We start from the raw sequence: 57,264 nt of genomic DNA on the forward strand, positions 1-57,264 counted from the left end.
GTTCGCGCCGCAGCGCGGGTGCGCCGGGATATTCCGTATAACCGAGCCAGGTATCGCGCAGACCGTCGATCGAGTCCGGTTCATATGCAAGCAGTTCGCCGATCGACATCGATTCGGGATCGGAAGTGCACAACAGATGGCGCGCGGTGAATTCGTGCTGCGAGAAATAGCGTTCGAGTTTGAACGGGTTCGGTTGCATCGCGTCGCTTGATCGGAATGGAAGAAGGCTCTAGTTTGCGCGTCTGATGTACATTCACACAGCTAAACTTTCTAATTCCGATTAAGGAACGCTAATGCTCGACTACGCTCTCCTCGATTCGCTGCTTGCCGTCGTGCGCACCGGTTCTTTCGAGCGTGCGGCGCGCGAACTGAACGTCACGCCTTCGGCCGTCTCGCAGCGCGTGAAGCTCCTTGAAGAGCGCGTGGGCGCCCTGCTCGTCAAGCGCGGCCAACCATGCGAAGCAACCGCTTCCGGCGCGCTCTTGTGCCGCCACACCGAACGCGTGCAATTGCTCGAAGCCGAACTCGGCGGGCACATGCCAGCCTTGCCGGGCGCGCAGAGCGGGCGGCGCGCGAAATTGCGCATCGCGGTGAACGACGACAGCATGAGCACATGGTTCATCGACGCCGCGGCGGACTTTTGCATCGAACGTGAACTGCTGCTCGATGTCGTCGTCGACGATCAGGATCACACGGCGCAACGCATCCGCGAAGGCGATGTGCAAGGCGCGATCACCACGCAAGCCGAGCCCGTTCCCGGCTGGCGTTCGATGAAGCTCGGACGCATGCGTTATCGCGCGGTATGTTCGCCCGCGTACTTCGCGCGCTATTTCGCCGATGGCCTCACGCGCGATGCGTTGCGCCGCGCGCCCTGCGTCAATTTCAACGAAAAGGATGAATTGCAGAAGCGCTTCATCAAACGCATGAGCCGCGCGGAGATCGAACCGCCCGCGCATGTCGTGCCGCATGGCGAGGGCTTCGTGCGCGCGTGCACGTCGGGGCTGGCGTGGGGAATGTGTCCGCAACGGCTCGTCGCGCAGCACGTCGAAAACGGCGACCTGGTGGAAGTGTCGCCCGGTGCGCGCTTCGACGTCGATCTTTACTGGCAGAGCTGGCGTCTTTCGATCGGCTGGCTGGACGACTTCAGCGCGATGCTCAAACATCGCGCCAGATCGTTTCTCGATTGAGCATTACGCTTCGCGGGTTTCGATCGAATCCACGCGATCTCGATAGAACGCGAGATGATCTTTTATCGACGCAACAGCCTCATAAGGAGACTCATACGACCACACCGCGTTGGCCGACTTTTGTCCACCTGAAGGGATACAGTAATAGCTGCACTCACCCTTGTAAGGGCAGTATGTCGTGTGCGACGTGCGTTCGAGTTGCGACATGTCCACGTCCTTGCGCGGCACATATAGCACCTCGGGATACGATGCCTCGCGCAATGAAAGCGCTTCGGTCGTATCGGCGATCACCCGTCCGCCCGCTTTGACCAGCACGCGCGACGGACTGCGCTCGATCGTGATCGGATGATCGGGACCGGGAATCTTGACGGCTTTATCCATGAGTGTCTTCCTGCGAACGAACGCACCATAGCGAACGGAAGAATCGATGGTAACGCCGTTGCGTCGAACACGCAGAACCCGGCCCCTCGCAGCATCAATGACCGAAATAAAGGGGCTTGGTGCCGTCGTTGTCCATCCGCGGCATCGCGCGCATGCCTGCAGCCGAGCGGCCGCTGGTTGCGCCGCCGTAGGAATTCATATCGGCGTTATAGGCATTGTTCTGCCCCGATGCGCGGCGCTCGGCGCGCTGGATATCCGACGGATACGAAGTCTGGTCCGAGCGCGACGGATCGTAGCCCGCTGCTTCGACCTGCCTCAGATCTTCCTTCACCTGACCCCGCGTAAGCGACGAATCGGTTTGCGCGAATGAAAGCGCCGGCGCCACCACTACAGCGGCGACGGCCACGGCTTTGACGAACGATTTCATGGTGAACCTCCGGTATGTTGGCCTGCGCACGGTGATTTCTGTGCGTGCTTCATACTCAGCATCGCCCGTGCCCGGCAACGACCGTCGTCCGTCTAGAACGCGCCTACGAACCCTTGCTCTCGATTGCCTTGACGAGCGCATGCAGCACGCGATTCGCCGGCGTCGGCACGCCGAGCGCTTCGCCACGCCGCACGATCAGCCCGTTCAGATGATCGATCTCGCTCTTCTTGCCGCGCGCGAGATCCTGCGCCGTCGACGAGAACTGATTCGGCATCGTCTCGGCGATACGGCGCACGGCGGCATCGACATCGCCGGGAATCGTCACGTTGTCCGCTTTCGCGACCGCAAGGCATTCGTCGACGACATCGCGCATCGTGCGTGTAATGCCCTCGCCCTGCACGAGCTTTCCATAAGGCAACTGCGTGATCGCGGACAGCGCGTTGTAGGCGCAATTCAGCACGAGCTTCGCCCATAGCGCGCCGCGCACGTTGTCGGAGATTTCGGTCGGCACGCCCGCCGCCACGAGCGCACGCGCAACGCCTTCGCTCTTCGTCGATGGCTCGATCACGAGTTCACCGCGTCCGTTGTGCTTCACGTGCCCCGGCCCCGCCATTTCCGTCGCGACGTACACGACAGCGGCCGCCGCCTCTTGCGGCAACAGTTCGCGCAGGCGCTCCGCATTCTCGACGCCGTTTTGCAGCGACAGCAGCAGCGCATCGTGTTCGAGATAAGGCGCGAGTGCCTTCGCGGCGCTTTCGGTGTCCGTGGACTTCACGCAGAAGAGCACGAGTTGCGCGCCCTTCACGGCGCTCGCATCGGTGCTCGCGGCGACGTGTACCCGTTCGTCGAAATGCTGCGTGTCGAGCCGCAAGCCGTCGCGTTCGATCGCCTCGACATGCTGCGGCCGCGCGATCAGCACGACCTCGTGACTCGCGCGCGCGAGCATGCCGCCGTAATAACAACCGACCGCGCCCGCACCCATGACGGCGACTTTCATGTTTCGCTTCTCCCGTTGCGATGTTGAACTGTGGCTCGAAAAGGTAACACATGGCTGCGGACGGTCCGTTACGTCACGGATGTTGCGCAAACGCTTGCGGACTTCGCATGGATTCGCGCATCTGCCCGTGTCCACGCGATTTTGTGGTCGGACGCACCATAGTCAGTCGAATTCGCGGCTCACCATATTGTTAAAACGGGCCACGCACAATACGCTTCTTTCAGCGGATCGACGATGCTGTCCAAACAATGCCGACCGCTGCGGGGTGTGCGGCCAAGGCCGCATCGAGTAGTCAAATCCGGGGGACCAAATACACGGCGTGCCGGGCAAGCGCATCGCGCGAGCGGTCGACCGTGCGGCGCACCGAGGCGCCGTGAACTTAGACAAGCGCTGGCCTTGCCGCTCGGCGACGAGCAGCTCGAAGCCGCAGGCGCGGGCGTTATCACGAGAACAAAAACATGAATCATGGATATGAAGCATCGCTCGTCAAGCGCGTGGTGAATCAACTCGTCGCGGGCATCGTGAGCGGCGAATACCAGGACAACGTGCTTCCGCCACAAGTCATTCTTTCGAAGAAGCACGGTGTGAGCCGGACCATCATGCGAGAGGCGTTGAGCATTCTCATCTCGCGCCGCATGCTCGACGTGCGGCCCAAGACGGGGACGCGCATCAAGCCTGCACGCGAATGGCTCATCATGGACCCGGAAGTCGCCGAGTGGCGCATGCGTGCGCTGCACGATCCCGACTGCATCCGCAGGCTGATGGAATTTCGTGCGCTCGTCGATCCGCCTGCCGCCGCGCTCGCCGCGACGCGTGCGAACCGGCATCAGCGCATCGCCATCAACGCGGCCTATCAGCGGCTCCTGCATGCGAGCCCGTCCGAACCCTTGCAGTCCGCCGCCGAAGAGGCGCTGCAGGCCGCCATCGTCGATGCAAGCGGCGATGAAGTGCTAAGGCAGATGGGCAGCGTCGTGCGCGTCGGCATCCGCACCATGAAGGCGGCGCTGCGCAATCAGCCCCATGCGCTGCCGCGCGTGCCCGATTCGCAGCTCGGCGATTACGGCAGGCTCGTGCGCGCGATCGAAACCGCCGACGGCGACGGCGCGCGAGCGGCCATGTCGCAAGTGCTATCGCGCACGGCCTCGCTCTGGATCGAAGAAATCGCCTGAAGCCGGTTCTGAATCACCATTCGGATGCAGCGGCGGGCAGGCCGCCCGCATCGCCTCCATGGCCCGCCGGGAGCGCATCTTGCGCGCCCGGACGCCGCACTTTCGCCTCGCATGCGCCGCGCGCGTGACTACAATGAGTCATGCCTGTGCATGCGCGGCGTTGAAAAACGGAGGCAAGAATGGCAGAGCTCGAAAAGGAAAGGGTCGTCGGCGTCCTGAACAAGATTCTCGAATCCGAACTGGCGGGTGTCGTGCGTTACACGCACTATTCGTTTCTCGTCTTCGGCTTCGGACGCATTCCCATCGTCTCGTGGCTGCGCGCACAGGCCGATGAATCCCTGCTGCACGCGCATCAGGCCGGCGAATGGATCACGACGCTCGGCGCGTATCCGTCGCTTGAAATAGGCCCGCTGCTCGACAATCACACGTTCGACATCGCGACGATCCTGCGCGAATCGCTGCAATCGGAAAACGTCGCGCTCGGTCATTATCGCGAGTTGCTCTCGCTCGTCGAAGACCGTTCCGTCGCGCTGGAGGAATACGCGCGGCAGATGATCCAGGTCGAGGAACTGCACGCGGGCGAAGTGGACAAGATGCTGCGCAGGCCCGGCGAAGTCGAAACGTCGCCCGAGCGACGCACGGGGCATAACTGAGCGAAATGAAAAGCGCCGGTCCGCATTTCGCGGGCCGGCGCCTGAGACGCCCGGAAGCGCCGTGGCTTACTTCGGCTGCGCGACCGTGCGCAGATAGGGCTTCAGCGTCTTGAAGCCTTCGGGATACTTCTTCTTCGCGTCTTCATCCGAGACGGACGTCGGAATGATGACGTCATCGCCCGGCTTCCAGTTCACCGGCGTCGCGACCGTGTGCTTCGCGTTCAGTTGCAGCGCGTCGAGCAGGCGCAGCACTTCGTCGAAGTTGCGGCCCGCGCTCATCGGATACGTGAACGTGGCCTTCACCTTCTTGTCCGGACCGACGATGAACACCGCGCGGATCGTCGCGTTGTCGTTCGCCGTGCGCGGATTCGCGCCGCTCGCGTTCGGATGGATCATGTCGTAGAGCTTCGCGACGTTGAGATCCGCGTCGCCGATCATCGGATAGTTGACCGCCGTGCCCTGCGTTTCCTCGATGTCCTTCGCCCACTGCGAGTGATTCGTCACCGGGTCGATCGAGAGGCCGATCACCTTCGTATTGCGCTTGTCGAACTCGGGCTTGAGCTTGGCCATATAACCGAGCTCGGTCGTGCAAACCGGCGTGAAGTCCTTCGGATGCGAGAACAGGATTGCCCATTTGTCGCCGATCCACTCGTGAAAGCGAATCGTGCCTTCGGTCGTCTCTGCCGTGAAATCGGGGGCTTCATCACCAATGCGTATAGCCATATCAAATCTCCACGTGAGGAAAAGGCCGGTGAACGTTCCATATGCATAAGAACGGTTTCCGGGTTAAGGATTGCAATCGTGAATGTGATTATAGTGCGCGATGCATCGGCAATTGATGACCGCTGGCGTCGTGTGGTCATGCGTCGCGCCGCACGAGCCACGGCGGATATAGCCAGCGGCACGTTTCCTGCTCCGTACCCGCGACGCCGTGAATAAGCATATTTCGTAAATGTCCGTTGCTCGCGTTTCGCACGGCGCCGCGCTCGAATTCGCCGGCGAAATCTGCTATCACGAGACACATACGTCAGACCGAACGTGCAAGTGCAAGGCCGCAGGCACCTGGATCATCGCGCAGTCGAACAGGCGACAGAATTCGCCGCGCCACCCGGCGTGGCCACGCTGCCGCCGCATAAGGAGGCGATCGTGACCGTCATGCAAAGAAAGTCCGTTGCTGCGTTGCAAAGCGAAGCGGCCGAAAGCGAGGAAGTGCTTCAGGAACACGGCGGCCACGCGCTGAAGCGTTCGCTCACCGCGCTCGATGTCGTGTTGCTCGGCATCGGCTGCATCATCGGCGCGGGGATTTTCGTGCTGACGGGCCACGCGGCCGCCACCAACGCCGGCCCCGCGATCATCATCTCTTTCGTGCTCGGCGCAATCGTTTGTGCGCTCGCTGGCCTGTGTTATGCAGAGATGGCTTCCACCGTGCCCGTATCGGGGAGCGCGTACACCTACGCTTATGCGACGATGGGCGAACTGATTGCGTGGCTCATCGGCTGGGATCTGATACTCGAATACGCGGTCGGCGCAACGACCGTCGCGATCGGATGGTCGGGTTATGTCGTGAGCTTTCTGCATTCGATCGGCATCGACATACCCGAACAGCTTGCGAAAGCGCCTTTCGCTTACGATCCCGGTCACGGCTGGAGTCATGTCGGCGCGATCCTCAACGTGCCCGCGATGGTGATCGTCGGGCTCATCACGATTCTTCTGGTTATCGGCATACGCGAGTCGGCGCGTGTGAACAGCTTCATCGTCGTCATCAAGGTGCTGATCGTGCTCGCGTTCATCGCGGCGGGCATCGCCTATGTCGATACGAACCACTGGGTCACTCCGCAAAATCCGACCGGCGCGTTCATACCGCCGAATACCGGCGAGTCGGGCGTGTTCGGCATGAGCGGCGTGTTGCGTGGCGCGGCCGTCGTGTTCTTTGCCTATATCGGTTTCGATTCGGTATCGTGCGTCGCGCAGGAGACGCGCAATCCGCGACGCGACATGCCGATCGGCCTTCTCGGTTCGCTCACGATCTGCACCATTCTCTACGTGCTCGTTTCGTACGTACTCACCGGCATCGTGTCTTACGACAAGCTGAACGTGTCGGACCCGATCGCAGTCGGCGTCGATGCGATCGGCATGCGCTGGCTTTCGCCCATCGTGAAACTGGGCGCGATTTTCGGTCTGACGTCGGTGATTCTCGTGCTGTTGCTGTCGCAGCCGCGCATCTTCTATTCGATGGCGAAGGACGGACTCTTGCCACCGTTCGCATCGAAGATTCACCCGCGCTTTCACACGCCCTATATCACGACCATCATCACCGGCATCATCGTGATGATTCTTGCGGGACTGTTGCCCATCGGTCTCGTCGGTGAACTCGTGAGCATCGGCACGCTGTTCGCGTTCATGGTGGTGTGCATCGGCGTGCTCGTGTTGCGCATCACGCAGCCGAATCTCGAACGCGCATTCAAGACGCCCGCGGTGTATGTGGTCGCGCCGCTCGGCGCGTTGTCATCGCTCTTTCTGATGTCCGGCCTGCCCGCCGATACGTGGATACGGCTCATCGTCTGGATGGCGATCGGCGTCGTCATTTACTTCGGCTACGGCATACGTCATAGCAGGCTGCGCAATCAGCGAGAAGCCGCGCCGCGTCGCCCCGCTCGCGGATGACATTCGAAGGGCCGCTCGAATCGCGGCCCTTGCTTCATTCCGACGCGCGTTTCGATTCGTGTTCGCGCGCTTCTTCAGGGCTTTCGTAGATATACGGCGCGACGCCGCGACGTTTCAGTGCGTCGCCGAGTTTCAGCCTTAGAAAGCTGCTCGTCGTATAGCGCGTCACGCGGTCATAGTGTCCATCGACGAGCTTCGTGACCATTTCCGAATACGCGTCGAGCATGTCGGGGCGAATCGAAAAGTTATCGTAGTTCACGATCGCGTGCGGCTTCGTCGTCACGCCCGCTAACTGCTTTTCGACTTCGCGGCGAATCGCTTCGACATCGCTCAGGCTCTTCACTTCATGGCCTTCGAAGTTGATGAAGAAGAGATTCTTCTCCGCGTCGTAGCTGAAGCGTTCGGAGAGATCGAGCCTCAGCAGGATATTGCGCAAGCCCATTGGCGCATCGCGGAAGATGCGTTCGTCCATCAGACGCGGCGGCGTGTCCATGATCGGCGCGAAACCCATTTGCGCGACGATGTCTCGCTCGATATCGACGCCCGGTGCGACCTCGGTCAGCGCAAGTCCCTTGTCCGTGAGTTCGAACACGCAACGCTCGGTGATATAGATCACGGTCTGCCCGCGCTCCGCCGCATAACGCCCGCTGAACGTGCGATGCTCGACGGCATCGACGAACTTGCGGCATTCGCCTTCGCGGCGAACCTCGAGCTTGCCTTCGTTGATCGCGACATCGAGCTTGCCCGCATTGAAAGTGCCGACGAACACGACCTTCTTCGCCGCCTGGCTGATATTGATGAAGCCGCCCGCGCCCGCGAGCTTCGGCCCGAACTTGCTCACGTTGAGATTGCCTTCGCCGTCCGCTTGCGCAAGGCCTAGGAACGCGATGTCGAGGCCGCCGCCATCGTAGAAGTCGAACTGATACGGCTGATCGATGATCGCCTGCGTATTCGTCGCCGCGCCGAAATTGAGGCCGCCCGCGGGAATGCCGCCGATCACGCCCGGCTCCGTCGTCATCGTGAAGAGATCGATCACCTGCTCTTCGTTCGCGACGCTCGCGATGCCCTCCGGCATGCCGATGCCGAGATTCACGACGCTATTGGCCATCAATTCGAACGCCGCTCGCCGCGCGATGATCTTGCGTTCCGTAAGCGACATCGGCGGCACCGAACTCGCGGCCACGCGCAATTCGCTCGAAAACGCAGCGCTGTATTGCTCGCCGAAGGTCTGCCAGTGATTGTCGGGCTTTGCCAGTACGACGCAGTCGACCATCACGCCGGGTATCTTCACTTGGCGCGAGTTGAGCGTGTTCGATTCCGCAAGCCGCTCGACTTGCGCGATCACGATGCCGCCCGAATTGCGCGCGGCCATCGCGATGGACAACGCTTCGAGCGTCAGCGCTTCCTTTTCCATCGTGACATTGCCGTTGAGATCGGCGGTCGTTCCGCGCACGATGGCGACGTCGATCGGAAAGGTCTTGTAGTAGAGATAATCCGTGCCGTCGATCTCCATGAGCCGCACGAGATCTTCCGTCGTGCGCGCATTGAGCTTGCCGCCGCCGTTGCGCGGATCGACGAAGGTGCCGAGCCCGACCGTCGAAAGTTGCCCTGGCCGATGCGCGGCGATATCGCGAAAGAGCTGCGAGATCACGCCTTGCGGCAGGTTATACGCTTCGATGCGATTCTCTATCGCCATCTTCTGAAGGCCCGGCACGAGTCCCCAGTGCCCGCCGATCACGCGCTTGACGAGCCCTTCGCGCGCCAGATGATTGAGGCCTTTGCTGCGGCCATCGCCCTGACCCGCCGCATACACGAGCGTGAGGTCCGCGATGGGATCGTCGCCTTCGACGAAGCGTTCTTCGAGCGCGATCGCCACTTCCTCCGCGAAGCCGATGCCGACGAAACCGCTCGTCGCGATCGTGTCGCCCGAGCGGATCAGACGCACGGCCTCGCGCGCGGACGAGATCTTGCCGCGTTCCACGAGGCGCGCTGTCGATGGAAACGGATGGCGGGTCGGCGTGTTGCTGGCGGTCATGGCGTCTCCTGTCTGCCGCATTTCTTATCGTGAGTTTCGCTTGAATACGCGCCGCCTGCTTGCGTCGAACGCACGCAAATCAGCTGATTTGCGCCGTCATATCTCGACGCGCGCGCCGAGTTCGATCACGCGATCGGCCGGTAATCGCAAATAGGCCGCGACGTTGCCGACATTGTGCAACATGATCGCGAACAGCCGTTCGCGCCATAAGGCCATGCCGGCGCCGGGCGTCGGCACGACGGTCGCGCGCGACATGAAGTACGAGATCGTCGCGCGATCGAATTTCAGCCCGGCCCCGCGGCACTTTTCCAGCGCGGCGGGAAGATCGACTTCGTCCTTGAAACCGTAGTTCACCGTTACCTGGAAGCAGCCGTTGCCGAGCGTTTCGATCGACACGCGGCGCGCTTCGTCGACCCATGGCACAGGCTCGGTCGCGACCGTCAAAAAGACCGTGTGTTCGTGCAGCACGCGGTTATGCATGAGGTTGTTCAGCAGCGAATGCGGCACGCCGCTCGGATCGTTCGACATGAAGATCGCCGTGCCTTCCACGCGCGCCGGCGAACGTTCGAGCAGGTTGGCGAGAAACGGCTTGAGCGGCATCGTGCCCGCACGCGCGCGCGCTTCCTGGATCATCATCTGCGCACCGCGTCCCCACGTCGCCATGATCGTGAACATCACGAGACCGATCGCCACCGGGAACCAGCCGCCGTCCGCAATCTTCAGGCAATTCGCCGAATAGAACATCGCGTCGATCACGAAGAAGAATGCGGTGGCGAAGATACATAGTGCCCAGTTGTATCGCCACGCATAGCGGATCACGAAGAACGTCAGCAACGTGGTGATGAGCATCGTGCCCGTGACCGCGATGCCGTATGCGGAGCCGAGCGCCGTCGACGAGCCGAAGCCGAGCACGGCCGCGACCACTGCGAGCAGGAGCGTCCAGTTGATGCCCGGCACATAGATCTGCCCGATCTCCCGCGCCGATGTGTACACGACGCTCATGCGCGGCAGAAAGCCGAGCTGCATCGCCTGCTTGGTCATCGAATAGGTGCCCGAGATCACGGCCTGCGATGCGATCACGGTCGCGATGGTGGAGAGCACGACCATCGGATACAGCATCCACGATGGAAAGAGCCGGTAGAACGGATTCTGCAACGCGGCGGGATCGGCGATAAGAAGCGCGCCCTGACCGAGATAGTTGAGCGCGAGCGCGGGGAAGACGATCGCGAACCATGTCAGGCGAATGGGCCGCGAACCGAAGTGGCCCATGTCGGCATAGAGCGCTTCGGCGCCCGTGAGCGAAAGCACGACCGCGCCCAGCGCAACGAACGCGAGCCACCGATGCCGCATGCAGAACTCGAGTCCTTCGAGCGGATTGAGCGCCGCGAGGATATGCGGCGAATCCTTGATGTTCATGAGCCCCGACACGGCCAGCACGATGAACCACAGCACCATCACCGGCCCGAAGACCGCGCCGATGCCCGACGTACCGTGCTTTTGCATCACGAACAGCGCGACCAGCGCGACGAGCGTGAGGGGCACGACATAAGGCTGAAGGCCGGGCGCCGCCACTTCGAGGCCTTCCACTGCGCTCAGCACGGAAATGGCGGGCGTGATGACGCCATCGCCGTAAAAGAGCGCCGCGCCCATCACGCCGACGAGCAGCAGCACATGCTTCAGCCGCTTCTTCGATTCCACCGACGATGCCGCGAGCGCGAGCAGCGCCATGATGCCGCCTTCGCCGTGATTGTTGGCGCGCAGGATCAGCGTCACGTACTTGAGCGACACGATGATGGTGAGCGACCAGAAGATCAGCGACACGATGCCGATCACGTTCGCCGGCTGCAAAGGCAGGCCGCCCGCGGGATCGAACACGGTCTTGAGCGTATAGAGCGGACTCGTGCCGATATCACCGTAGACTACGCCGAGCGCCGCGAGCGAGAGCCCCATCAATGCCGGATGGCCGTGCGGCTTCGGCGCGTGATTGTCATCGGCCGGCAAGCCGGGTGCAGTCGATCCCATGCTTCCTCCCTGCTTTTCCGAGCCGCGCATGCGGGCGGCCTATTTGTCAGAGGATGAGCGTCTGCCTTGCTGTGTCGATAAAAGTATAGGAACGAAGCGCGGTTATGTCCGCGCAGGCTTCGTTACGCGTATTTGATCTGAGCGACCGCGCGCAGCTCGTCGGCAGTGGCGGTGCCGTAGCCGAAGAACTCCAGATACGCCGGAATCATCTCGAACAGCATGTCCGTGCCGACCTGCACGGCGCAGCCCTTGTCTTTCGCGGCGCGCAGGAGCGGCGTGTATTCCGACTTCATCACCACTTCGCCGACGAACGTGCCTGGCGCGATGCGGTCGATATCGAACGGCAGCGGGTCCGTGTCCTTCATGCCGAGCGGTGTCGCGTTGACGATGACGTCGAAGCCGTCGGGATCTTTCGTATCGGTTCTGACGATCAGGTTCGGATAGTGCTCGCGCAAGCGCGAGGCGAGCCCTTCGACGGACGCCGTGTTGGTGTCGAAGATAGCGAGTTCCGCGACGCCCGCCGCCGCGAGCGATGCCGCGATCGGCGAGCCGACGCCGCCGCTGCCGAGCACGAGCACGCGTGTGCCCGCGAGTTTGCGGCCCTTGCGCTCGACGCCGCGCACGAAGCCCGCGCCGTCGAACTGATCGCCGACGAGCCTGCCGTCTTCGCGCTTCAGGATTGCGTTGCAGGCTCCGGCGATGCGCGCGGTGGGACTCACTTCATCCATCAGGCCGACGGTCGTGATCTTGTGCGGCATGGTGACGAGCGCGCCGCGGATGTTCGTCAGCTTGAACAGATGCGGCAGGAACGCGACGTAATCGTCGGGTTTGACGCCCATCGGCACGACGACCGCATCGATGCCCTGTTTGTCGAACCAGGGGTTGTAGATCATCGGCGCCTTGAACGCTTCGGTCGGGTAGCCGAGGTGAGCAATCAGAGTGGTCTTGCCGCTGATCATGGCAGCTCCTTTCACGATGTCGGACGCGCGCGGTCGCGCTCCGATCATGATAGAGCGGATTGCGTCTGCCGCAGTGCGGCAATCAGTGACTCGCGCCGAGGTAGGCCGCCTTCACCGACGGATCGTTGCGCAACTGCTCTGCCGGGCCGTGCGTCGCGACGCGTCCGTTTTCGAGCACGTAGCCGTAATCCGCGACATTGAGCGCTGCGACTGCGAACTGTTCGACTAGCAGCATCGTGACGCCGTCCGCTTTGAGGCGCTCGATGATGCGAAAGACTTCGTCGACGAGAATGGGCGCGAGACCCATCGACGGTTCGTCGAGCAGGACGAGGTCCGGATTGAGCATGATGGCGCGCGCCATGGCGAGCATCTGCTGTTCGCCGCCCGATAGCGTGCCGGCGAGTTGATGGCGGCGTTCTTTCAGACGCGGAAAGAGTTCGATCGCGCGTTCGAGATCGGCGCTGACATCGCCCTTCGGGCGCGACCATGTGAGACGCGGGAAAGCGCCGAGCAGCAGGTTATCGGTGACGGACATGGTCGCGAATACGCGGCGTCCTTCTGGTGAATGCGCGAGTCCGAGGCGCGCGATCTTGTGCGAATCGAGCGAATCGATGCGCTTGGAGTTGCTGCCGACGCCCATTGTGATTTCGCCCTCGGTCGGCTTGATCATGCCGGAGATGGCGCGCATCGTCGTGGTCTTGCCGGCGCCGTTCGAGCCGATCAGCGTGACGACTTTTGCCTTCGGCACGGTTAGTGAGATGCCGTGGAGGACTTTGACTTTGCCGTAGCCGGCGTGGAGGTTTGTTATCGTCAGCATTTTTCTTTTTCGGCTTTTGGGGGAATCCTGTGATCGTGTCGGTCTATTAGCACTGCCCCTGTGCGGGGCGGCACTCACTTTCTTTGCTGCTGCAAAGAAAGTAAGCAAAGAAAGCAGCCTCTGATACGCCCGCGGTCACACGCAATTTGGGTAGTCCTCTCGTCGTTCGTGGGCTGCCTAAAGAGTGCCCTCATAGGCCCAACCGGGCTTGGCTCGCGCACGGTCTGTCTCATCGCACCACACAACAAACTGGTTCAGCACCAAACAGCTCCAGCCCGCTTCGCGGCCGACCGGTCAATCGGGTCCGCGCGTGCTTCTCTACTAACGTCTCCATCTCACTGCAATCGCCGCCCTTTGGTTTCCCTTGCGGACCCGGCGGCAGCGCGTAGCGCTGTGCCGAAGCTCTTTCGTGCTGAACCAGCGGCCATCTAAAACTAGCTCGTCAGACCGTGCGCGATCCAAGCCCGATTCGTCCTTTGAGGGCGACACTTAGGCGAGTGCCATCGAGGACGAGAGAACTACCCAAATTGCGTGTGACCGCGGGCTTGAAAAGCTGCTTTCTTTGCCTACTTTCTTTGCAGCAGCAAAGAAAGTAGGTGCCGCCCCGCACAGGGGCAACGCTAATAGACCACTAATAAAACGGGATCCGGCGAAAACAAAACCTAAGCCACCTGCGCCGCCTGCCCCCCCAAATAAGCCTCGATAACCTTCTCATTAGCCTGAATCTCGGAAGGCTTCCCTTCGGCGATTTTCTGCCCGAAGTCCAGCACGGAAACCGTATCGCAAACGCTCATCACCACATCCATATGATGCTCGATCAACACAAGCGTGATGCCATGATTGCGCACCTTGCGAATGATCGCGACGAGTTCGCGAATATCCGGCGCGGTCAATCCGGCCGCGGGTTCATCGAGCAGAAGCAATTGCGGATCGAGCGCCAACGCACGCGCGATTTCAAGCAGACGCTGCTTGCCGTAGGGCAGATTGCGCGCTTCCTCTCCGGCGACATGCTCCAGGCCCACAAAACGAAGCATGTTGAACGCACGCTCGCGCGCCGCGCGCTCTTCGCGCCGATATCGCGGACTCATCACGCCGACATCCGCGATGTTCGATCTGAACGTGTGATGCAAGCCGACGAGCACATTCTCCAAAGCCGTCATCTCGCCGAAGAGCTGCACGTTCTGAAACGTCCGAGCGATGCCCGACAGCGCAATCTTCGACGACGTACGCCCCGCGAGCGATTGCCCCTCGTATTCGATCGCGCCAGCAGTCGGGACATAGATGCCCGTCAGCACGTTCATCATCGTGCTCTTGCCGGAACCGTTGGGACCGATGAGGCCGTGGATCGTGCCGCGCTTCACAGTGAGATTCACATCGTTCAACGCCTTCAGGCCGCTGAACTGCATCAGCACGCCGCGCACGTCGAGGATCGTATCCGCGCCTTCCGTATCGACCGCCGCGACGGCATCGTCCTGGCGCGTATGGCTCGCGAGCTCATCGGTATCGACCTTGGTCACGCGCACGCGGCCAAGGTTCAGCGTCTTGCGCACGAAGCCGACGATGCCATCCTGCAGGTAATAAACGACGAGCAGGATCATCAGACCGAAGATGGTCAGACGCCAGTCGGTGAGCGCCTCGATCCAGAACGAAAACACCGCTAGTCCCGCCGTGCCGACGATCGGCACCGCAACGCGCTGCGGCGTCGTCGTCTTCTTCGCGAGCGCAAGCGCGGCGCCCGCGACGACGACGACCGCCAGCGCCGTCGCGACGACGCGGAAGTTGGAGATATCGTCGAGCAGCTTGGGTAACATGACGATCACCGTCGAACCGATGATCGCGCCCGTGCGCGTCTTGCGTCCGCCCATGATGATGGCGAGCAGGAAGAGGATGGTCAGTTCGAAGTTATAGGTGTTAGGCGAAATGTATTGCTCGGAATACGAGTACAGGCAGCCCGCGAGGCCCGCGAATCCCGCACTGATTACGAATGCAATTACCTTGTAGCGATACACCGACACACCCATGCAGTCCGATGCGATGGGGCTGTCGCGCAGCGCTTCGAATGCGCGCCCGAGATGCGACTTCAGCACGCGATGCACGACGATCAGCGACACGACGAGCAGCGCCGCGACGAGCCAGTAGTACTGCACCTCATCGAGCCTGTGTCCCGCGAACATCGGCTTCGGGATCTTGAGACCCATCGGTCCGTTGGTGAGGAAATCCATCTCGTTGATGAGAATCTGGATGATCGTGCCGAACGCGAGCGTCACCATCGCGAGATACGGACCGGACACGCGCAGCGCGGGCAATGCAAGGATCGCGCCGAAGCCGGCTGTGATCAGAATCGAAAGCGGCGCGGTCAGATAGAACGGCATGCCGAGCTTGATGAACAGCACGCCCGCCGTGTATGCGCCCACGCCGAACAATCCCGCGTGACCGAGCGACACTTGCCCCGTGTAACCCACGACGATATCGAGCCCGAACAGCAGGATCGCGTAGATCATGATGGTTTCGACGAGGTGGATGTAGTACGGATTGCCCGACGCCACCGGGAAAATTGCGAGTGCGGCAAGTCCGACGAGCGCCGCGATCCAGTTCTTTGCTTTCATCGTCGCCGCCTCAGACTTTCTTGATCGCCGTCTTGCCGAAGAGACCTGCGGGCTTGACCGCGAGCACGATCAAGAGCAGCACGAGTCCCGGCACGTCCTTGTAGCCGGTGGAGATATAGAAGCCGGTCGTCGTCTCCGCGATGCCCAGGATCATCCCGCCGACGATGATGCCCATGCCGCTCGACAAGCCACCGATGATCGCCACGGCAAACGCCTTGAGGCCGAGCACCGCGCCCATCGTCGCGCCGGTCAATGTCAGCGGCGCGATCAAAACCCCTGCAAATGCAGCGGTCAACGAGGAAAGCGCATATGAAAACGTGATGACGAGGCCGGTGTTGATGCCCATGAGCGACGCTGCATCGCGATCGTTCGCGGTCGCGACCACGGCCTTGCCGAAGATCGTCTTGCGGTTGAAGAACTCGACCGCGAGCATCATCACGAGCGCGCCGCCGACGACGAGCAGTTCCATCGGCAGCACGTTTGCGCCGAAGACCTTCAGTGGCGCTTCGGGCAGGGGCGAAGGAAAGCGCAGATCGTCGCGGCCCCAGACGTTTTCCGCGACGTTCTTGAAGATGATGCCGAGCGCGATCGTCGACATGATCCAGCCGAACTCGGACTTGATCTTGATGGCGGGCCGCACGCCGATGCGTTCGACGAACGCGCCCTGCGTGAGGCCGAAGAGACACACGAGCGGAATCATCAGCCAGTAGTCGACGCCAGCGGATACGAGCGTGAGGCCGACGAGCGCGCCGAGCATCAGGGCATCGCCCTGGCCGAAGTTCAGCGTGCCGGATGTGGCGAAGGTGAGTTGATAGCCGAACGCGATCACGGCGTAGATCATGCCGAGTGCTATGCCGCTATAGACGAGTTGAAGGAGGATCATGGTCGGGGTTTTTCTTGTGCAGGTCTGCGCTTCTTGAGATTCCTGATTTCGCTTCGGTCTATAGCTTTTGCGTGATGCTGTTTTGCTGGATCGCGTTTTCGTGTCGGCTCGGTGTCGTCGCCGGATCCCGCTCTCGCGTCGGTCTATTAGCACTGCCCCTGTGCGGGGCGGCAGTCACTTTCTTTGCTGCTGCAAAGAAAGTAACCAAAGAAAGCAGCTACTGATACGCCCGCGGTCACACGCAATTTGGGTAGTCCTCTCGTCCATCGTGGGCTGCCTAAAGAGTGCCCTCAAACACCTAATCGGGCTCGGCTCGCGCACGGTCTGTGTCATCGCACCACACAACAAACTGGTTCAGCACCAAACAGCTCCAGCTCGCTTCGCGGCCGTCCGGTCAATCGGGTCCGCGCGTGCTTCTCTACTAACGTCTCCATCTCACTGCAATCGCCGCCCTTTGGTTTCCCTTGCGGACCCGGCGGCAGCGCGTAGCGCTGTGCCGAAGCTCTTTCGTGCTGAACCAGCGGCCATCTAAAATTAGCTCGTCAGACCGTGCGCGATCCAAGCCCGATTGGTCCTTTGAGGGCACTCTTTAGGCGAGTGCCACCGAGGACGAGAGAACTACCCAAATTGCGTGTGACCGCGGGCCTGAAAAGCTGCTTTCTTTGCCTACTTTCTTTGCAGCAGCAAAGAAAGTAGGTGCCGCCCCGCACAGGGGCAACGCTAATAGACCGACACGAATACGGGATCCGGCGATATAAAAAAATCAATTCGAAGCAGTAGTGGTCTGCTTGGACCGCAGAGTCCCGCCGCCTTTCTTATCGGCGTCATACGCATAGATCACCCGCCCGCCCTTCACCTCCCCGATAACCGGCACATTCGGCGTAATAGCCTCGTGATCGCCCTTCGTAAAGGGCTTGTCGTACACCATCACGACACCTTCGACCTTAGTGTTCAAATTCTCGAGCGCTTCCTTGACCTTCGGCCCATCCGTCGTCCCCGCCTGCTTGATCGCCGCAGCAAGCAAATACACCGAGTCATAACCTTGCGCAGCAGAAACCGGCGAATCGATCCGCTCGTTCTTCGGCTTGAATTCCTTCAGATAAGCCTCGATGAAGGCCTTGCGCTTCGGCGTGTTCGCTTCCTGAATGAAAGTCTGCGGCATGCGCGCACCTTCGCCGTTAGTGCCGGCATTGTCGATGTAATTGGCCATCGAAAGCGTCCAGCTACCGATCAAAGGCACCTTCCATCCAAGCTTGGCCATGCCGTTCGCGATCTGCGCAAGCTCGGGCCCGATGCCGTAAGTCAGCACCGCTTCCGCACCCGCCTCCTTCGCCTTCAGCAACTGGGCCGTCATGTCGACGTCCTTGATGTTGAACTTCTCCACGGCGACGGGCTTCACGCCTTTCGCGGCAAGCGCCTTTTCCAGATCCTCGCGGCCGAGCTGGCCGTAGTTGGTCGAATCGGCGAGAATCGCGACCTTCTTGAAGCCACGCTTCGTCACCGCTTCCTCGACGATCATCGGCGCCTGAATGCGATCGGCGGCAGCGTTGCGGAACACGTAGTTATCGGGCTGATCGTCGAATTGCTTCGTCACCACCGTGCCGGTCGCGACATTGTTGAACACCGGAATCTTTGCTTCCTGAAAGAAGCGCTGCGATGCGAGCGCTACGCCCGTGTTGATATAGCCGACAACCGCGACAACCTTCTCCTTGTTGATGAGCTCCTGCGCGATCTGCACGCCGCGCTCGTTCTTCGCTTCGTCATCGCGCTCGACCAGCACGATCTGACGCCCAAGCACGCCGCCCGATTTGTTGATCTCGGCGGTGGCAAGACGCACGCCATCGCGCATGCTGACACCCATGGAAGACGAACCGCCCGTGAACGGACCATCGACGCCGATCTTGATCGGGTCGGCAGCGTGCGCCAACGAGAAAACGCCGAACGCGAGCGTGCTCGCAATGAGCTTCATCTTCATGTGTGTCTCCGTCGCCTGATTCGTTATTTGAAAGTCCCATGCAATGCGGCGAATTTCGCAATGCCTTTTAAACGCATTCCGCGTTATCGATTACATAGACTGTGAGCGAGTTTAGAAAAATGTAAGGATATGACCATATTCGGACATACCCGAAGAGCACGAGCGTTAGCCCACACCCAATGCATCGCAACTGTGCAAAGCCCGGCATAACCCGGAAAAGATGCGAATTTAGACAGCATCCCAAAGCGTTTTCATAGCTTTCGAAACGGAGAAAACAGCGGGTATACGCGTAACGCCAAAGAAAAAAACGCGCGGCATCCCGGAGGATGACCGCGCGTAACCTTGCGCACTCTTCAGGCTATCGCAGCGATGACAGCGTTTGCGCGATGCACTTGTTATCGCGGCGCACCGGTTTCGATAGCGTGCGCGAACTGACGCAGCACCGCGCCCGATGCATCGGTGACGGCCCAGAACGTCATGCCATCGTGATTCCAGCGCGCGAGCGCGTAACCATCGTCGGATTGCGTGACGACCGGCTCCGTCTTCGCTTCGCCCTTGCGCTCGGGAAATACGTACACGTCGATCGGATGCTTCAGGTAGCGATACACGACGACCGCCACCGGCCGATGATCGATGTAATCCAGCCGTCCGCCGACGAGCGCGAAGCCCGGACCCGCCGGATCGATCACCGGCGGCGCATAGTCGATCCGGCCGTTGAACCACGGCTTAACCGTGTGCTTGTCGCTGGACAACACGTCGATCGGACGATCCGACATCAGCGCGCGCACATGGCTCGACACGATCTCCTGCGCGATGGGCGAGCCCGTCGATACGGACGAGACGAGCGGCAGCGCCTGGAACCACAGCATCGTGCCGAGCACGAGCGCCGAGAGCGTCGCGCCCGCGAATGCGCCGCCGAAGAACGGCCACGGCGCGGCAAACGGATTGCGCGAGCCGCGTTTCGCCGGACGCGCCGGCTCGCGCCTGCGCGCCTCTTCCTCGGCCTGAGCCCGCACGCGCGCCAGCACTTGCGTGCGCAGATGCACCGGCGCGCGCTGATACAGCGAACCATCGGTAAGCCTCGCATCGAGCGAGGCAATGTCGTTATTTTCCATTTCCCGACTCCTCTGCGTGACCCGGTCCCGCGCGGCGCACGAGGCGCACGCTCGGCTTGTCCTGCCCGCCCTGGGCCGCGCGCACCGCCCCCGCCAGCATCTTGCGGCCGCGCGCGAGCCGTGACATCACCGTGCCGATCGGCACGCCGGTCACGGATGCAACTTCCTTGTAGCTCATGTCTTCGAGTTCGCGTAACACCAGCACCTCGCGAAAGGCGATCGGCAGCGCCTCCAGCGCGCGATGCACCAGATGAATTTCGTCGCGGCGCACGGCGAGCGTTTCGGGATCGGCCGCGCCTTCCTCCGACCATCCCGGCAAGGCTTCGTCGCCGCCCAGTTCCTCGTCGTAGGGCGTCGCGTCGGCGAGTTGCACGCGCCGCCGCCACTCCGTGAACCACGTATTGCGCACGATCGCGAGCAGCCACGCACGCGCGTTCGCCTCCTCGCCGCCTTCGAATCCGCCGAAGAAACGGAACGCGCGCAGATAGGCTTCCTGCACGACATCGTCGGCATCGTTCGCGCTTCCCGACAGCCAGCGCGCGAGGTTGTACGCGGCGTCCAGATGCGGCATCACCGTCGCTTCGAAGCGCGCGTGGACCGCCTCGGCGTCCGCCTGGCCGCGGCGCCCGGACCTGTCTTCTTTCGACCTGCCTGGCCACATCGCGCGGGTCTCCTTTCCACAATCACGTTCGGAAAACTTCGTTCGGGCGCGGCGGCATCGCTTTTCCGCGCCTTCCCATCCGATACTCCTCACGCGGGCGCTTTATTCCCGTTTGCAACGGCGACTCAAAAAAATATAGCGGGAATATCCCGCCGCATTCGCTGGTTCGATGGACGGATGCCAACGCGATCCTGCCCGCCGCAACGGGCATCGCCGGCTTCGCGCCCATGCACCGAGCCGCCGTGGGCCCGACTTCACCGATTCGAACGACAAGAACCGCGGCCGTCATCATCAAAGGAACCATCATGAAACCCGACCCGAACGCACTGCCGCCCGCGCAGCAACGCGACGAACTCGACGAGCACGGCAAGCGCCGCCGCACCGCACTTTCGTGCATGGCCTGGGCGGGCGCCGGCGTCATCTGGACGGTGAGCGGCGGTGTGCCCGTTTCGCGCCTGATCTCGTCGGTGGAAGCGGCCGAGCAGACCGGCTCGTTCAGCTTCGTGCAGATCAGCGACAGTCACATCGGCTTCAACAAGGATCCGAACACGGAGCCGACGAGCACGCTCGAAGAAGCCATCAACCGCGTAAGCGCGATGGAAAAACGCCCCGCGTTCATGATCCACACGGGCGACATCACGCATCTGTCGAAGCCCGCGCAATTCGACACGGCGACGCAGATCATCGGCAAGTCGGGCATGGACGTGCATTACGTTCCCGGCGAGCACGACGTGCTGGTCGAAGAAGGCAACGCGTTTTTCGACCGCTTTTCCGGTCAATACGGCAAAGGCAGCACGCGTCACTGGTACAGCTTCGATCAGGGCGGCGTGCATTTCATCGGCCTGACCAACGTGATCGACCTGAAGGGCGGCGGCCTCGGCTTTCTCGGCGATGCGCAGCTCGCGTGGCTCAAGGCGGATCTGCAGGGCAAATCGAGCAGCACGCCGATCGTCGTGTTCGCGCACATTCCGCTGTGGGCGTTGTATCCGCAATGGGGATGGGGCACCGACGACAGCGCGCAGGCGCTCGCGCTCTTGAAACGCTTCGGCTCGGTAACGGTGCTGAACGGCCACGTCCATCAGGTGGCGCAGAAAGTGGAGGGAGAGATGCGCTTTTATTCGGCGATGTCGACGGCGTTTCCGCAGCCCGCGCCGGGCGCACCGTCCGGTCCGGGGCCGATGAAAGTGCCATCCGAACAATTGCGCACGATGCTCGGCCTGCGCGAAGTCACGCATATCGCGGGACGCGGGCAACTTGCCGTCACCGATACGTCGCTCGCGGGGGTGCAGTCATGATCGCATCGACGATTGCGCACTACGTTTCGCCCGACAATCTCCGCCCGCTCGCCGGCAAGCTGCTGCGCCAGGCCGCGCTTGCGCTGGTCGTGAAAGGCGTCATCGGCGTGGCGATTCCGTCGGCGTGCGCGGCAGAACCCGCGCAACAGGTCGCGCTGGCGAACGCGCCGACCGTTTCCATCGACAACTTCGCGTTCAATCAGGCGACGATTACCGTGCCCGTCGGTACGAAGGTGACATGGGTGAATCACGACGACATGCTGCATACCGTCGCCGACGAGGGAAAGAGCTTCAAGTCCGATCCGCTCGACAGCGGCGACAGCTTCTCGCATGTGTTCGACAAACCGGGCACGTACAAGTACTTCTGTTCGCTGCATCCGCACATGACGGGGACGGTCGTCGTGCAATGAGTCGCGTCAGCCGCGCGCCTTCGCGATCGCGGCGAGATTGCCCTCGCCGAATCCGTGATGCCCGCGCCGCTCGACGATCTCGAAGAACATGTCGCCGGGCTTGCGCTCGACGAACGTCTGCAGAAAAAGCTGCGGCGTGCCGTCTCCGAGAATCTCGCCGTCGACGAGAATGCCGCGCGTGCGCAGCTTTCCGATGTCGAGACCGTGGCCCGGCAGACGCTCGTCGATCTCGTCGTAATAGCGCGGCGGCGGCTGCAGGAAGCGCACGCCGCGCGCCATCAATGCATCGACGGAAGCGAAAATATCCGCCGATGCCAGCGCGATATGCTGCACGCCCTCGCCTTCGTGATCGGGCAGATATTGCTGCATCAGATCCGTGCGATAGGTGCCTTCCTCGTACACCGGAATGCGGATCGAGCCGCACGGCGAAAGCGTGACGGCGGAATCCTGCGAGACGTGCCAGTCCGGATGCACCTGATGAATCTCCGAGAAGTGCAGCACTTCCCGATAGAAATCGAGCCATTCCTGAATGCGGCCTGCGCCGACCGTCTGCGTGAAGTGGTCGACTTCGAGCAGGCCGGTGCCGTTGAGATCCGCGCGTGCTCCCGGAATCGGACGAAAGTCGATGTCGTAGATCGATGTCTCGCCGCTGTTCTTGCCTGGCCAGTGATCGACGAAATAGATATGCGAATCGCCGATGCCTTGAATCGCCGGAATCGCAAGCTCGTTCGGGCCGATTTTTTCGCCCTCGAAATCCCACGCGCCGTATTCGAGCGCGCGCTCGTGGGCGACCTGCGCATCGAGCACGCGAATGCCGATCGCCGCGATGCCGACGCCATGCGACTCGGCAAAGCGCGACGCGAACGAATCCGGCTCCGCGTTCAACAGAAAATTCATGCTGCGCTGGCGAAAGAGCGTCACCGCCTTGCTGATGTGCTGCGCGACGGGCACGAAGCCGAGCGTCTCGAACAGTCGGGCGAGCCCTGCAGGATCGGGGCTGGAAAACTCGACGAACTCCAGCCCCGCGATGCCGAGCGGATTGTCGCCGAGGTTCGAATCGGGCGTCGCGCGGGCGGAGGAAGAGGAGTCGGGCTGGGTCATCGGCAATACCTCGAAAATGTACGATCTGGTTCACGGACGCAAAACTACCACGGCCTGCTGCTTCCGTGCGACCGGCGGCTTCATCCAAATGGCCGCGACGATGCGCCTAGAGTAGCGGCAGCGGGATTGCCGTGTCAAAGCCGGGGCCGCCCGACGCGTCCCGGCCGATCGTACGCGCCTTCAGGCGGCGAGGCGCGCCGCGCTCATCGACGGACGCTTCGCTTGCGGCGGAAACACGTTCCAGGTGCCGTCGTCATGGCGGAAGAAGATGATCGCGAGCGGGCCGCCCGGATGCTGCGCCTCGATGCAGACGTAGCGCGCGCCGGTGACATGCGAACGGCACAGACGCACGACGCGTGCCGGATGCGCGGCAGTCGGGGCGAGCCATTTGTCGACGGCCCAGTGCAGCGAGTTTTCGGTGGTTTGCATGATGGTCTCCTCGGAATCGATCGGCAAAACGTGAGGTTCAGGCTGCGAGCGCCACATTCATGCGGCGGCGGCGTTCGGCGGCGACATAGGCGCGGAAGAGTCCCGCCACGGCTCTGACGGCCGCGTGGGGATCGATGAAGCACGCTTGCACCTGACGGCTGCGGGCGCGGCCGTCGAGGCACCACGTAACGAAGTGCTCGCAGTTGTTGGTGAGCAGGTGATAGTTGTCTTCGCCGAGGCGGCTGCGGGCGCGGCGCACCGCTTCCATGCCGACGAACTTCGCGGCCGGGTTCTGGCGGATCGTGACTTCATGACCGGCGGCGAACTGCTCGACCGGGACTTCCTCGACCGGGCCGCGATGCAGCGACTTCGCGAAACCGGCATAGTGGATGACCATGCCGTTGCCGGCGTAGATGCCGTGATGTTCATAGCCGGAACGGCGCGTGACGAGTTCGGTGCCGAGCGCGGGTTCGTCGTCGAGCGAGAAGCCGTTCGCGGCGGCTTGCTGTTCGATCAGTCCGATTTGCTGGTTGGTTGACATGGCTGGCTCCGATTTTTCTTTGCTGGCGCCAGGTGTTTGTTCGGCGCCGGGTTGCCTAGCCTTTTGCATCTTCCTTGCCAGTGTCGATAAGCCATTGATTACGCGTGGTTATTGCGGAATCGGGAGCGTGTTTCGACGGCGTTGTGTTTTTCATCGGCCAACAGTTTTCTTGCGCGTTTGTTGGACCTGCTGCACCAGAATTCGCGTCGTGCGGGCCGATCGGACGCGCGCCGCGTGTGTTGGTTATGCGGCGCGACGCCAACATCGCTTGTTGGCGACGATCCAACGGATGCGATTCGGCACCCTGCCATTTCGTTTGCGCCGATGCCGCCAGAACGCCGTCCCATCGGCGATTCGGACGCAATCTCCGCCATTTGGCGTGCGTCGGCATGGGCCTTGCATTGATCCGTGCGTCCTGCTCACAGGCCATCCCGGAGAAACGACATGTGCGCCTTGACCGTCAGCGATCTCGAATACGACCGCGTGCTGGATCACGCGGCGATGTCGGCCATCAGCGGCGGAGGCGGTGCGCCGTGGGTGTTCGGCTGGATCACGCCTTTCGTGGAGCGTTCATCGGGCGGCGGGGCCGCAGCCGGCGCGATTACCCTGATCGATGTGACCAACAACATCTACGCGGTCACGAACAACATCACCAATAACGTGACGAACATCACGGTCGGCCAGATGGTCAATCAGTTTCAGAACGTCGCGGTCAGCAATACGGGCAACGGCGCGAGCCTTACCGTCAGCCCGAATTCGGTCGCGGGGAATCGCGCGGGCTAAAGCGGTGCAGATCAAGATTCGCTTCGGACGCGCGTTGGTACACAATGAGCGGGATCGTCCGCAAGGCCCGCCCGACGCCGCGTCACCCAGCATTCCGGAGGTTGCCGTGACCTTCACCACCGAGTTTCGATGGACATCCGCCGCCCGCACCGACACCGGCTGCGTCCGGCAGATCAACGAAGACGCGCTGCTCGATGCGCCCGAGCGCGGACTGTGGGCCGTCGCCGATGGCATGGGCGGCCACGCGGTCGGCGATCTGGCGAGCCGGATGGTGATCGAGAGCCTCGCGAAGGTATCGCCGGCGAACGATCTTGCGGGCACCATCGCCGATGCCCGCGCGCGTCTTCTCGACGTGAACGACAAGCTGCGTGCGGAAGCGGCGCGGCGCCAGGTGTCGCGCATCGGCAGCACGGTCGTCGTGCTCGCTGCGCGCGATGGCGCGTGCGGTTATGTATGGGCCGGCGACAGCCGCATCTATCTGCTGCGCCAGGGACGGCTCGTGCAGCTCACGCGCGATCACAGCCACGTCGAGGAACTGAAGGCGCGCGGGCAACTCACGGCGGAAGAAGCGCTGCATCATCCGGCGCAGCATCTGATCACGCGCGCGGTCGGCGCGCTCGATGTGCTCGAACTCGACGAGAACACGCTCGCCCTGAACGACGGCGATACGTTCCTGCTATGCAGCGACGGTTTATCGAACGAAGTCAGCGAAGCCGAAATGATGAGCGAGCTCGCGCCGGGCAATTGCGATGTCGCCGCGCAAAGGCTGCTGGAAATCGCGCTCGCGCGGGGCGGGCGCGACAATATTTCAGTGGTCGTCGCGCATGCGGTCGATTTGATGGCGACGGATAAGACGCAGGTGAATCCGTCGATATAAAGGCGGCTCAACCGCCCGCCTCCTTGTTCTTCTGCGCCGCGGCTCGAAACTCCTTCGAATGCAGCCCGTGCTTTTTCAAAAGCATCTGCAGATGCGAGCGGTTCATCTCGTACCGTCTCGCAAGCTCGGCCACCGTTCCGCCGGTTTCCTGCAAGCCTCGTTCGAGAAACGCGCGCTCCGCTTCGTCGCTGGCGACGCGCTTCGCTTCCGCGAGCGAGCTCGCCGTCGCGATGCCGTTTCCGCTCGCCGCCGGCCCGCCCATTGCGAGCGAGAGCGATGACTTCGGCCGTATGTCGACCGGCAGATGATCGATGTCGGCCATATCGCCCGCAAGACACGCGAGGCGGTACACCACGTTCCGCAACTCGCGGATGTTCCCCGGATAGTCATAGTTGCGCAGAAAATCCCGTAGCCGCGGCGACAACTTCACCGGCCGGCGCTTCAATGTCGCGGCCGCTTCGTCGCCGAAATACGCGAGCAGCAGCGGAATTTCATCGCGCCGTTCACGCAAAGCAGGCAGCGTCAGATGAATGACGCTCAGCCGATAAAACAGATCCTCGCGAAAACGCCCCTCGTCGCAGAACTTGCGCAAGTTGCGATTCGTTGCCGCGACGATGCGCGTATCCACCGCGATGGGCTCGTCCGAACCCACGCGCTGAATTTCATGCGCTTCCAGTACGCGCAACAGCTTCACCTGCCCCTGCAAAGGCAGTTCGCCGATCTCATCGAGAAAGATCGTGCCCGTGTGCGCGCTTTCGAATTTTCCCTTGCGATCATTGCTCGCTCCGGTGAACGCGCCCTTGCGATGCCCGAATAGTTCGGACTCCAGCAGATTGTCCGGAATCGCGCCGCAGTTCACCGAGATATACGGCTTGTCGGCACGCGATCCGTTCGCGTGAATGACCTTCGCCATCAATTCCTTGCCGGTGCCGCTTTCGCCATCGATCAATACCGGCAAGTCCGTCGGCGCGGCTTTTTCCGCGATTTCCAGCGCTTCCAGCAACTTCGGGTTATCGCCGAACGTGCCTTCGAATACGAAGCTGCGTTCGATCAGCGCCTGCCGCCGCGCGCCCGGCGGAAGATCGCGCTTCGGTTCGGCGGCCGCCGCCTGCACGAAGCGCTCCTTGTGCGACAGTTGCATGACTTCGTCGCGCAGGGTGCTCGCCTGCCGCAACAGCTTTTCGATCTCGGGACGCTCGAGCCGCGAGGTCCATCGAAGCGTCGAGCGCAAGATCTCGATCTTCTCGATGAGCCCCGCATACGAAATCGCCGATGACGCGGGCGCGCTGGTATCGCTTTCCGGTTGGTCGAGTATTTTCATGCTGCGCTCAGTTGCTTTTGCACGAGTTGGTAGTACATGCCCTTTCTCGCGACGAGTTCGTCATGCTTGCCCTGTTCGACGATGCCGCCTTCGTACAGCACGAGAATCTTGTCGGCGCGCATGATCGTCGAAAGGCGGTGCGCGATGATGACCGCCGTGCGCCCTTTCAAAATCTCCTGCATGTTGCCGAGAATATTGCTTTCAGATTGCGTATCGAGCGCGGACGTCGCTTCGTCGAATACGAGCAGACGTGGATCGTGATACAGCGCCCGCGCGATGCATAAGCGCTGAATCTGTCCGCCCGACAACCCTACGCCGCGCTCGCCGACCACCTGCTCATAACCGAGCGGCATCTTCGCGATGAACGCGTGCGCGTCGGCCATCTTCGCGACTTCTTCGATACGCCTTCTGTCCGGCGCTTCATCGCCGCTCGCGATGTTCTCCGCGATCGTCCCCGAAAACAGCAGGTTGCTCTGCATCACATAGCCGATCTGCGCGCGAAAGAAACCTTTATCGACGACGTTGATATCGTAGCCATCGACGGTCATCTTGCCTTCGCTCGGCGCATAGAAACCGACGAGCAGTTTCGCGAGCGTCGTTTTACCGGAGCCGCTGCGCCCGACGATCGCAATCAGCTCGCCCGGCTTGATATCGAAGCTGATGTTCTCCAGCACGTAAGGCGCATCGCCTTCGCCATAACGGAAGTACACGCCGTTGAAACTGATATCGCCCTGCAGGTCGGGCAGCATGACGCGCTGCTGCATGTCTTCGGGCTTCTGCTCCGGCTCGATATCGAGCACGTCGCCGAGCCGCTCCATCGCGACGCCCGCATCGTTCAGCAGGCTCCACAAGTTGATGAGACCCATCAGCGGCGCGAGCACGCTGCCCATGTAGGCATTGAACGCGATCAGTTGCCCGATGGTCAGTTCGCGCGCAAGCACGAGATTCGCGCCGACCCATAACACGCCGATGGTCGTCGCCGCATTGAGCAACTGGCTGCACAAGCCCACCACGATATTGAAGCGCTGCGACTTGTATTGCACTTCGAGCGACTTCGCATACTTCTTTTCCCACTTGAGACGCACCGCGCGCTCGATACCCATGCCCTTCACCGTCTCGACGCCGCCGAGTGCTTCCATCAGATACGAACGCGCATCCGTTCCCGCTGAGAACGTTTCGCGCGCGTTCTGCTTGATGCGCGGCGTCGCGACGACCGTGAGCACCATCATCGGGATGACGAACGCGATCAGCAGCAACGTGAGCTTCACGTTGTAGAGGAACATGATCGTGAAGTAGATGAAGATCATCAGCAGGTTCAGCACGGTCGATACCGTCGATTCGGTGAGAAACGCGCGAATCGTGTGATTCTCCTGAAAGCGCGCGAACACATCGCCGGTCTTGCGCTTCGCGAAGAAGCCGAACGGCAGCGAGAACGTGTGCCTGAAGAACTGCGACATCATCGCGAAGTCCATGTTGCGGACCATGAAGTTCGCGAGATACGCGCGTATCGTCGTCATGAGCTGCGTGAACAGGCTCGCGATGATGAGCCCTGCGATCAGCACATGAAGCAGGTTCACGTTCTGATGCACGATCACGCCATCGAGAATGTTCTGGATGATGAGCGGCGGTATCACGCCCAGCACTTGAATGACGAAGGTCGCGAGAAAGAGATGCAGCAGGATCTTCTTGTACGGCTTCAGATAGCCGACGAAACGCAGCCACGGCGAACGCGACACGGCCTTTTGCGTAAGATCCTGCCCCGGCGTGAAAAGCAGACACGTGCCGCTCCAGCCGCGCTCGAACTCGCCGACGGTCATCTTCCTGAAGCCGATCGCCGGGTCCGCGACCCATACGTTCTCGCTCGACACGCCATAGACGATGATGTAGTGGTATCCCTCCCAATGCGCGATGAACGGCATCTCGAAGCCGCGCAACGATTCGAACGTGCACTGCACGCCGCGCGTCGTGAAGCCGAGCGATTCGCCGGCGCGTGCGAGTGAATCCAGCGTCGCGCCGGATGTCGTGACGTTGGCCAGTTCGCGCAGCTTGCCGAGCGTCATGTTGATGCCGTAGTGACGGCAGATCATCGCGAGACAGGCCGCGCCGCAATCCATCTCCTCCGCCTGCTCGATCCACGCGAAGCGCTTGATGACGCGCTCGCCCAGTTCGGGCTTCGTGTGCAGATCGAGCATTGCGGGCAGCTTGCGGCGCTCGGTGATCTTCTTCTGCCGCTGCAATTCGCGCTCGGTGAAGCGGATGCGCTCTTCGAGCACTTCGCGCAGCTTCACGTTGCGCTCGATGATGAAGTGCACGGTCTTCTCGGGAATCACGAGCAGGCGCGTATCGGTGCTCGCGATGGCGGAGGCCATCTGCTCCTGGCGCATCACGCAGGCCTTCTCGCCGAAGATCTCGCCGGGACCGAGCGTCGCGAGCACATGCCGCTCGCCGCCCTCTTCGCGCACGATCCGCACTTCGCCTTGCCGCACGACATAGAGACGCCGGTCGTCGCGCGACTCCTGCTTGAGAATCTCCTTGCCTTCCGCGACACGCTTCACGCCGACGCTGCGCACGCATTCTTCGAGTTCGGCCTTGTCGAGCTTGCCGCGCAAATCGAAGAGCTTTGCGACGAAGCCGCCCGCCGAGTTAATGGCGACATAGCTCGTGACGAAGGCGAGCGCGGCGGGATTCTTCGCGATGACGGGGTCGATCGCCGTGCGCGGGATGAACAGCAGCTCGGTCTTGCCGGAGGAGCGCACCGACGACTCATGGCGATAGTCGCGCAGCATCGCGATATCCGCGAAGGTCTCGCGCTCCTTCTTCACCCCCATGCTGATTTCCTTGCCGTGCTCTTCGGTGAAGATACGCACGGACCCCGCTTTCACGATATAGAGTCCATCGGCCGCATCGCCCGCGTTGCACACGGTCTCGCCGAAACCGAAGCGCCGCGACTCCGCTTGCGCCGCGAATTGCTCGATTTCCTCGCGCGTGAAGGGCGAAAGAATCTCCACCGACGAAAGAAAGTCAGCGGGCGAATCAAGGCTCGATGGAGCGTCCATGTCGTGTCGCGTTCCGGTCGATCAGCGTGCTTCGATGACGTGTTCCTGCGCGCGCGCCATCATCCAGTCTTCGCGCAGCAGGCGGCGAATTTCCGCGGACACGTCCTCGTCGAGCTTCGCCGGATACTTCGCCGTCACCGCGAAAATCTCATACGATGCGCCGTCCGCCGATACGAACGGCCCGAGCAGATCACCGACCTCCGCGTTGAAGACTTTCGCCTCGACGTCCGGTTTCATCTGTCCGCGCATCACGCGGCCGATCACGCCGCCCGCGTCGCGCGTGTCGGCGAGCGAGTGCTCGCGCGCCATGTCGGCGAAGCTGTCGGGATCGTCGTTCAGATACGAGATCATTTCCTTCGCGCTGCCTTCGGTGTCGAGCAGGATATGACTGACTTCGATGCTGTCGAACTTCGGCGAGTTGAGCTGGAAGTACTCTTCGATCTCGCGCGCCGTGCCTACCTTGTCGAGCATCTTTTCCTGATACAGCGTGTCGGTGATGAAGACCTCGAACTCGTCGAGGCTCACATGCAGCGCATCGAGATAATTGTTCATGTCCGCCGCGCGATGCAGACCGCGAATGCGCCGGAACTGATCGGCGCGATTCTGGATTTCATCGTCGCTCACGGCGATACCCGACTTCTTCGCCGCGCGCACCGTGAGCTTGTCGCGCACGAGCTGCTCGATGAGACTGTCGAACTGACCATTCAGCTTCAATAACCTGATGAATTCGCCGACGTCGACCACTTCGTCGTCGATACGCACAATCGCCGTCATATCGTTCTCCGTTCGGTTCCATGTTGAATTGCGCATCATGTTCGCGTTGCGGCGCCCGTGTAACCCCCCATATTTATCCCGCTACATTGCGGAACGGATCCAGCCCGAGATCGATGAGGCGACGCTCGCGCACGACGATCTCAGCGGTCGCCGTCATGCCGTAACGCAGCGGATACTTCGTGTCCGCGATCTGATAGGAATCGCGATCGAGCGTCACGCGTCCTTCGTAGACGGGTTGCTTGCTCGTCGGGCTCGGCTTGGTCGCGGGCGAAATGAACGCGAGCGTGCCCTCGATCACGCCATAGCGCTGATAAGGAAACGCATTGAACTTGAGCTTCACGCGCTGCCCTTCGCGCAGAAACGCGCGGTCGTGCTCGGCGATCTCGATCTTGAGCACCGGCTTCGCATTGGCCGGCGCGATGCCGCCGAGCGGCGTGTTCGCCTGTATCTTGTCGCCGGTCTGCGTCGATGTCACGTCCGTCACCACGCCGGACACCGGCGCGAGAATCAACAGGAAATTGTCCTTGTCGATGTTCTCGAACTTGATGCGCGCGGCCGCATCCGCGACGAGGCGCGCGGTCTGTAGTTGCAAACGCAACTTGTCTTCGGTGCTCGCGACTTCGCGCATCGCGGCTTCGTATTGCAGACGCAGGCTCGTCGCTTCCTGACCGCTCGTTTCCAGTTGACGCTTGGCCTGCGTGAAATCGTGACTCAGACGGAAGTCGAGTTCCGCGAGCCGCGATTGCTCGACGCGATACGCGCCGTCCGCTTCGAGATAGGCATTGCGTTTCTGATCGACCTGCGCTTCCGCAATGCCGCCGCCGCCCGGCAACGCGAGCAGACGCTGAAAGCGGTCGAGTTCGACCTTCGCGGCATCGCGGGCGCGGCGCGCGTTTTCGAGCGTGCTGCGCGCTTCCTGCAACTGCGCCTTCTGACCTTCCGCGAGCTTGCTCGTGCCTTCGGCCACGCGCTGCTGATGTTGATGCTCTTCCACATCCATCTGATCCTTGAGCGCGGCGATCTTGCGCTCCATCAGCAGCTTCTTTTCGGGGAACTGCTTCCATTCGCGCTCGGCATCGTCGAGCTTGAGCTGCGCTTCGAGCGCATTGGTCGCCGCTTCGATCGCACCGCGCGCATTCAGGCGCGCGACGACATCGTCCTTGCGCACGGGCTGCCCTTCGGCGATATAGAGATCGGCGAGCTCGCCGTCGATCGGCGCATAGAAACGCCGCACTTCCGATTCCGGCGCGAGCGTGCCTTGCGCCGTCACCATCACGTCCGCATGGCCGACGAACGACCACACGAGCGCCGACGCGACGAGCGCCACCATCGCGAAGACAAGGCCCTGCGTGAGCCGCGCGGGCTCCGCCGTGAGAATCGCGATGCCTTCGGCGCCGTGTTCGCCTAGCGCCTCCGACAGCGGCTTAAGGTGTGCGTCTCTCTTCACTGCTCGTGCCTCCGCCGATCAGACTCAGCTTGGTATTGAGAAGCCCCGGTTCGAGCACCATCCGCAGATCCTGCAGCGAACGCCGTTGCAGATCCGCTTCGGTGTCGATCTCATTGGCGAGCGCGGTCCACTTCGCCGTCGCGCTGTCCGCCTTCACCTGCCGGAAAATACGCATGCCGCGCGTGGCCGCGTCTTCCGCGTCGGACAGCAGCCGTGCCTGCGTCCGGAACACATCCGACACGCCCGATTCGAGCCGCTGCGATCCGCCGATGCCGCCGTTCGTCCGATACTGCTGCCACGACGTTTGCGCCTGCGTCATCAACGCTTGCGCGCGGGCCGTCGCCCTGTCCTTCAACGCGGTGAATTCGGGCGCGACGGCTTTCGCGTAGAACGCGTCGCTCTCGAGATCGAGCGTCTCGTAGAACGACAGCAGCGCGTCTTCGTAGCCCTTCGAGCCGCGCGCCTTTTGCAGCTCGGCGAACTGCGCGGCCACGGCTTTCTTGTGCGCGAGTTCCTTCTGCACGGTCTGCGTCCACGAGCCTTGAGGCAGCTTTTGCAGCGCGTCGATCGCCTGCGCGCTCTGTCCGCGATTCCATGCATCCGCGACGCTCGTGTATTGCGCGAGCACGTCGGGCGGCGGCAACTGGCTCGCGGTCATCTGCCGAAATTTTTCCTGGAACGGCGGCGTCGAGAAATGGGCCTCGCTGACCGAACCCGCGAGCGGCGCGAGGCTCGCACCGTTGATGCTGCGTCGCAAGCCCGCGTAGGCATCGAGATCGGCGCGCACGCGATCGAGACCCGCGAGCCGCGGATACTTGTCCGCATATTCCTTCAACGCCGCGCCGATCGCATCGGGATCGTCCTGGCCGAGATTCTTCGCGATGCTGGCATCGAGCCTCTCGATGGCCGCGAGATACACCGAATCGTCGCTTTGCAGCTTGCGCAGATGACTCAGCGCGAGCGCATACGGATCGCGGAACTCGGGCACATAGCCCGCGATGCGGTCCAGATCGCGCTGATGTCCCGCCGCGTCCGCTTCCCAATGCTTCAGGATTGCGCCGATGCGCGGCTCGTCGCCGTACATGCGGATCGGCGCTTCGGCGCCGCCACGGCTCATCACAAAACTTTCCAGCTTGCCGATCCATTCGAGTTCGTCGATAAGCGAATGCACGTCTGCGTTGTGCTCGCTGAGCGAACGCATCTGCGCGATGATCGCGTCCGCGTTCGCGAAATCGCCCTTTTTCAGTGCAGCAAGCCAGCGCGGCACGTTCGACTTGAGCACGGCCTCGGTGTTCATCGACGTGAACGGCGCGTCCTTCGGATGCGTCTTCAGATATTCGTTCGTGACGGCCGCGGCCTCGGCGTACTCGCCGTGCTCCATCAGCGATTTGGCCTCACGCTCGTTCGAACCGCTATAGAAAAGCGCGGCGCCGACTGCAACGAGCGCCGTCAGCACGCACGCCACGATGATGCGCGTGCGGCGCGCGGCGCGCGCATCGTCGTTCGCGAGCACACGGCGCAACTCCGACACGAAGAGCGCGAACTTGCTGCGCTTCGCGGCGCGCGCGTCCGGGCGCTTTTCCTCGGCGGGTGTCGGCTGCGCCTCTTCGTTGACTTCATCCTCGCGCGCCGCGGCCTGATCGACGCAGAATATGTCGAGAAACGAATGCGCCGAGCCGACGAAGGTCGTCTTGTCGCTGTCGGATTCGTCGTCGTGCGATGGCGCGGCGACCTGCGCGACGATTTCCGTGAGCGTCGATTCGCTTTCGTCGCCGTGCAGATGCACCACGTACGCGAAGTGCGTTCCGCCGAACGCGACGGTATCGCCGTTCTTCAGTTCGACCGCCGACGCGCCGAGCCGCTCGCCGTTCACGAACGTGCCATTGGTGCTGCCGAGGTCTTCGACGAACGGCGCGCCGCTCTTGATGAACACATGCGCGTGGCGCCGTGACACATAATTGACCTGATGCGGATACTCATCGCGATAACGCGAAAACGTGTCGTCGCTCTTGCTGACGAGAAACGGAAACTGCGCGAGTTCGATCGGCTGGAGACCGAGATCGTCGCGCTGCGGCGTAAGCGTGAGGCCGATTGGTTTCGGCACACTCAGACGCCGCGCGCGCGGCGCGAACTGCACGCGATACGACAGCTTGCTGCCGAACGAAATGACATCGCCGCTTCGCACGCGCGCGGGCGTCTCGCGCACGGGCGTGCCATTTACGGCCGTGCCGTTCTTGCTGGCGAGGTCGGCGATATAGACGAACCCGTGCTCGATGAAGATGCGCGCATGACGGCGCGAGAGCTGCGCCACGGCTTCGGGCGGACTCGTATCGAACGGCGCTTCGGCGCGGCCGATAGCGAAGAGATTTTCGTCGATACGGATCTCCGTGAGTCTCTCCGCCAGCTCGAGCGCAAGCTCGCCATGCGGCGCGGGCTTCAGGACGACGTCGAACGCCTCGCCCACGCTCGGCTGCGGATCCGCCACGGAAAAGCCTTGAGCCATGTCCATGTCACGAGGTACGTCCAGCCGCTGCCGCCGACGCGCCAGAGGATTGCCCGGCAACGTCGGGCGCATGGACAAGTTGGACCGCGCCGTAATCGAAGTCATTTGCAGCCGGCGGCTGTTGAGAGTTTAAGTCACGCATCGTCGTAGTCAATCGTGCTGCAGCGCTGCATCACGCCATCCATGGGCGATTCGGCACGATCGTTAGCAATTCATATTATTAATTTGGTGCACATTATTCATGGAGTGCTTCACTTCAATCCGTCCTTGCTTGCGCTTTGTACATCGACGGTCGGCCAGCCGCCGCCGAGCGCCTTATAAAGCGTCACCGTGTCCGACAGAATTTGCTGATGGTTCGCGAGCAGCGCGAGTTGCGCCGCGAGCAGCGTGCGCTCCGTCTCGAACACCTGAAGCTGCGAGATCACACCCTCTTTCAGTTGCGCGTCGATCTGCGCGGCGACGATCGTCAACTGATCCACTTCCTGTTGCAGCTCGACGCGCTGCTTCGTATGCGAATCGAGATTGACCAGCGCGTTCTCCACTTCTTCGAACGCGTTCATCACCGTGCTGCGATATTGCTGTTCGGCCACCGTCGTCTGCGCCTCGGTCGTCTTGACGTGAGCGCGCACGGACGGATCGAGAATCGGGATATTGATGCTCGGCACGAAACTCAGCGTGAAGATCTTCAGGAGATCGGTCAGTTGAAAGCTTGCAGTGCCCGCGCGTCCGGTCAGGTTGATGGTCGGCAGTTGCGCGAGCTTCGCCTGGCCAACGAGGTCATACGCTTCGAGCACGCGATATTCGGCCGCGATCAGATCGGGGCGGCGCGCGAGCAACTGCGATGGCAATCCCTCCGGCACCGGCGGAATCTGCACGCGCTTTTGCAGCTTGCCGTCGGGCATCCGGAACTCGCCTGCCGGCACGCCCATCAGCGTCGAGAGCGCGTTGTTCGCGAGATCGCGCGAGCGGCGCAACTCCAGCAACTCGCGCGTCAGCCGGTTGAGTTCGGCGCGCTGCGTGAGCACCTGCGTCTTCGGCACGAGGCCGTTCTTCTGCATGCCTTCGAAGATCGTCAGGATCTGCTGGTTGGTCGCGATGGTCTGCTTCTGCTGATCGATCTGATCGTCGAACTGGAGAATCTGGAAGTACGTCGTCGAGACGAGTGCGACGAGTTCGAGATAACCGGCGCGCCAGTCGGCCTCGGTCGCGCGGAATTCGGCTTTCTGCGCCTGCACGCCCTTCTCCACCGAGCCCCAGATATCGATGTCCCAGCTCACCTGCGTCGCCAGGTTGTACTGCTTCGAGAACTGCTGGCCGGTCGTCTTCTCGAAGCTCGCGCCCGCGCCGAGATCCATCGACGGCAACGCGCCCGCGCGCGCCTCGCCGATCTGCGCGCCCGCCACCTGGATGCGCGCGGCCAGCACCTTGATGTCGAAGTTGCCGCTGATGGCCTTTTCAACCAGCGAGTCGAGATACGGGTCGTTGAACTGCTTCCACCAGTCGGGCCGGATCGTGTCGGATGCGGCGACCTTCGCTGCGTCGGTCTTCGTGAAGGCGGTTTTCTCGGGCGTGTCGGGCCGCTGATACGTCGGCGGCGTCACGTCGATGCAGCCCGAAAGCAGCGCGGCTGCAACCAGCCCTAACGATGGCAACAAGGCTCGCACGATCTCGCTCCCGGTGAACGCGCACCGACGGTCAGTTTCATGGGTGAGAAGCACGGCGCCGGCCGTCCGGTCATTCAAGTAAATCACACGGCGCGCCGCGACTCCATACGGGTTAAGTCACGTTGCGCGCGCGTGCTCTTGAGGCACGTCGCGCGTCGTCGTGACGCGGTCCGGCGACGGATGCGACCCGCGCGCGAACCACTACGCCCGATGCTGAGGGCGGTGTTACGGCGAAGCTCCCCGCGCCCCGCCTTTGCTGCGACTACCTCGATGCTTACCGCACCGATATCCGGTTCATTCCTCGCGACGTTTCGCTTATGCGAGATCGCCCGCGATGCCGAAGTTCACGTTGGCGATGTTCTTCGCGCTCTGCGTCGGCGTGACCGTCGACTGCGACTTCAGCGCTTCGGCGAAGGCGATGTTGCTGCCGTTCTGATTGAACGTCGTCTGCGTCTGATTGATGATCTGCTGCGGATTGAACGGCATCGAGAGCGTCGTGCCGTTCATCGAGATGAAGCCGGGAAACAGGACCGCGGAGCCGCCGCGCACCGCCGACATCGCACGCGTGTCGAGATCTTCGGTGACGGGAAGGTCCTTGATGGTCAGCGTCTTCATTTCCGCTCTCCTTGGGTGCGCGTCGCGCATTCGGTGGTGGCTCGGAGCAACTTGTCTGCTCGCCGCCATTCAATGCACAGGCTGTGCCAATCGCGTCATACGTCATGCGTTTTTCTCTGCGCGCCGTGCTGCATATGGGCTGCGCCGATTTACGCTGCATCTGTCCTTCTAAGCCGATGATGCTGCCCGCCCGACACTTCCGATCTTCACTGTCGGTTGCCCGGCGACACCCGTGCGATTTGCAGGGGACGAACGACCCCCTCCGCGATACGCACGCGGATACGAGTTGGATGAAAGCAACCGGGAAAGGCGCCGCTCGATGCATCACGCGGCGCCCGGACTTACTTGACGTAGATCGTGATCTTTCGGGAATAGACGGGCGGGTTATGCGGTATGTGCTTGTCATCGCCCATCAAAAGCTGAAGCGTGTGCTTGCCCGGCGGCAGTTCGATCATCGTTTCGGTTTCGCCGGCGCCGTAGTGCAGATGATTGCGATCCGATGGAATCTCCTGATCCATCGGCGGCAGGTCCACATCGATCAGCAAATGATGATGCCCCGTGTTCGGAAACTTCACGCCGCGCGGCGCGACGCCCATGAAACGCAGCCCGAACCAGACGCGGAACGGCTTGCCCGCGGGCACGGTCTGGCCATCGTTCGGAAAGCCGATGTACGCATACGCGTTGGCCGGCGCGGGCGTCGTCCCGGCGAGTGCATGAGGCGCGGCGAACGCCGTCGCGAGCGTGGCGGCGACGAGGAGCGAACGCGGCAGCGCGAGCGCATCAGCGGATCGTTTTTTCATGTCATGTGCCCTCGGCAAGTGCACAGCTCATTTCACGATGATCGTGATCTTCTTCGAATACACCGGCGGGTCGTGCGGAACGTGGTTGTAGTCGCCCATCAGCAACTGCAAGGTGTGCTTGCCCGGCGGCAATTCGAGGCGAGCATCGGTTTCGCCCGCGCCGTAATGCAGGTGATTGCGATCGGACGGGATCTCCTGATCGAGCGGCGGCAGATCGGTATCGACGAGCAGATGGTGATGCCCCACGTTCGGCAGATCGACGCCCTTCGGACATACGCCCATGTTGCGCAAGCCCATGCGCACCCATAGCTTGCCGCCCGTGATCACGGCCCCGTCCGGCGGCCAGATGATGTAGGCCTCGGCGTTCGGCGGCGCGGGCGTGCGGGCACGCGCGGCGGAAAACGACGAATCGGCGGCCAATGCGGCCAGGGAAGCCAGCGCGCCAAGCACGGTTCTTCTCAGCATGTTATGCACGCCTCTCTCGTTGAAAGGCCTCGCGGATGGGCCAGGGAAATCGCTCCGGGCACGGACGAACGCTCGTGCTCGAGCGCGATGCGGATTACCTGATGCTGCGTCGCTGGTTTTTAGATTAGGACGTAACGTTTAAAAAAGATACGGTCACGCGGGGGGCCTGATTAACCTCATGACGGATACCTCCTTTCAGGGGATTAAGCGGCGTCTGAGCGCGTGCTATCGTTGTTGATGCCGTACCCGAAGCGTTGGCATCGCACGCGAATGCAGTGCGATGCCCTCCACTCAAAGCCGGACGGACAGGGTGTGAACATGTGGCGAACTCTTCTTATCGCGAGCGTTGTCCTGACGATCGGCCAGACGCTCGTCTCAGCGAACGCGGCATCGGTCACAGCGCCGCCCTCTTCCCCGATCTCGACGATCGCACACGCGCCCCGTCATCTCGCGCTCGTGATCGGCAATGCCGACTATCTCGATCAGCCGCTCGCGAGCGCATCGCGCGATGCCGACGACATGAGCATCGCCCTGAACGCGCTCGGTTTCGACGTCACGCGCCGCACGAATCTCGACGAAGCCGCGATGCGCCAGGCACTCGATGCGTTCGCCGCGCGCCTCGGCCCCGACGATACGGCGCTCGTCTATTTCGCCGGCCACGGATTGCAGGCGGGCGGCGATGCGTTGCTCGTGCCGCTCGACGCGCGCGAGCAACGCCCCGCGACGCTCGTGCGCGATGCGATTTCCGCGCGGGACATCGTCGAGCGCATCACGCGGGCGCGGCCGGACGCGGCGAACATCGTCGTGCTCGACATGTGTCTCACCGATCCCTTCGAGACAACGCGCGCGCGGACGTGGACGCTGCCGCCGCGCACGCTCGTCGCGTATGCGGCTGCGCCGGGCGATGCCGCATCCGAAGACGCGCGCAACGGGCGCTATACCGCGGCGTTGCTGCACGCGTTGGGCGCGCGGTCATCGGTGACGCCGGCGGCGTTCGCTGCGGCGGCATCGGATGTCGCGCGGGCATCGCATGGCGCGCAGCGGCCGTGGATCGCGTCCACGCTCGATGACGGCTTCGCCATCGCCGATACGACGTCGAACATGCGTATAGCGGACGCGACCGCCATCGTGCCTGCCGAATCCGCCAGCATCGTCCGCACGCGCGGCATTCTGCCGAAAGACAGCAACGAGCAGTACGAACTGACGTTCTGGGATTCGATCAAGGACAGCACCTATCCGAGCGATTACGAAGCCTATTTGAAGGCTTATCCGAACGGCCGATTCGCGGCGCTCGCGAAGGCGCGCATCGAGCGTTTGCGCGCAGCCGGAAATGCAAAGCCCGCCGCTTCCGCGCCACCTGCCGCGACCGCCGCACCGGCCGCACCCGCACCCGCGCCGAAGCCGACGCCCGCGCCGTCCGCGCCGGCTACCGCTGCCGCGCCTGAAAAACCGCGCCCGAGCACGGCGGCAGCGCCTGCCGCGCCGCCCGCCGCCGTGACCACCAAACCGGCCGCCAAGACGGCGAGCGGCGGCGAGATCAAGGATTGCCCGGCGTGCCCTGTGCTGATCCCGATCGCCGCGGGCAGCTTCACGATGGGCAGCAACAACGACGATCCCGCCGAGAAGCCGCCGCATCGCGTGTCGGTCGGGCGTGCGTTCGCCATCGGCAAATACGAAGTCACCGTCGAGCAATGGAACGCCTGCGCCGATGCGGGCGCGTGCACGCGCGTCGCGCCCGAAGGCGAATCGACGCCGCCCGGCAACGCGCCGATGCGCAACGTGAGCTGGGACGACGCGCAGGTCTACGTCAAATGGCTGAGCAAGGTGGGCGGCAAGCCGTATCGCTTGCCGACGGAAGCGGAATGGGAATACGCCGCGCGCGGCGGCACGCAATCGACGTACTGGTGGGGCGATCAGATGAAAAAAGGCACCGCCGACTGCAAGGATTGCGGCGATCCGTACAAGCCCGAAGCGCCGACGCCGGTCGGATCGTTCGCCGCGAACCCGTACGGCCTCTACGACATGAACGGCAGCGTCTGGGAATGGGTCGCCGACTGCTGGCACAGTTCCTACAAGAACGCGCCCGCCGATGGCCGCGCCTGGGACGATCCGTCGTGCAGCGTGCGCGTGATTCGCGGCGGCTCGTGGCGCGAAGGCGCGGCCTACATGCAATCGGCGACGCGCTTCAAGTACAGCTCGAGCGTGCGGCAATCGCAGAACGGCTTTCGCGTCGCGCGGGACATGGAGTGAGGTCTATCCGCCCAGCGCTTTCAGGATGATCTGCGCCTGCGTGTCCCGCTCGATTTTCTTGAGCAGCGGCAGCGCCGCCCGAAAATCGTCGGGCGTGCAGACTTGCTTGCCGAAGCGGGCGTCGAGCGTGCGCGATATCTGGATCACGTTGGTCGACGGATCGAACACATAGCGCGCGCGATAACGAAAAACATCGCTTGTCAGATCGAGATCGTCGGGCACTTCGGCGACGTGCGTCGTCTTCGGCAGCGTGATCTGCGCGGTTTCGTCGAACGTGCCGCCGATGCACAGATACGGCTGCGTGCGCGTGCGCTCGGCGAGCCCGTTGCGCACCGCCGTCGCGATGCCGCCCGACAGGCTCGACAGCGCGGGCAATGCCGTCGTGCCCGTCGGCCAGACGATGTCGTCGAGCGTGCCGCGCAGCGTCGTCGCGAACGGGCCGCCGGTTGCATCGACGTCGCTCGTCGTCAACGCCCCCGCGCCGCGCAGATTCGTGTAACGGAGCCGGTCCGCCGCGATCTGGTCGCGCCGTTGCGCATTCGCGAGACGCAGGTTGATCCGCTCGATTTCCGCGCTCCATCCCGCGTCCTCGACCCAGTAGGCGAAGTTCGCCTCGCCCTTGTCCGCGACCTCGATCTGCAGCCGTGCCGTGCGCGCGAGCGGCTGCGTCGCGGGCGTGCGGGCCAGCGCGCCGGTATTCACGAGCAGCGCGGGCCGGTCCATGTCGGCGAGCGGCAGAAAGCCGAATTCGACGCTCGCCGCCGTGCTGTCCGCGAACACGTTCAGATCCGGCAGCCAGGTGACGATGTGGTTGATCGCGCCCGATCCGTAACCCGGCACCGACGGCAGCGTATAGACCGAACCGAGCCCGATGAGCGCGGGCTCGTTGCGAATGCCGACGGCATCGAGCAGCGCGCCGTAGAGCGCGACGTGATCCTTGCAATCGCCGTAGCGATTCGCGAGCACGTCCGTCACGCGATGCGGCACGGCCGGACTCTGCCCGATGAACATCGCGACGTAGCGGATATGGTGACGCACCCAGTCGTAGAGCGTTTTGGCTTTGGCGCGGTCGTCGGCGTCGTTCTGCGTGAGCGATTGCGCGAGCGCGCGGATCGCGGGATCGGTCGCGCCCGGATCGGCGGCGGCGTCGCGGTAGGCCTTCGCGAAGCTCGCGTAATCGGGAAAGGTCGTGACCATCAGCCGATCGCCGTATTGCGCATAGCCCACGGAGCCGCTTTCGATGCGCGCGAAACGATCGTGCCGGTACGTGAACGCGTAACGCGTGCGCCCGTTCGCCGTGACGGGCGGCTCGGCGACATAGCCGCGCGCATCGGCATAAAGCGGCTTGTCGGCGGGCAGATCGAAGACGAGCGTCTGCTGCACGACGGGCCGCTGCCCCGGATCGACGTAATAGTTGAATTGCCCGGGAATGACCGCCGCCGCCTGGCTCTTGCGAAAACGCAGATGCACGGTCGAGCCGATGCCCATCGCCGGAAAGATCACCGCGCGCAGTTTCGCGTCCTGAAACGTCGGCGCGCCCGCCGAGCGCGGCTCCTGAACGTCGCGGATCTGATCCGGCGAGACGTCGTGGCGCGCGCCGCTCGCATCGATCGAATAGGCCTCGACGATCTCCACCTTCGACACGCTCTTGTCATACCAGACGTAGCGCTGCGCGATTTCGTCGACGCCCGCCGACGTGTTCGCGCGCAGCACGGTGATGTCGTCTTCGGTGAGCGAGCCGTCGCTCGCGACGACGAACTCGTGAACGTCGCTGACGATCGTCGACGGGTCTTCGTCCGCCGCGACCGCCGCGCACGGCCACACGCACGCGAACGCGATGTAGCACGCCATCCGGGAAATGTTGCGACGTGCCATGTCGAAGTGTCCGCGCCGCGCAAGGGAAAACTCATCGTACAGGAGGACATGGCGTCCGCGCACGCCCGTTCAACCGGATCAAAAGTGCGACGAATCCTGGGACGAATTGAAGCGCGCGACAATTTGTATCATATTGCGATACAATTTCACGATTGTCGCACGCTTGCTTTTCGCGCCCTCGATCCGGCCAGCCAGTGTGACCTTCCACTGACTCTTCCCGGAACGCTGAAAAGTGACGCGTATGGCATTGCTTCGCTGGCTCCAAGGCTTTCTTCCCGCTCCGGTCACGCTGCGCTGGAGCGAGCGATTGCGCGCGGGGCTCGGCGCGCTGATCGGCATTGCGCTGACGGGCGGGCTGGCGCATCTGCTGATCGGCGATGCATCCGCGATTCCGTATCTCATCGCGCCGATGGGCGCGTCCGCCGTGCTGCTCTTCGCCGTGCCCGCGAGTCCGCTCGCGCAGCCGTGGTCGATCATCGGCGGGAACATCGTATCGGCGACGGTCGGCGTCAGCTGCGCGATGTTCGTTCACGATCCCGTCGACGCTGCCGCGCTCGCCATCTGTCTCGCGATCTGCGCGATGTTCGCGCTGCGCTGCGTGCATCCGCCTTCGGGCGCGGTCGCGCTGACCGCCGTGCTCGGCGGGCCGTCGATTCACGCGCTCGGCTATGGCTTCGTGTTCGCGCCGGTGGCGATCCAGTCGGCGGCGCTGCTCGTGTCGGCGATCGCATTTCACGCGCTCACCGGGCATCGCTATCCGCACGGCCACGCCGCGCCGAAACCCGCGGTCGCGCCGCCCGGCGCCGACTCGTTCACGCGCGCCGACCTGCAGGCCGTGCTGTCGCGCCGCAGCGAATTGCTCGACGTCGATCCGGACGATCTCGAAGCGCTGCTTCGCGAAGCGCAGTTGCAGGCCTACGCGCGCCGGTTCACGGAGTTCACGTGCGCCGACATCATGTCGCGCGCGATCGTCTCCGTGACGCCCGAGACGAGCGCGCAGGCGGCGCTCGCGCTCATCGACAGGCATCAGGTGAAGGCGCTGCCGGTGATCGACGCGACGCGCCGCGTGTGCGGCATCGTCACGCGCGCGGACCTGGCGCCGGTGCGCCGCGACGGCATCGGGCAACGCGCGCAGCAGGCGATCGAGCGGCTGATGCGCGGCCCGTCGACGACGCCGCCGCTCGTCGCCTCGCTGATGACAACCGACGTCTGCACCGTGAAGACGAGCACCGCCATCGCCGATCTGGTGCCGATGTTCGCGCACTTGGGGCATCACCACATTCCGGTGGTCGGCGCGCACGATCAGCTCGCGGGCATGATCACCGAAGCCGATCTGATCTCCGGCCTCTATCGACAATCGTTCGCGGGCGAGCGCAAGACCGCCTGAGCGCGTCCACTGAAATCCGATGAACACTCCGCGCAAACTCGACAAGCCGGACTTCGAGCAACTGTCCGAATTCCGCTATCAGATGCGGCGCTTCGAGCGCTTCTCCGAGCAGGCCGCGCAGAACGAAGGCATCACGCCGCTGCAATATCTGCTGCTCCTGCACATCAAGGGCTATCCGGGCCGCGAATGGGCAACGGTCGGCGAACTCGCGGAGCGGCTGCAATCGCATCATCACGGCGTGGTGGCGCTCGTCACGCGCTGCGAGGCGGCCGGGCTCGTGCGACGCGCGCAGAGCGAAGAGGATCGCCGTCAGGTGCGAGTGCATCTCGAAGCGCGCGGCGAAGAAGTGCTCACGCGCCTCGCCGCGCTGCATCGCGCGGAGATCAAGTCTCTCGATGGCGCGTTCCGCGTGCCGCAGATCGATTTCTGAATTCCTGGAGCGCCTTCATGGACCATCACAGACGTGACTTTTCGGTCAACGACCGGCTGCTGAAGATATGCGGACTCGCCGCCGTCATCGGCGGCATCGCCACGCTCGCGGCCGTCGTGCTCCTTGCGCTCATCCATCTGTTCACGAACCTGTTTTTCTTCGGCACGCTTTCGCTCGAGGACAACTCGCCCGCGCTCAATACGCTCGGGCCGTGGGTGATCGGCATTCCCGTGATCGGCGGACTGATCGTCGGCATGATGGCGCGCTTCGGCTCGGACAAGATTCGCGGACACGGCATTCCGGAGGCGATCGAGGCGATCCTGTTCGGCAAGAGCCGCATGTCGCCGAAGGTGGCGATCCTGAAGCCGCTGTCGTCGGGGATCGTGATCGGCAGCGGCGGGCCGTTCGGCGCGGAAGGCCCGATCATCATGACGGGCGGCGCGCTCGGCTCGCTGATCGCGCAATGCATCGACGTGACCGCCGCGGAGCGCAAGACGCTCTTGGTCGCGGGCGCGGCGGCGGGCATGACGGCCGTGTTCGGCACGCCGGTCGCGGCGGTGCTGCTCGCGGTCGAACTGCTGCTGTTCGAATGGCGGCCGCGCAGCTTTCTGCCGGTCGCGCTCGCTTGCGCGGTCGCGGGCTTCGCGCGCGCGGCGGTATTCGGTACGGGCGCGCTCTTTCCGCTCGAAACGCCGCCGCCGCACATGATTTCGCTGCTTTCGTGCCTCGTGGCCGGGCTGTTGTCGGGCGCGCTGGCGTCGGGGCTGTCGGCTGCGCTCTACAAGCTCGAAGACCTGTTCCACAAGCTGCCGATTCACTGGATGTGGTGGCCGGCGCTCGGCGCGGTGATCGTCGGTATCGGCGGATATCTCGAGCCGCGCGCGCTCGGCGTGGGCTACGACGTGATCGGCGATCTGCTGCATCAGCACATCGCGATTCAGGTGGCGCTGTCGATTCTCGCCGTGAAGGCGATCATCTGGGTCGTCGCGCTGGCTTCGGGCACCTCGGGCGGCGTGCTCGCGCCGCTATTGATGCTCGGCGCGGGCCTCGGCACCGCGCTCGGCGCGATCCTGCCCGGCCACGACACCGCGCTCTGGCCGCTCGTGTGCATGGCCGCGACGCTCGGCGCGACGCTGGGCGCGCCGCTCACCGCGATCGTCTTCGCCTTCGGCCTCACGCACGATGCGAACGCGCTCCTGCCGCTGCTCGCCGCGACGCTCGTCGCGCACGGCTTCGCGACCGTCGTCATGAAGCGCTCGATCATGACCGAGAAGATCGCGCGGCGCGGTTATCACATCTATCGCGAATACGGCGTGGATCCGCTGGAGCGCCATCACGTCGATGAAGTCATGACGCGCGACGTGCTGACGATCGACGCCGCCACGCCGCTTTCCGACGTGCTCGCGAAGCATTTCGGGCCGCAACAGGTGCATCGGGCGTATCCGGTGGTGCGCGACGGCGTGCTCGTCGGCATGCTGGACCGGGCGTCGCTCGCGACGTTGATCGGGGCGTCGCCGGTGGCGCAGTCGGGCGTCAGCATCGGCGATGCCTTGCAGCGCATGGAGCACGGCGCGCCGGCGTTCGCGCTGCCGGGCGAGCCGTGCCGCCTTGCCGCGACGCGTCTCGCCGTGCATGAACTGGAGCGCCTGCCGGTGGTCGCGGACGAGGCGTCGCGGCGGCTCGTCGGCATCGTGTCGCGCAGCGATCTCGTGAAGCCCGCGCGCGCGCACTTCGACGAGGAACATCGGCGCGAGCGCTTCAGGGGCTTTCGGCGGACGGCGCCGGCGCTGAAGAAGCACTGAAGGATGCGAGGTCGGCGCAGAGATCGGCGAGCGGCTGCGTCCAGTCTCCCAGTTCGGTCTGACGATAGAGCCGCATCGACGGATACCACGGCGTGAAGCGCTGACAGTCGAGCCAGCGGCTGTCGCAGGCCCGCGACAGCAACACCCGCACCGGCCGATTCAGCGCGCCGGCGAGATGCCCCGTGCCTGTATCGATAGTGACGAGCAGATCGAGCTTCTCCAGCACGCGGGCCGTGTCGCCGAAGGTCGAGAGATGCGGCGCGATATCGGTCACGCCGTGGCGGTTCATGATCGCGCGTTCGTCGTCGCCGAGTTCGCCGACTTGCAGCGAATAGAACTGACAAGCCTGATTCGTCAGCAAGGATTCGAGCCGCTGAAGCGGCATCGAACGATACGGTTCGTGCCGCACGCCGCTCGCGCTTCTCCAGATCAGGCCGATTTTCGGGCGCGTCGTTTCGACGTTCAGCAGCGCATTGGCGTCATCGGACAAACGCTTGGCCGGATCGATGGCGATGCGCGCGGCGGGATTTTCCATCGGAAAGTATGGCGAGCGTTGATAGCGCGCGTAGAGACTGAAACCGAAGGTCACGCGATCGCAGCACGCGAGTTCGGCCGCGCGCTGCTCTTGCGTCGCCATCGACAGCTTGACCTGCTCGCTCTGTCGGAAGACTTCCTCCCAACCCGAAAATTGCTCGGAGACGATCATGCTCGCCCCTTCGCGCAGCAGCGCGTCGATGTAGCGCGAGAACTGCACGAAATCGCCGAAGCCGCCCTCCGCGGAAATGAAAATTCGCTTGCCCGCGACGGACTCGTCCATGCCGAGCAGCTTGTCCGGGAGCGCGCCGGCCCAATCGGGATCGGATTCGAGAACGAGTTGATGAAAGACTTCGGCATATGATCTGCCGCGGATCGTGCGATAGCGTTCGTTCGCCTCGTGAAACTTGCCGAGGGCGAACTGCACCATGCATAGCTCTTCGGTCAGCGCGTATCGATTGGCCTGCGAAAGCGGCTCTTCGAGTCCGAGCTTCAGGAATTTCTCGGCTTGCGCGTGCATCCCGAGAAAGCTGAGGTCGACGCCGAGTTGGGCAAGCCAGCAATCCGGGTTCGCCGACGCGGCGAGTTGCGCGGCGAGCGCACAGGCTTCGGCGGCGCGTCCTGCTGCTCGCAAAGTGCGGATGAGGTCGAGCGGCGCCATGTCTCGTATGTTGTCGATATCGGCCATGCTGATTTTTTGTAGGAAGGCTGCGGGCGGGAGGCGGTATGTTAGTTCCCCGATGCATCGCGAGCGCAAAAAAGCGTCAATCCAAGGTAGATGTATCGGCCCAATGGGGGAAGGCACTTTGCGTCAAAAGGCGTTTCGGGGAGAGAAAGAATCGTGGGTGGCACTGGGCTGTGCCGATGCAAGCATCGGCGTCGGATTGCGCGTTCGCTGACGAACGTTCGAAACGGATCGCCCGATGTTCTCTACTATGCAAACTCTCCCGCTGACATCGCCCCGCCCATGCCCAACCGCCGCGCTTTCCTCCGCCTGACCGCCGCCGCGCTCGCCACGCAGGCATTCGACACGGCACAGGCAGCCCAACCCATGCACACCCGCCCGATCCCGTCGACGAAAGAGCCTTTGCCCGTCATCGGCTGCGGCACCTGGCGCACCTTCGACGCCGGCGACGACCCCGCCCGCCGCCGCGAGCTCGCCGAGGTCCTGCGCGCGCTTTTCGCCGCGGGCGGCTCGGTAATCGATTCATCGCCGATGTACGGCTCCTCCGAAGCCGTCGCGGGCGCGCTGCTCGCGCAATCGCATACGCGCGACAAAGCGTTCATCGCGACGAAAGTCTGGACCGACGGACGCGAGGCCGGCATCGCGCAGATGGAGCAATCGCTGCGCTTGTGGCAGACCGATCGCGTCGATCTCATGCAGATTCACAATCTGCTCGACTGGCGCACGCATCTCGCCACGCTGCGCGACTGGAAAGCCGCCGGCAAGGTCCGCTACATCGGCGTCACGCATTACACGTCGAGCGCGTTTGCGCAGGTCGAGGCGGTGCTGCGCTCGGAGCGCATCGATTTCGTGCAGATCAACTACGCCGCCAACGACCGCGATGCCGAAGCGCGCCTTCTGCCGCTCGCCGCCGAGCGCGGCGTCGCGGTCATCGTGAATCAGCCGTTCGGCGGCGGATCGCTGCTCGCTAGCCTGCGCAACCGGCCGCTGCCGGATGTCGCGCAGGAAATCGGCTGCACGTCGTGGGCACAGCTCCTGCTGAAGTTCGTGCTGGGCAACCCGGCCGTGACCTGCGTGATCCCCGGCACCGGACGCCGCGAATACATGATCGATAACGCGCGCGCGGGCATCGGCAACTATCCCGATGAAGCGATGCGAAAGCGCATCGCCGATGCGGTCGCGTAAGGAGATGAGCATGAGCGATCCGTACGACCTGCAGCGTTTCGTCGACGCACAGGAAAGCGTCATCGACGACGTGCGCGCCGAGCTTTCCGCCGGCCACAAACGCACGCACTGGATGTGGTTCGTGTTCCCGCAGATCGTCGGCCTCGGGCACAGCGCAATGGCGCAGCACTACGCGATTTCGTCGCGCGACGAAGCCCGCGCCTATCTCGCGCATCCCGTGCTGGGAGCGCGGCTCGTCGAGCTGACGCGCATCGTCAACGGGCTGCAGGGACGCACTGCCGGGCAGATTTTCGGCTATCCGGACGACATGAAATTCCATTCGTCGATGACCCTTTTCGCGCACACCGCCGACGATCCCGCCGTCTTCGAAGAAGCGCTGCGCCGATATTTCGACGGCCAGTCCGACGAGGCGACGCTTTCCCGCCTGACATGACGGGCATGGCCGTTGCGCTTCGGGAAACGTCCACTTTTTCCGGGAGCGCAAGCCATGGGCCAATCCTTCAAGCTGCACGATCACGTCCGCTGGAATACGCCGCAAGGCGAAACGACGGGCCGCATCGTGCGCATCGTCACCGAGCGCGCGACGCTCGACGGCCACACGGTCAACGCATCGCACGACGATCCGCATTTCGAAGTCGAAAGCGACAAGAGCGGCAAGCGCGCCGTTCACAAAGGCGACGCGCTCAAGCGGATCTCGCATTGACCGCGCGCACCGCACGTTCGCACTATTGCAGTGCGCGCGACGCCACCTGACACCGTTCCTGCAGAAACCATGATAAACGTTCAAACTTCTACCGCGCTGGAAGCTTGAATCGCGCATTTCAATTGAACCGGATTGCCCCAATCCTTTGAGGAATCGAACCAATGAAATCGAAACTCGTGGCACTGCTCGTTGCATCGTCGGCACTTGGCCTGACTTCCACGGCATCGTTCGCCCAAGTCGCAGGCACGCAGCCGCTCGGCGTATCCGTCGAAGTATCGACCGCCATCATCGATGGCTGGAGCATCAAGAAATCCGTGTTGAACAAGCCGGTCGTCAACGAACAGGGACAACGCGTCGGCGTCATCAACGACATCATCGTCGCGCCCGACAAGTCCGTTTCGTTCGCGATCATCGCCGCTAACAAGTTCCTCGGCGTGGCGCGTCACGACGTCGCGATTCCGATCGAGCAACTGGACGTGAAAAACGGCCAGTTCGTGCTCGCGGGCGCGACCAAGGAGGCGATCAAGGCGCTGCCCGAGTTCCAGTACAACAAGGTGAAGGCGACGCCGATCCCGCGCGCGCAATTCGAGCATCATTGATTCGCCGTAGTGCCTGACGGGGCGGCCGCGCGCCGCCTCGCCCGCATTCAACCGGAGCCAGCCGATGTTCAAAGCCCTCATCCTCGACAAACAGGACGACCGCACGGTCGCGTCCATTCAGTCGATCGACGAAGCCCGACTCGCTTCATCCGGCGATGGCGGCGACGTGCTCGTGCGCGTCGACTTCTCCACGCTCAACTACAAGGACGGACTCGCGATCACCGGCAAGGCGCCCGTCGTACGCACCTGGCCGATGGTGCCGGGCATCGACTTCGCGGGTGTCGTCGAGACGAGTTCGCATCCGGATTACAAGCCCGGCGACAAAGTCGTGATGAACGGCTGGGGCGCCGGCGAAACGCATTGGGGCGGGCTCGCGCAGAAGGCGCGCGTGAGCGCCGCTCATCTGATCGCGCTGCCCGCGAACATCACGACGCGCCAGGCGATGGCCGTCGGCACCGCGGGCTATACCGCGATGCTTTGCGTGCAGGCGCTGGAAAAGCACGGCATCGGCGCACAGGACGGCGACGTGCTCGTGACGGGCGCGAACGGCGGCGTCGGCAGCTTCGCGGTCGCGATTCTGGCAAAGCGCGGCTATCGCGTGATCGCGTCGACGGGCCGTCCCGAGGAAGCCGCGCGGCTGCGCGAACTGGGCGCGGCGGATATCGTCGAGCGCGCGACGCTTTCCGAGCCGGGCAAGCCGCTGCAGAAAGAGCGCTGGGCGGCGGCCGTCGATTGCGTCGGCAGTCACACGCTCGCGAACATCTGCGCGAGCCTGCGCTATGGCGGCGCGGTCGCCGCGTGCGGCCTCGCGCAAGGCATGGATCTGCCGGCGTCGGTCGCGCCGTTCATCCTGCGCGGCGTCGCGCTGCTCGGCGTGGACAGCGTCTACGTGCCGCGCGAGCGGCGCATCGCGGCGTGGCGGGCAATCGCCGATGAAGTGCCGGTCGCGACCATCGAAAGCGTCGCGACGACGATCCCGCTCGCCGATGCGCCCGACGTCGCCGCGCGTCTGCTGCGCGGCGAGGTGAAGGGGCGCGTGATCGTCGACGTGAACGCCTGAAGCGGCGTCAGAACGTGCTCCAGCCGTCGGCGGTGGCGGGCTGCGCCACGGCCGCTTGAGCGACGCGCGGCGCGGGTTTCGCAACCGGCGTGCGCGGCGCGTGCGCCACGCGCGGCGCGGCCTGCGTGATCGCAGCCGCCGCGCCGTCCACCGTGAAGAACGCGACCGCCTCGTTGAGCCTGCGCCCCTGCTCTTCGAGCGACGTCGCGGCGGCGGCGGCTTCTTCGACGAGCGCGGCGTTCTGCTGCGTGACCTCGTCCATCTGCGTGATCGCGAGATTCACCTGCTCGATGCCGCGCCCCTGCTCCGCGGACGCCGCCGCGATCTCCTGCATGATGTCCGTCACGCGCGCGACGGCCTGCGTCACTTCGGCCATCGTCGTGCCCGCTTCGCTTGCCAGCAGCGAGCCGTCGCGCACCTTGCCTACCGAATCCGCGATCAGTTCCTTGATTTCCTTCGCCGCCGTCGACGAACGCTGCGCGAGGCTGCGCACTTCGCTCGCGACGACCGCGAAACCGCGGCCCTGTTCGCCCGCGCGCGCCGCTTCCACGGCCGCGTTGAGCGCGAGAATGTTGGTCTGGAACGCGATGCCCTCGATGATGCCCGTGATATCCGCGATCCTGTCCGAGCTGTCGCTGATGCCGTTCATCGTGTTCACGACTCGGCCGACGACATCGCTGCCCTTCTTCGCGATATCCGACGCGTTCGATGCAAGCGAACTCGCCTGCTGCGCGTTCTCGGCGTTCTGACGCACCGTCGACGTGAGCTCTTCCATGCTCGCCGCCGTCTCCTGCAGGGAAGCGGCCTGTTCTTCGGTGCGCTGGCTCAGATCGGTATTGCCGGTCGCGAGCTCCTTTGCCGCGCCGCCGACCGCGCCGCTGCTTTCGCGCACGCGGCTCACGATGTCGGTGAGGCGCGCGTTCATCGTGGCGAGCGCGCGCAGCAAATCGCCCGTTTCGTCCTTCGTATTCGCGACGATGCGGCTCGTCAGATCGCCGCGCGCCACCGTCTGCGCGATGCCGACCGCCTCGCCGATCGGCGCCGTGATCGAGCGCGTGACCAGCACGCCGCCGATCACCGCGAAGAGCGCCGCCACCACGCACAGCGCGATCAGCACGTTGCGCTGCGTCCGATAGCTCGCCTGATCCGCGCGCACGATTTCCTCGCGGCGCGTCGCGGTGTAGGCCGCGTAGTCGTCGGTGGCCTTGACGAGTTGCGCGAGCAGCGGACGGCACTCGTCGTCGAGCGCCGTCACCGCTTCCTCGTGCTTGCCCGCGAGCGCCAGCCCGGCGATCTTCGTCGCGACGGGACCGTACAGCGCCTCCACGCGCATCATTTCGGCGGCGAGACTCTTCGCCTTGTCGCTCGTATCGCTCGCGCTGGCGAGCATGTCGTTGAGTTGCTTCAGGCGCGCCTGCACGTCCTCGTGGGCGCGCGTGGCTTCGGCTTGCTCGAGTTCGATATCGGACGGTTTCGTGACGAGCACGAGATTGCGCGCGGCGATCGCGCGGCGGTCGACGGCCGTGCGAATCTGACCGGCGACATCGGCGCGCGCGTTGATGCCGTTGACATAGTCCGCGAAGCCGTCCGTCGCGACGGACAGCGCGCGCAGCGACATGCCTGCCACCAGCACGACCAGCACCGCCAGAATGCCGAAGCCAGCGATCAGCCTGTTCTTGATCGTGATGTTCTTGAGGTTCATTTTCAGGGTTCTCTCAGGGTCCGTTCGGGGGACATACGGCGTCCGTGTGATCGCTTCGCGCGGCATACTGCTACGCGAGCGAACGATCGAGCGCAAAAGATGCGCGACGCTCTAAAGCTGATTACGGCTCACGATTTTTGGACTGAAGGGAAAAGATGCAAATAGTCTGCACTTTGTCCACTACGTTCGGTAATACCGTTACCATACAGATGCGCGAAGTTAGGTAAGCATTTCATTTTCTTTCCACGAACTTCTACATTCCGATGCCCGAGATCCTCGATCACCGCACGCCGGGATTCGCCGATGCGCTCGCGACGCTTCCGCCGACGCCAACCGCCGGTCTCGCCACGAACGAACGCTACTGGGATGCGGTGCGCGCGCTGTGGCGTCACTCCGACGAGCTCATCAACCTTGAGAACGGCTTCTGGGGTGCGATGACCGAGCCGGTCAAGGCGATGTTCCATTACTGGACCGAGCGCGTGAACCGCGAGACGACGCTTCTGATCCGCCCGCATCTGATGTCGCTGTATCAGGGTTTGCGGGAGCGCGTCGCGATGGAAATGGGCTGCGCGGTCGAGGAGATCGAGCTGACGCGCAACGCGACCGAAGCGCTGCTCGCGCTCATCAGCGGCTACAACCGCCTCGCGCCGGGCGACACGGTGCTCTACAGCGATCTCGATTACCCGTGCGGCAAGGACGCGATGGAATGGCTGCGCGAGCGGCGCGGCGTCACGCCCGTGCGTATTACGATGCCGGAGCCCGCGACGCGCGAAGCGGTGCTCGACACCTACGCGAAGGCGCTGCGCGCGCATCCGCGCACGCGGCTCGTGCTGTTGTCGCACGTCTGCTTCGCGACGGGCCTCGTGATCCCGGTCGCGGAGATTTCGGCGATGGCGAAGGAAGCCGGCGCGGACGTGATCGTCGATGCCGCGCATTCGTGGGGGCAACTCGCTTTCGACGTGCCCGACTTGAATGCGCCGTTCGCCGCGCTGAACCTGCACAAGTGGATCGGCGCGCCGCTCGGCTGCGGCGCGATCTACATCCGGAAGGGACACGTCGCGTCGATCGATCCGTATCTCGGCGACCGCTCCTGGCCCGCCGACGATATCCGCGCGCGCGTGCATACCGGCTCGCCGAACTTCGCCGCGTGGTTCACGCTGCCGTCGGCGCTGGACGTGCATCGGCGCATCGGTGCGAAGGCGAAGGAAGCGCGTCTGCGTGCGTTGCGCGATGCCTGGGCGAAGCCCGCGAGCGAGCTTCCCGGCGTGCAGATCCTGACGCCGCACGATCCGTCGATGACCGCCGGCATCACTGCGTTCCGCCTGAACGGGCGCGCGACGAAAGCAGGTTGCGATGCGATCGTCGCCGCGCTGCGCGATCGCTTCTGCGTCTTCACGGTGACGCGGCCCGGCCCCGACGCGGGCGAAGTCGTCCGCGTGACGCCCGCGCTCTTCTCGCGCATGTCGGATGCCGAGCGTCTCGTCGAAGGCATCGCGGCGCTTGCGCGCGAAGCGAAGTAAGCGTCAGCGCGTCACCGGCCGTGCGTCGAGATGCTCGATCAGGCGTTCGAGCGCGTCCGAGCACGGCGCTTCGACTTTCAGCGCGAGGAGCGCGTCGGCGCGTGTCTTGCCGATGTTGATGGCCGCGATCGGCTTGCCGCTTTTCGCGGCCCACTCGCAAAAGCGATAGCCCGAATACACCATCAGCGATGAGCCGACGACGAGCATCGCATCGGCGGCTTCGAGCGAGCGTGCCGCGTCGTCGACGAGCGCGCGCGGCACGCTCTCGCCGAAGAACACGACGTCGGGCTTGAGCACGCCGCCGCAGCGCGTGCAGCCGGGCACGTCGAAGGCGGCGAAATCGAGATCTTCGATATGCGCGTCGCCGTCGGGCACCGCGGGCGCCGTATAGCCGACGAAATCCGGATTCGCCGCTTCCAGCATCCGCTGCACGGCCGCGCGCGTATGCCGCTCGCCGCATTCGATGCAGCGCACTCGCCCGATATTGCCGTGCAGCTCGATCACATCGGGATTGCCGGCGCGCGTGTGCAATCCGTCGACATTCTGCGTGACGAGCCGATGTACCCGGGAACGCGCGGCGAGCGCGCGCAGCGCGTGATGCGCGGCGTTCGGCTGCGCGTTCTGCACGACCGGCCAGCCGATGAGGCTGCGCGCCCAATAACGCCGGCGCGCGTAGTCCGAACCGAGAAAGTCCTTCAGCAGAATGGGCGCGCGGCCCGTGCGCTGGCCTTCGCGATCGCGATAACAGGGAATGCCCGATTCCGTGCTGATGCCCGCGCCCGACAGCACGAAAAGCCGCGGATGCCGCTCGACGAATTCATGAAGCTGCTGCACTTGCCGTCCTTTTTTCGCTTGTCCGAGCGATTTGCTCTGGTGGAAATATAAGGCGAAACCGCCCGCGCCGCTGGCTGCGCATCCGGCCTTACCACTTTTTCGATATTGAAATTGGCTTGACCAAATCGGCGCGCATCGTTAGATTGACGGACGCCCCACTCCAACGACATATCGAGACATCCAGCATGCTGACCGTCATCTGCGAAACGCCCGGAACCCTGAAAGCCGAACAGCGCGAGAAACCGCAGCGCGCCGACAACGAAGTGCTGCTGCGCGTGAAGCGCGTCGGCGTGTGCGGCACGGACCTGCACATCTTCACCGGCAATCAGCCATATCTGTCGTATCCGCGCGTGATGGGCCACGAGTTGTCGGGCGTGATCGAGGAAGCGGACGCATCGAGCGGGCTGAAGGCGGGCGACACCGTCTACGTGATGCCGTATCTGTCGTGCGGCAAGTGCATCGCGTGCCGTCAGGGCAAGACGAATTGCTGCGTGAACATTCAGGTGCTCGGCGTGCATCGCGATGGCGCGTTCACCGAATATCTGAATCTGCCCGCGCAATTCGTCCATAAGGCCGAGGGCGTCACGCTCGATCAGGCCGCGATGGTCGAATTCCTCGCGATCGGCGCGCACGCCGTGCGTCGCGCGGACGTGCAGCCGGGGCAGCGCGTGCTGGTTGTCGGCACGGGTCCGATCGGCATGGCGGCCATCACCTTCTCGCGGCTGCGCGGCGCGAACGTCACCGCGCTCGATACGCGCGAAGACCGGCTCGCGTTCTGCAAGCGCGAACTGAAAGTGGACGCGACCGTGCAGATCGGCGAGCAGGACAAGGAACAACTGTCGACGCTCACGAATGGCGAATTCTTCGATGTGGTGTTCGACGCGACCGGCAATTCGCGCGCGATGGAACGCGGCTTCGAATTCATCGCGCACGGCGGGAAGTACGTGCTGGTGTCGATCGTGCCGGATCGCATTTCCTTCGCCGATCCGGAGTTCCACAAGCGCGAAGCGACGCTGCTCGCGAGCCGCAACGCGACGCCCGAGGACTTCGAGACCGTGCTCGCCGCGATGCGCAAGGGCGAAGTGCCGACGGATGCGCTCAACACGCATCGTCTGACGCTGAGCGATGTGCCGACGCAGTTCTCGTCGCTGCTCGATCCGAAAGCGGGCGTCGTGAAAGCGATCGTCGAATGCTGACGGGTTGAATCAGGGCGCGCCGCGTACAAAGCGCGGCCGTCCTTGCGCGTCGTGCCACGGCTCGGCGCTTTTGCACCAGATTTCGTACTGCGGCGGATAAAGGCCGGTTTCATCGAAGATGCCGGTCGGCACCTCGATTTCGTCGACGCCGTCGAACGCCAGATAGACCGGCGATCCGCACAGCGGGCAATGATGCCGCCTGCCCGTCGCGGAGCTCGCCCACGCGACCGTGTCGCCCGTCACGGCAAACGCATCGCGCGGAAAGATCGCGTAAACGCCGAACGGCGCACCGTGGATGCGCCGGCACGTCATGCAGTGACACAGATTCACTTCCTTCGGCGCGCCCGCGACGCGCACCCGCACCGCGCCGCACGCACATCCGCCTTCGTGAAGCGGCTGATTCATCGGGTGAAGTAGCCGCGGTTCTGCATGCATTCGCTGTAGGCGCGCCAGTAGCGCGTCATCGGCGGCTCGGGCGGCGGCAGCGGCGGCATCTTCATGTCGCCGCCGTAGATCGCGTCGGATGCGCCGGATGCGCCCGCCGCCATCGATGCGGGCATCGCCGGCATGCCGGGCATCGCGCCGGATGCGGGATGCGGCAAGGCGGTCACGCCCGTCGCGCCGGACGCACCCGACGCGGCGATCGCCGCCGATGCGCCCGATGCAGGCGCCGCCGCAGACGCCGCGAGCGCACCCGATGCGCCCGCCGCACTCGCCGGCAACGGCGGCTCGACCGGACGCGGCGGCGTGAGCGTGCGCGTGTCGCGCTGCGCCTGAGCGTCGCGCGATGGCGCTTGCGACTCGCGCGCCATGTTCACTTTGGTCGTCTGATTGGCGTAGCCGTAGCAGGCGGCGTTATCGATCGATTGC

General features: G+C 63.5%; 50 protein-coding genes and 1 pseudogene (2 of these 51 running past the window's edge). 19 read left to right on the plus strand and 32 right to left on the minus strand.

Features of this window, described 5'->3' with window-relative positions; all coding sequences use genetic code 11:
• Positions 1-199: the start of an aminotransferase class I/II-fold pyridoxal phosphate-dependent enzyme gene (locus NCS67_RS17060; RefSeq protein WP_250435855.1), read on the minus strand. Its footprint begins 929 nt before the window's first position; only the first 199 of its 1,128 coding nucleotides appear in the window; the start codon lies at positions 197-199; its stop codon lies off the left edge, out of view.
• A 94-nt stretch (positions 200-293) separates the two neighbouring features.
• Between NCS67_RS17060 and NCS67_RS17065 the strand changes: the two genes are divergently transcribed.
• The gene (locus NCS67_RS17065) at positions 294-1,187 is read left to right on the plus strand and encodes a LysR family transcriptional regulator ArgP (protein ID WP_250435856.1); all 894 of its coding nucleotides are present in this window, start codon (positions 294-296) and stop codon (positions 1,185-1,187) included.
• Positions 1,188-1,190: 3 nt separating this feature from the next.
• Here NCS67_RS17065 and NCS67_RS17070 read toward each other — a convergent pair whose 3' ends face one another.
• The 3 genes from NCS67_RS17070 to NCS67_RS17080 form a co-directional block, all read right to left on the minus strand.
• On the minus strand, positions 1,191-1,568 hold the full coding sequence (locus NCS67_RS17070; protein ID WP_250435857.1) for a DUF427 domain-containing protein: 378 nt from the start codon (positions 1,566-1,568) through the stop codon (positions 1,191-1,193).
• A 94-nt stretch (positions 1,569-1,662) separates the two neighbouring features.
• Positions 1,663-1,995 carry a DUF4148 domain-containing protein gene (locus NCS67_RS17075; protein ID WP_008353289.1) on the minus strand — a complete coding sequence of 111 codons (333 nt, stop codon included), beginning with the start codon at positions 1,993-1,995 and terminating at the stop codon, positions 1,663-1,665.
• A gap of 103 nt (positions 1,996-2,098) precedes the next feature.
• Positions 2,099-2,992, minus strand: a complete 894-nt coding sequence (locus NCS67_RS17080; RefSeq protein WP_250435858.1) for a ketopantoate reductase family protein — start codon at positions 2,990-2,992, stop codon at positions 2,099-2,101.
• Between the two features lie 458 nt (positions 2,993-3,450).
• Here NCS67_RS17080 and NCS67_RS17085 point away from each other — a divergent pair, with 458 nt between their 5' ends.
• Together NCS67_RS17085 and NCS67_RS17090 are read left to right on the plus strand one after the other, a co-directional pair.
• Complete coding sequence (locus tag NCS67_RS17085) at positions 3,451-4,161, plus strand: FadR/GntR family transcriptional regulator (protein ID WP_008353287.1); 711 nt, start codon at positions 3,451-3,453, stop codon at positions 4,159-4,161.
• A gap of 179 nt (positions 4,162-4,340) precedes the next feature.
• Positions 4,341-4,814, plus strand: a complete 474-nt coding sequence (locus NCS67_RS17090; RefSeq protein WP_175979372.1) for a ferritin-like domain-containing protein — start codon at positions 4,341-4,343, stop codon at positions 4,812-4,814.
• A gap of 66 nt (positions 4,815-4,880) precedes the next feature.
• On the opposite strand, the gene NCS67_RS17095 is transcribed toward NCS67_RS17090, so the two are convergent.
• The gene (locus NCS67_RS17095) at positions 4,881-5,537 is read right to left on the minus strand and encodes a peroxiredoxin (protein WP_008353285.1); all 657 of its coding nucleotides are present in this window, start codon (positions 5,535-5,537) and stop codon (positions 4,881-4,883) included.
• 432 nt (positions 5,538-5,969) lie between these two features.
• Between NCS67_RS17095 and NCS67_RS17100 the strand changes: the two genes are divergently transcribed.
• Entirely contained in the window at positions 5,970-7,478 is a 1,509-nt protein-coding gene (locus NCS67_RS17100; RefSeq protein WP_175979570.1) for an amino acid permease, read from the plus strand.
• A gap of 34 nt (positions 7,479-7,512) precedes the next feature.
• On the opposite strand, the gene NCS67_RS17105 is transcribed toward NCS67_RS17100, so the two are convergent.
• The 9 genes from NCS67_RS17105 to NCS67_RS17145 form a co-directional block, all read right to left on the minus strand.
• The gene (locus NCS67_RS17105) at positions 7,513-9,513 is read right to left on the minus strand and encodes an acyl CoA:acetate/3-ketoacid CoA transferase (RefSeq protein ID WP_250440628.1); all 2,001 of its coding nucleotides are present in this window, start codon (positions 9,511-9,513) and stop codon (positions 7,513-7,515) included.
• Positions 9,514-9,609: 96 nt separating this feature from the next.
• Positions 9,610-11,535 (minus strand): potassium transporter Kup, encoded by a 1,926-nt coding sequence (locus NCS67_RS17110; protein ID WP_250435859.1) that lies wholly within the window; start codon positions 11,533-11,535, stop codon positions 9,610-9,612.
• Positions 11,536-11,657: 122 nt separating this feature from the next.
• A complete protein-coding gene (locus NCS67_RS17115; protein ID WP_008353278.1) occupies positions 11,658-12,494 on the minus strand; it encodes a shikimate dehydrogenase family protein in 837 nt (278 codons plus the stop codon).
• Between the two features lie 82 nt (positions 12,495-12,576).
• Positions 12,577-13,311: an ABC transporter ATP-binding protein gene (locus tag NCS67_RS17120; protein ID WP_250435861.1), complete on the minus strand. Its 735-nt coding sequence runs from the start codon at positions 13,309-13,311 to the stop codon at positions 12,577-12,579.
• Positions 13,312-13,973: 662 nt separating this feature from the next.
• Positions 13,974-15,917, minus strand: a complete 1,944-nt coding sequence (locus tag NCS67_RS17125; protein WP_008353274.1) for a branched-chain amino acid ABC transporter ATP-binding protein/permease — start codon at positions 15,915-15,917, stop codon at positions 13,974-13,976.
• Between the two features lie 10 nt (positions 15,918-15,927).
• Positions 15,928-16,800: a branched-chain amino acid ABC transporter permease gene (locus NCS67_RS17130; RefSeq protein WP_250435863.1), complete on the minus strand. Its 873-nt coding sequence runs from the start codon at positions 16,798-16,800 to the stop codon at positions 15,928-15,930.
• 763 nt (positions 16,801-17,563) lie between these two features.
• Positions 17,564-18,775 carry an ABC transporter substrate-binding protein gene (locus NCS67_RS17135; RefSeq protein ID WP_008353271.1) on the minus strand — a complete coding sequence of 404 codons (1,212 nt, stop codon included), beginning with the start codon at positions 18,773-18,775 and terminating at the stop codon, positions 17,564-17,566.
• Between the two features lie 395 nt (positions 18,776-19,170).
• Positions 19,171-19,890, minus strand: a complete 720-nt coding sequence (locus NCS67_RS17140; RefSeq protein ID WP_250435865.1) for an anti-sigma factor family protein — start codon at positions 19,888-19,890, stop codon at positions 19,171-19,173.
• On the minus strand, positions 19,880-20,551 hold the full coding sequence (locus NCS67_RS17145; protein WP_008353267.1) for an RNA polymerase sigma factor: 672 nt from the start codon (positions 20,549-20,551) through the stop codon (positions 19,880-19,882). The genes NCS67_RS17140 and NCS67_RS17145 overlap by 11 nt, the downstream gene beginning before the upstream one ends.
• 305 nt (positions 20,552-20,856) lie before the next feature.
• Between NCS67_RS17145 and NCS67_RS17150 the strand changes: the two genes are divergently transcribed.
• Together NCS67_RS17150 and NCS67_RS17155 are read left to right on the plus strand one after the other, a co-directional pair.
• Positions 20,857-21,846, plus strand: coding sequence for a metallophosphoesterase family protein (locus NCS67_RS17150; protein WP_250435867.1), 990 nt, complete (start codon positions 20,857-20,859; stop codon positions 21,844-21,846).
• On the plus strand, positions 21,843-22,256 hold the full coding sequence (locus tag NCS67_RS17155) for a cupredoxin domain-containing protein (RefSeq protein WP_008353264.1): 414 nt from the start codon (positions 21,843-21,845) through the stop codon (positions 22,254-22,256). The genes NCS67_RS17150 and NCS67_RS17155 overlap by 4 nt, the downstream gene beginning before the upstream one ends.
• 6 nt (positions 22,257-22,262) lie before the next feature.
• On the opposite strand, the gene NCS67_RS17160 is transcribed toward NCS67_RS17155, so the two are convergent.
• The 3 genes from NCS67_RS17160 to NCS67_RS17170 form a co-directional block, all read right to left on the minus strand.
• Complete coding sequence (locus NCS67_RS17160) at positions 22,263-23,357, minus strand: 4-hydroxyphenylpyruvate dioxygenase family protein (protein WP_175979381.1); 1,095 nt, start codon at positions 23,355-23,357, stop codon at positions 22,263-22,265.
• A gap of 180 nt (positions 23,358-23,537) precedes the next feature.
• Complete coding sequence (locus tag NCS67_RS17165) at positions 23,538-23,786, minus strand: hypothetical protein (RefSeq protein ID WP_033537064.1); 249 nt, start codon at positions 23,784-23,786, stop codon at positions 23,538-23,540.
• A gap of 37 nt (positions 23,787-23,823) precedes the next feature.
• Positions 23,824-24,327: a lecithin retinol acyltransferase family protein gene (locus NCS67_RS17170; protein ID WP_008353261.1), complete on the minus strand. Its 504-nt coding sequence runs from the start codon at positions 24,325-24,327 to the stop codon at positions 23,824-23,826.
• 444 nt (positions 24,328-24,771) lie between these two features.
• Between NCS67_RS17170 and NCS67_RS17175 the strand changes: the two genes are divergently transcribed.
• Both NCS67_RS17175 and NCS67_RS17180 read left to right on the plus strand, forming a co-directional pair.
• Complete coding sequence (locus NCS67_RS17175) at positions 24,772-25,110, plus strand: hypothetical protein (RefSeq protein WP_250435869.1); 339 nt, start codon at positions 24,772-24,774, stop codon at positions 25,108-25,110.
• Positions 25,111-25,216: 106 nt separating this feature from the next.
• Entirely contained in the window at positions 25,217-25,987 is a 771-nt protein-coding gene (locus NCS67_RS17180) for a PP2C family protein-serine/threonine phosphatase (RefSeq protein WP_250435870.1), read from the plus strand.
• A 7-nt stretch (positions 25,988-25,994) separates the two neighbouring features.
• Here NCS67_RS17180 and NCS67_RS17185 read toward each other — a convergent pair whose 3' ends face one another.
• The 9 genes from NCS67_RS17185 to NCS67_RS17225 all read right to left on the minus strand — a co-directional run bounded on the left by NCS67_RS17185 (position 25,995) and on the right by NCS67_RS17225 (position 38,632).
• On the minus strand, positions 25,995-27,308 hold the full coding sequence (locus NCS67_RS17185; protein WP_008353257.1) for a sigma-54 interaction domain-containing protein: 1,314 nt from the start codon (positions 27,306-27,308) through the stop codon (positions 25,995-25,997).
• The gene (locus NCS67_RS17190) at positions 27,305-30,364 is read right to left on the minus strand and encodes a peptidase domain-containing ABC transporter (protein ID WP_008353255.1); all 3,060 of its coding nucleotides are present in this window, start codon (positions 30,362-30,364) and stop codon (positions 27,305-27,307) included. Before NCS67_RS17190 ends, NCS67_RS17185 begins: the two co-directional genes overlap by 4 nt.
• Before the next feature lie 21 nt (positions 30,365-30,385).
• A complete protein-coding gene (locus NCS67_RS17195; RefSeq protein ID WP_008353254.1) occupies positions 30,386-31,138 on the minus strand; it encodes a peptidylprolyl isomerase in 753 nt (250 codons plus the stop codon).
• A gap of 73 nt (positions 31,139-31,211) precedes the next feature.
• On the minus strand, positions 31,212-32,585 hold the full coding sequence (locus NCS67_RS17200; protein WP_250435872.1) for a beta-barrel domain-containing protein: 1,374 nt from the start codon (positions 32,583-32,585) through the stop codon (positions 31,212-31,214).
• The gene (locus NCS67_RS17205; protein ID WP_250435980.1) at positions 32,563-35,088 is read right to left on the minus strand and encodes an FHA domain-containing protein; all 2,526 of its coding nucleotides are present in this window, start codon (positions 35,086-35,088) and stop codon (positions 32,563-32,565) included. The genes NCS67_RS17200 and NCS67_RS17205 overlap by 23 nt, the downstream gene beginning before the upstream one ends.
• 251 nt (positions 35,089-35,339) lie before the next feature.
• Positions 35,340-36,752 (minus strand): efflux transporter outer membrane subunit, encoded by a 1,413-nt coding sequence (locus NCS67_RS17210; RefSeq protein ID WP_239294402.1) that lies wholly within the window; start codon positions 36,750-36,752, stop codon positions 35,340-35,342.
• 315 nt (positions 36,753-37,067) lie between these two features.
• Positions 37,068-37,367, minus strand: a complete 300-nt coding sequence (locus NCS67_RS17215; RefSeq protein ID WP_008353246.1) for a hypothetical protein — start codon at positions 37,365-37,367, stop codon at positions 37,068-37,070.
• A gap of 341 nt (positions 37,368-37,708) precedes the next feature.
• A complete protein-coding gene (locus tag NCS67_RS17220) occupies positions 37,709-38,167 on the minus strand; it encodes a DUF4399 domain-containing protein (RefSeq protein ID WP_372492482.1) in 459 nt (152 codons plus the stop codon).
• Positions 38,168-38,194: 27 nt separating this feature from the next.
• The gene (locus tag NCS67_RS17225) at positions 38,195-38,632 is read right to left on the minus strand and encodes a DUF4399 domain-containing protein (RefSeq protein WP_033537047.1); all 438 of its coding nucleotides are present in this window, start codon (positions 38,630-38,632) and stop codon (positions 38,195-38,197) included.
• 318 nt (positions 38,633-38,950) lie between these two features.
• Here NCS67_RS17225 and NCS67_RS17230 point away from each other — a divergent pair, with 318 nt between their 5' ends.
• On the plus strand, positions 38,951-40,882 hold the full coding sequence (locus tag NCS67_RS17230) for an SUMF1/EgtB/PvdO family nonheme iron enzyme (RefSeq protein WP_250435874.1): 1,932 nt from the start codon (positions 38,951-38,953) through the stop codon (positions 40,880-40,882).
• Positions 40,883-40,885: 3 nt separating this feature from the next.
• On the opposite strand, the gene NCS67_RS17235 is transcribed toward NCS67_RS17230, so the two are convergent.
• Positions 40,886-42,733, minus strand: coding sequence for a DUF3857 domain-containing transglutaminase family protein (locus NCS67_RS17235; RefSeq protein ID WP_502801862.1), 1,848 nt, complete (start codon positions 42,731-42,733; stop codon positions 40,886-40,888).
• Between the two features lie 256 nt (positions 42,734-42,989).
• Between NCS67_RS17235 and NCS67_RS17240 the strand changes: the two genes are divergently transcribed.
• The 3 genes from NCS67_RS17240 to NCS67_RS17250 are packed head-to-tail and all read left to right on the plus strand — an operon-like array spanning position 42,990 to position 46,376.
• Positions 42,990-44,144, plus strand: a complete 1,155-nt coding sequence (locus tag NCS67_RS17240) for an HPP family protein (RefSeq protein ID WP_250435877.1) — start codon at positions 42,990-42,992, stop codon at positions 44,142-44,144.
• A 19-nt stretch (positions 44,145-44,163) separates the two neighbouring features.
• Positions 44,164-44,574, plus strand: coding sequence for a MarR family winged helix-turn-helix transcriptional regulator (locus NCS67_RS17245; RefSeq protein WP_008353238.1), 411 nt, complete (start codon positions 44,164-44,166; stop codon positions 44,572-44,574).
• A gap of 17 nt (positions 44,575-44,591) precedes the next feature.
• Positions 44,592-46,376 (plus strand): chloride channel protein, encoded by a 1,785-nt coding sequence (locus tag NCS67_RS17250; protein WP_250435878.1) that lies wholly within the window; start codon positions 44,592-44,594, stop codon positions 46,374-46,376.
• Here NCS67_RS17250 and NCS67_RS17255 read toward each other — a convergent pair.
• A complete protein-coding gene (locus tag NCS67_RS17255) occupies positions 46,333-47,598 on the minus strand; it encodes a glycosyltransferase family 9 protein (RefSeq protein ID WP_250435879.1) in 1,266 nt (421 codons plus the stop codon). The genes NCS67_RS17250 and NCS67_RS17255 overlap by 44 nt on opposite strands.
• A gap of 279 nt (positions 47,599-47,877) precedes the next feature.
• Here NCS67_RS17255 and NCS67_RS17260 point away from each other — a divergent pair, with 279 nt between their 5' ends.
• The 5 genes from NCS67_RS17260 (at position 47,878) to acuI (ending at position 51,142) form a co-directional block, all read left to right on the plus strand.
• Entirely contained in the window at positions 47,878-48,780 is a 903-nt protein-coding gene (locus NCS67_RS17260; protein WP_250435880.1) for an aldo/keto reductase, read from the plus strand.
• Between the two features lie 10 nt (positions 48,781-48,790).
• Positions 48,791-49,213 (plus strand): DUF1810 domain-containing protein, encoded by a 423-nt coding sequence (locus NCS67_RS17265; protein WP_008353230.1) that lies wholly within the window; start codon positions 48,791-48,793, stop codon positions 49,211-49,213.
• A gap of 54 nt (positions 49,214-49,267) precedes the next feature.
• On the plus strand, positions 49,268-49,483 hold the full coding sequence (locus NCS67_RS17270) for a hypervirulence associated TUDOR domain-containing protein (RefSeq protein ID WP_175979390.1): 216 nt from the start codon (positions 49,268-49,270) through the stop codon (positions 49,481-49,483).
• Between the two features lie 161 nt (positions 49,484-49,644).
• Positions 49,645-50,082: a PRC-barrel domain containing protein gene (locus NCS67_RS17275; protein ID WP_008353227.1), complete on the plus strand. Its 438-nt coding sequence runs from the start codon at positions 49,645-49,647 to the stop codon at positions 50,080-50,082.
• A gap of 64 nt (positions 50,083-50,146) precedes the next feature.
• Positions 50,147-51,142 carry an acrylyl-CoA reductase (NADPH) gene (gene acuI, locus NCS67_RS17280; RefSeq protein ID WP_008353225.1) on the plus strand — a complete coding sequence of 332 codons (996 nt, stop codon included), beginning with the start codon at positions 50,147-50,149 and terminating at the stop codon, positions 51,140-51,142.
• A gap of 7 nt (positions 51,143-51,149) precedes the next feature.
• Here the strand turns inward: acuI and NCS67_RS17285 are convergent, their stop codons facing one another.
• Positions 51,150-52,844: a methyl-accepting chemotaxis protein gene (locus NCS67_RS17285; protein ID WP_250435881.1), complete on the minus strand. Its 1,695-nt coding sequence runs from the start codon at positions 52,842-52,844 to the stop codon at positions 51,150-51,152.
• Between the two features lie 263 nt (positions 52,845-53,107).
• Between NCS67_RS17285 and NCS67_RS17290 the strand changes: the two genes are divergently transcribed.
• Positions 53,108-54,364 (plus strand): aminotransferase class V-fold PLP-dependent enzyme, encoded by a 1,257-nt coding sequence (locus tag NCS67_RS17290; protein ID WP_250435882.1) that lies wholly within the window; start codon positions 53,108-53,110, stop codon positions 54,362-54,364.
• A 3-nt stretch (positions 54,365-54,367) separates the two neighbouring features.
• On the opposite strand, the pseudogene NCS67_RS17295 reads toward NCS67_RS17290, so the two are convergent.
• Positions 54,368-55,204 (minus strand): annotated as a pseudogene (locus tag NCS67_RS17295) (NAD-dependent protein deacetylase); the annotation flags it as partial.
• 179 nt (positions 55,205-55,383) lie between these two features.
• Here NCS67_RS17295 and NCS67_RS17300 point away from each other — a divergent pair.
• Positions 55,384-56,394: a zinc-binding alcohol dehydrogenase family protein gene (locus NCS67_RS17300; RefSeq protein WP_008353221.1), complete on the plus strand. Its 1,011-nt coding sequence runs from the start codon at positions 55,384-55,386 to the stop codon at positions 56,392-56,394.
• Between the two features lie 9 nt (positions 56,395-56,403).
• On the opposite strand, the gene NCS67_RS17305 is transcribed toward NCS67_RS17300, so the two are convergent.
• Together NCS67_RS17305 and NCS67_RS17310 are read right to left on the minus strand one after the other, a co-directional pair.
• Entirely contained in the window at positions 56,404-56,799 is a 396-nt protein-coding gene (locus NCS67_RS17305) for a GFA family protein (RefSeq protein ID WP_250435883.1), read from the minus strand.
• Positions 56,796-57,264, minus strand: partial view of a hypothetical protein gene (locus tag NCS67_RS17310; protein ID WP_033537049.1) — the 3' portion only. Its footprint extends 104 nt past the window's final position; the window shows 469 of its 573 coding nt (coding positions 105-573); its start codon lies off the right edge, out of view — the gene reads right to left on this strand; the stop codon is at positions 56,796-56,798. Before NCS67_RS17310 ends, NCS67_RS17305 begins: the two co-directional genes overlap by 4 nt.

The organism is Caballeronia sp. ATUFL_F2_KS9A, from assembly GCF_023630765.1.
GTDB lineage: Bacteria > Pseudomonadota > Gammaproteobacteria > Burkholderiales > Burkholderiaceae > Caballeronia > Caballeronia zhejiangensis.

Bases quoted from the DNA above. Each gene is read 5' to 3' on its own strand.
- NCS67_RS17155 (WP_008353264.1), top strand. From the start codon at position 21,843: ATGATCGCATCGACGATTGCGCACTACGTTTCGCCCGACAATCTCCGC.
- NCS67_RS17185 (WP_008353257.1), bottom strand. From the start codon at position 27,308: ATGAAAATACTCGACCAACCGGAAAGCGATACCAGCGCGCCCGCGTCA.
- NCS67_RS17265 (WP_008353230.1), top strand. From the start codon at position 48,791: ATGAGCGATCCGTACGACCTGCAGCGTTTCGTCGACGCACAGGAAAGC.
- NCS67_RS17230 (WP_250435874.1), top strand. From the start codon at position 38,951: ATGTGGCGAACTCTTCTTATCGCGAGCGTTGTCCTGACGATCGGCCAG.
- NCS67_RS17080 (WP_250435858.1), bottom strand. From the start codon at position 2,992: ATGAAAGTCGCCGTCATGGGTGCGGGCGCGGTCGGTTGTTATTACGGC.
- NCS67_RS17070 (WP_250435857.1), bottom strand. From the start codon at position 1,568: ATGGATAAAGCCGTCAAGATTCCCGGTCCCGATCATCCGATCACGATC.
- NCS67_RS17195 (WP_008353254.1), bottom strand. From the start codon at position 31,138: ATGACGGCGATTGTGCGTATCGACGACGAAGTGGTCGACGTCGGCGAA.
- NCS67_RS17245 (WP_008353238.1), top strand. From the start codon at position 44,164: ATGAACACTCCGCGCAAACTCGACAAGCCGGACTTCGAGCAACTGTCC.
- NCS67_RS17125 (WP_008353274.1), bottom strand. From the start codon at position 15,917: ATGAAAGCAAAGAACTGGATCGCGGCGCTCGTCGGACTTGCCGCACTC.
- NCS67_RS17160 (WP_175979381.1), bottom strand. From the start codon at position 23,357: ATGACCCAGCCCGACTCCTCTTCCTCCGCCCGCGCGACGCCCGATTCG.
- NCS67_RS17215 (WP_008353246.1), bottom strand. From the start codon at position 37,367: ATGAAGACGCTGACCATCAAGGACCTTCCCGTCACCGAAGATCTCGAC.
- NCS67_RS17260 (WP_250435880.1), top strand. From the start codon at position 47,878: ATGCCCAACCGCCGCGCTTTCCTCCGCCTGACCGCCGCCGCGCTCGCC.
- NCS67_RS17095 (WP_008353285.1), bottom strand. From the start codon at position 5,537: ATGGCTATACGCATTGGTGATGAAGCCCCCGATTTCACGGCAGAGACG.
- NCS67_RS17190 (WP_008353255.1), bottom strand. From the start codon at position 30,364: ATGGACGCTCCATCGAGCCTTGATTCGCCCGCTGACTTTCTTTCGTCG.
- NCS67_RS17250 (WP_250435878.1), top strand. From the start codon at position 44,592: ATGGACCATCACAGACGTGACTTTTCGGTCAACGACCGGCTGCTGAAG.
- NCS67_RS17100 (WP_175979570.1), top strand. From the start codon at position 5,970: ATGCAAAGAAAGTCCGTTGCTGCGTTGCAAAGCGAAGCGGCCGAAAGC.
- NCS67_RS17105 (WP_250440628.1), bottom strand. From the start codon at position 9,513: ATGACCGCCAGCAACACGCCGACCCGCCATCCGTTTCCATCGACAGCG.
- NCS67_RS17090 (WP_175979372.1), top strand. From the start codon at position 4,341: ATGGCAGAGCTCGAAAAGGAAAGGGTCGTCGGCGTCCTGAACAAGATT.
- NCS67_RS17285 (WP_250435881.1), bottom strand. From the start codon at position 52,844: ATGAACCTCAAGAACATCACGATCAAGAACAGGCTGATCGCTGGCTTC.
- NCS67_RS17115 (WP_008353278.1), bottom strand. From the start codon at position 12,494: ATGATCAGCGGCAAGACCACTCTGATTGCTCACCTCGGCTACCCGACC.
- NCS67_RS17150 (WP_250435867.1), top strand. From the start codon at position 20,857: ATGAAACCCGACCCGAACGCACTGCCGCCCGCGCAGCAACGCGACGAA.
- NCS67_RS17170 (WP_008353261.1), bottom strand. From the start codon at position 24,327: ATGTCAACCAACCAGCAAATCGGACTGATCGAACAGCAAGCCGCCGCG.
- NCS67_RS17165 (WP_033537064.1), bottom strand. From the start codon at position 23,786: ATGCAAACCACCGAAAACTCGCTGCACTGGGCCGTCGACAAATGGCTC.
- NCS67_RS17300 (WP_008353221.1), top strand. From the start codon at position 55,384: ATGCTGACCGTCATCTGCGAAACGCCCGGAACCCTGAAAGCCGAACAG.
- NCS67_RS17220 (WP_372492482.1), bottom strand. From the start codon at position 38,167: ATGAAAAAACGATCCGCTGATGCGCTCGCGCTGCCGCGTTCGCTCCTC.
- NCS67_RS17140 (WP_250435865.1), bottom strand. From the start codon at position 19,890: ATGGAAAATAACGACATTGCCTCGCTCGATGCGAGGCTTACCGATGGT.
- NCS67_RS17110 (WP_250435859.1), bottom strand. From the start codon at position 11,535: ATGGGATCGACTGCACCCGGCTTGCCGGCCGATGACAATCACGCGCCG.
- NCS67_RS17270 (WP_175979390.1), top strand. From the start codon at position 49,268: ATGGGCCAATCCTTCAAGCTGCACGATCACGTCCGCTGGAATACGCCG.
- NCS67_RS17085 (WP_008353287.1), top strand. From the start codon at position 3,451: ATGAATCATGGATATGAAGCATCGCTCGTCAAGCGCGTGGTGAATCAA.
- NCS67_RS17075 (WP_008353289.1), bottom strand. From the start codon at position 1,995: ATGAAATCGTTCGTCAAAGCCGTGGCCGTCGCCGCTGTAGTGGTGGCG.
- acuI (WP_008353225.1), top strand. From the start codon at position 50,147: ATGTTCAAAGCCCTCATCCTCGACAAACAGGACGACCGCACGGTCGCG.
- NCS67_RS17225 (WP_033537047.1), bottom strand. From the start codon at position 38,632: ATGCTGAGAAGAACCGTGCTTGGCGCGCTGGCTTCCCTGGCCGCATTG.
- NCS67_RS17255 (WP_250435879.1), bottom strand. From the start codon at position 47,598: ATGGCCGATATCGACAACATACGAGACATGGCGCCGCTCGACCTCATC.
- NCS67_RS17235 (WP_502801862.1), bottom strand. From the start codon at position 42,733: ATGGCGTGCTACATCGCGTTCGCGTGCGTGTGGCCGTGCGCGGCGGTC.
- NCS67_RS17120 (WP_250435861.1), bottom strand. From the start codon at position 13,311: ATGCTGACGATAACAAACCTCCACGCCGGCTACGGCAAAGTCAAAGTC.
- NCS67_RS17305 (WP_250435883.1), bottom strand. From the start codon at position 56,799: ATGAATCAGCCGCTTCACGAAGGCGGATGTGCGTGCGGCGCGGTGCGG.
- NCS67_RS17065 (WP_250435856.1), top strand. From the start codon at position 294: ATGCTCGACTACGCTCTCCTCGATTCGCTGCTTGCCGTCGTGCGCACC.
- NCS67_RS17275 (WP_008353227.1), top strand. From the start codon at position 49,645: ATGAAATCGAAACTCGTGGCACTGCTCGTTGCATCGTCGGCACTTGGC.
- NCS67_RS17130 (WP_250435863.1), bottom strand. From the start codon at position 16,800: ATGATCCTCCTTCAACTCGTCTATAGCGGCATAGCACTCGGCATGATC.
- NCS67_RS17135 (WP_008353271.1), bottom strand. From the start codon at position 18,775: ATGAAGATGAAGCTCATTGCGAGCACGCTCGCGTTCGGCGTTTTCTCG.
- NCS67_RS17145 (WP_008353267.1), bottom strand. From the start codon at position 20,551: ATGTGGCCAGGCAGGTCGAAAGAAGACAGGTCCGGGCGCCGCGGCCAG.
- NCS67_RS17290 (WP_250435882.1), top strand. From the start codon at position 53,108: ATGCCCGAGATCCTCGATCACCGCACGCCGGGATTCGCCGATGCGCTC.
- NCS67_RS17205 (WP_250435980.1), bottom strand. From the start codon at position 35,088: ATGGCTCAAGGCTTTTCCGTGGCGGATCCGCAGCCGAGCGTGGGCGAG.
- NCS67_RS17175 (WP_250435869.1), top strand. From the start codon at position 24,772: ATGTGCGCCTTGACCGTCAGCGATCTCGAATACGACCGCGTGCTGGAT.